Source organism: Micromonospora tulbaghiae (assembly GCF_900091605.1).
Taxonomy (GTDB): Bacteria; Actinomycetota; Actinomycetes; order Mycobacteriales; family Micromonosporaceae; genus Micromonospora; species Micromonospora tulbaghiae.
This window is the reverse complement of sequence record NZ_FMCQ01000009.1, coordinates 225140-281315: the sequence shown is the minus strand read 5'-3', so window position 1 is coordinate 281315 and position 56176 is coordinate 225140. Positions and strand designations below refer to the sequence as shown.

Annotated in this window: 51 protein-coding genes and 2 pseudogenes (2 of these 53 cut by a window edge); 36 read left to right on the top strand and 17 right to left on the bottom strand. The window is 74.0% G+C overall.

Translation table 11 applies throughout. From position 1 onward, the window contains the following. Together GA0070562_RS24880 and GA0070562_RS24875 are read left to right on the top strand one after the other, a co-directional pair. Window positions 1-343, top strand: the end of a protein-coding gene (locus GA0070562_RS24880; RefSeq protein WP_175438869.1) for a fused MFS/spermidine synthase. 1190 nt of this gene lie to the left of the window's left edge; 343 of the gene's 1533 nt are visible here — the last part of the coding sequence; its start codon lies off the left edge, out of view; it ends in the stop codon at window positions 341-343. A gap of 71 nt (window positions 344-414) precedes the next feature. Continuing rightward, a complete protein-coding gene (locus GA0070562_RS24875; protein WP_091426587.1) occupies window positions 415-2037 on the top strand; it encodes a serine/threonine-protein kinase in 1623 nt (540 codons plus the stop codon). Window positions 2038-2152: 115 nt separating this feature from the next. Here the strand turns inward: GA0070562_RS24875 and GA0070562_RS24870 are convergent, their stop codons facing one another. Then, window positions 2153-2821 carry a potassium channel family protein gene (locus GA0070562_RS24870; protein WP_091426585.1) on the bottom strand — a complete coding sequence of 223 codons (669 nt, stop codon included), beginning with the start codon at window positions 2819-2821 and terminating at the stop codon, window positions 2153-2155. Then, complete coding sequence (locus GA0070562_RS24865) at window positions 2811-4145, bottom strand: TrkH family potassium uptake protein (protein WP_091426583.1); 1335 nt, start codon at window positions 4143-4145, stop codon at window positions 2811-2813. The genes GA0070562_RS24870 and GA0070562_RS24865 overlap by 11 nt, the downstream gene beginning before the upstream one ends. A 106-nt stretch (window positions 4146-4251) precedes the next feature. On the opposite strand from GA0070562_RS24865, the gene GA0070562_RS24860 reads away from it, so the two are divergent. Further along, window positions 4252-5370, top strand: coding sequence for a glycerophosphodiester phosphodiesterase (locus tag GA0070562_RS24860; protein WP_091426579.1), 1119 nt, complete (start codon window positions 4252-4254; stop codon window positions 5368-5370). Window positions 5371-5636: 266 nt separating this feature from the next. Here the strand turns inward: GA0070562_RS24860 and GA0070562_RS24855 are convergent, their stop codons facing one another. Beyond that, on the bottom strand, window positions 5637-5864 hold the full coding sequence (locus tag GA0070562_RS24855; RefSeq protein ID WP_091426578.1) for a GntR family transcriptional regulator: 228 nt from the start codon (window positions 5862-5864) through the stop codon (window positions 5637-5639). A gap of 277 nt (window positions 5865-6141) precedes the next feature. Here GA0070562_RS24855 and GA0070562_RS24850 point away from each other — a divergent pair, with 277 nt between their 5' ends. From GA0070562_RS24850 to GA0070562_RS24825, 6 genes are all read left to right on the top strand, one after another. Next, window positions 6142-7344, top strand: coding sequence for a substrate-binding domain-containing protein (locus GA0070562_RS24850; protein ID WP_091426575.1), 1203 nt, complete (start codon window positions 6142-6144; stop codon window positions 7342-7344). Window positions 7345-7347: 3 nt separating this feature from the next. Further along, window positions 7348-8091, top strand: a complete 744-nt coding sequence (locus tag GA0070562_RS24845; protein ID WP_091426571.1) for an ABC transporter ATP-binding protein — start codon at window positions 7348-7350, stop codon at window positions 8089-8091. Continuing rightward, on the top strand, window positions 8091-8819 hold the full coding sequence (locus GA0070562_RS24840) for an ABC transporter ATP-binding protein (protein WP_091426569.1): 729 nt from the start codon (window positions 8091-8093) through the stop codon (window positions 8817-8819). Before GA0070562_RS24845 ends, GA0070562_RS24840 begins: the two co-directional genes overlap by 1 nt. Continuing rightward, the gene (locus GA0070562_RS24835; RefSeq protein WP_091426567.1) at window positions 8816-9706 is read left to right on the top strand and encodes a branched-chain amino acid ABC transporter permease; all 891 of its coding nucleotides are present in this window, start codon (window positions 8816-8818) and stop codon (window positions 9704-9706) included. Before GA0070562_RS24840 ends, GA0070562_RS24835 begins: the two co-directional genes overlap by 4 nt. Continuing rightward, a complete protein-coding gene (locus GA0070562_RS24830) occupies window positions 9703-10821 on the top strand; it encodes a branched-chain amino acid ABC transporter permease (RefSeq protein ID WP_091426565.1) in 1119 nt (372 codons plus the stop codon). The genes GA0070562_RS24835 and GA0070562_RS24830 overlap by 4 nt, the downstream gene beginning before the upstream one ends. 132 nt (window positions 10822-10953) lie before the next feature. After that, the gene (locus tag GA0070562_RS24825; protein WP_091426562.1) at window positions 10954-11703 is read left to right on the top strand and encodes an SDR family NAD(P)-dependent oxidoreductase; all 750 of its coding nucleotides are present in this window, start codon (window positions 10954-10956) and stop codon (window positions 11701-11703) included. A 54-nt stretch (window positions 11704-11757) separates the two neighbouring features. On the opposite strand, the gene GA0070562_RS24820 is transcribed toward GA0070562_RS24825, so the two are convergent. Beyond that, on the bottom strand, window positions 11758-12582 hold the full coding sequence (locus tag GA0070562_RS24820; protein ID WP_091426560.1) for a hypothetical protein: 825 nt from the start codon (window positions 12580-12582) through the stop codon (window positions 11758-11760). Between the two features lie 141 nt (window positions 12583-12723). Between GA0070562_RS24820 and GA0070562_RS24815 the strand changes: the two genes are divergently transcribed. The 4 genes from GA0070562_RS24815 (at window position 12724) to GA0070562_RS24800 (ending at window position 18176) form a co-directional block, all read left to right on the top strand. After that, window positions 12724-14619, top strand: a complete 1896-nt coding sequence (locus tag GA0070562_RS24815) for an AfsR/SARP family transcriptional regulator (RefSeq protein WP_091426558.1) — start codon at window positions 12724-12726, stop codon at window positions 14617-14619. Continuing rightward, on the top strand, window positions 14616-16736 hold the full coding sequence (locus tag GA0070562_RS24810) for a RecQ family ATP-dependent DNA helicase (RefSeq protein WP_175438864.1): 2121 nt from the start codon (window positions 14616-14618) through the stop codon (window positions 16734-16736). The genes GA0070562_RS24815 and GA0070562_RS24810 overlap by 4 nt, the downstream gene beginning before the upstream one ends. A 146-nt stretch (window positions 16737-16882) precedes the next feature. Continuing rightward, window positions 16883-17113, top strand: coding sequence for a heavy-metal-associated domain-containing protein (locus GA0070562_RS24805; RefSeq protein WP_091426553.1), 231 nt, complete (start codon window positions 16883-16885; stop codon window positions 17111-17113). Further along, complete coding sequence (locus GA0070562_RS24800; RefSeq protein WP_091426551.1) at window positions 17106-18176, top strand: hypothetical protein; 1071 nt, start codon at window positions 17106-17108, stop codon at window positions 18174-18176. Before GA0070562_RS24805 ends, GA0070562_RS24800 begins: the two co-directional genes overlap by 8 nt. Window positions 18177-18202: 26 nt before the next feature. Here GA0070562_RS24800 and GA0070562_RS24795 read toward each other — a convergent pair whose 3' ends face one another. After that, the gene (locus tag GA0070562_RS24795; protein ID WP_026268433.1) at window positions 18203-18622 is read right to left on the bottom strand and encodes a helix-turn-helix domain-containing protein; all 420 of its coding nucleotides are present in this window, start codon (window positions 18620-18622) and stop codon (window positions 18203-18205) included. A gap of 191 nt (window positions 18623-18813) precedes the next feature. Here GA0070562_RS24795 and GA0070562_RS24790 point away from each other — a divergent pair, with 191 nt between their 5' ends. Next, window positions 18814-19245: a hypothetical protein gene (locus GA0070562_RS24790; RefSeq protein WP_091426548.1), complete on the top strand. Its 432-nt coding sequence runs from the start codon at window positions 18814-18816 to the stop codon at window positions 19243-19245. Between the two features lie 20 nt (window positions 19246-19265). Here the strand turns inward: GA0070562_RS24790 and GA0070562_RS24785 are convergent, their stop codons facing one another. After that, the gene (locus GA0070562_RS24785; RefSeq protein WP_091426546.1) at window positions 19266-20417 is read right to left on the bottom strand and encodes a class I SAM-dependent methyltransferase; all 1152 of its coding nucleotides are present in this window, start codon (window positions 20415-20417) and stop codon (window positions 19266-19268) included. 187 nt (window positions 20418-20604) lie between these two features. Continuing rightward, complete coding sequence (locus GA0070562_RS24780; protein WP_091426543.1) at window positions 20605-22284, bottom strand: DEAD/DEAH box helicase; 1680 nt, start codon at window positions 22282-22284, stop codon at window positions 20605-20607. A 282-nt stretch (window positions 22285-22566) separates the two neighbouring features. Here GA0070562_RS24780 and GA0070562_RS24775 point away from each other — a divergent pair, with 282 nt between their 5' ends. Continuing rightward, on the top strand, window positions 22567-23253 hold the full coding sequence (locus GA0070562_RS24775; RefSeq protein WP_091426539.1) for a ferritin-like fold-containing protein: 687 nt from the start codon (window positions 22567-22569) through the stop codon (window positions 23251-23253). A gap of 45 nt (window positions 23254-23298) precedes the next feature. On the opposite strand, the gene GA0070562_RS24770 is transcribed toward GA0070562_RS24775, so the two are convergent. Together GA0070562_RS24770 and GA0070562_RS24765 are read right to left on the bottom strand one after the other, a co-directional pair. Continuing rightward, the gene (locus GA0070562_RS24770) at window positions 23299-23526 is read right to left on the bottom strand and encodes a DUF3107 domain-containing protein (RefSeq protein WP_013288692.1); all 228 of its coding nucleotides are present in this window, start codon (window positions 23524-23526) and stop codon (window positions 23299-23301) included. A 65-nt stretch (window positions 23527-23591) separates the two neighbouring features. Beyond that, window positions 23592-24230: a TetR/AcrR family transcriptional regulator gene (locus GA0070562_RS24765; RefSeq protein ID WP_013288691.1), complete on the bottom strand. Its 639-nt coding sequence runs from the start codon at window positions 24228-24230 to the stop codon at window positions 23592-23594. Between the two features lie 149 nt (window positions 24231-24379). Here GA0070562_RS24765 and GA0070562_RS24760 point away from each other — a divergent pair, with 149 nt between their 5' ends. The 6 genes and pseudogenes from GA0070562_RS24760 to GA0070562_RS24735 form a co-directional block, all read left to right on the top strand. Next, the gene (locus tag GA0070562_RS24760; RefSeq protein ID WP_091426536.1) at window positions 24380-27271 is read left to right on the top strand and encodes a hypothetical protein; all 2892 of its coding nucleotides are present in this window, start codon (window positions 24380-24382) and stop codon (window positions 27269-27271) included. A 40-nt stretch (window positions 27272-27311) separates the two neighbouring features. Beyond that, window positions 27312-28397, top strand: a complete 1086-nt coding sequence (locus GA0070562_RS24755; RefSeq protein ID WP_254663863.1) for an alpha/beta fold hydrolase — start codon at window positions 27312-27314, stop codon at window positions 28395-28397. Between the two features lie 5 nt (window positions 28398-28402). Further along, window positions 28403-29266 (top strand): DUF3152 domain-containing protein, encoded by an 864-nt coding sequence (locus tag GA0070562_RS24750; RefSeq protein WP_091426533.1) that lies wholly within the window; start codon window positions 28403-28405, stop codon window positions 29264-29266. A 78-nt stretch (window positions 29267-29344) separates the two neighbouring features. Next, window positions 29345-30169, top strand: a complete 825-nt coding sequence (locus GA0070562_RS24745; RefSeq protein WP_091426530.1) for a DUF3152 domain-containing protein — start codon at window positions 29345-29347, stop codon at window positions 30167-30169. Between the two features lie 41 nt (window positions 30170-30210). Further along, the gene (moeZ, locus tag GA0070562_RS24740) at window positions 30211-31458 is read left to right on the top strand and encodes an adenylyltransferase/sulfurtransferase MoeZ (protein WP_175438863.1); all 1248 of its coding nucleotides are present in this window, start codon (window positions 30211-30213) and stop codon (window positions 31456-31458) included. Between the two features lie 130 nt (window positions 31459-31588). Then, window positions 31589-32458: pseudogene (locus tag GA0070562_RS24735) on the top strand (hypothetical protein); the annotation flags it as partial. A gap of 432 nt (window positions 32459-32890) precedes the next feature. Here GA0070562_RS24735 and GA0070562_RS24730 read toward each other — a convergent pair. After that, entirely contained in the window at window positions 32891-34132 is a 1242-nt protein-coding gene (locus tag GA0070562_RS24730) for a glutamate-5-semialdehyde dehydrogenase (RefSeq protein WP_091426525.1), read from the bottom strand. A gap of 26 nt (window positions 34133-34158) precedes the next feature. Further along, on the bottom strand, window positions 34159-35316 hold the full coding sequence (gene proB / locus GA0070562_RS24725; RefSeq protein WP_091426522.1) for a glutamate 5-kinase: 1158 nt from the start codon (window positions 35314-35316) through the stop codon (window positions 34159-34161). Window positions 35317-35329: 13 nt separating this feature from the next. Between proB and GA0070562_RS24720 the strand changes: the two genes are divergently transcribed. From GA0070562_RS24720 to GA0070562_RS24710, 3 genes are read left to right on the top strand one after another with little or no spacing between them, the layout of a single operon-like run. Beyond that, on the top strand, window positions 35330-35644 hold the full coding sequence (locus tag GA0070562_RS24720; RefSeq protein WP_091426520.1) for an MGMT family protein: 315 nt from the start codon (window positions 35330-35332) through the stop codon (window positions 35642-35644). Between the two features lie 32 nt (window positions 35645-35676). Further along, window positions 35677-37086, top strand: a complete 1410-nt coding sequence (locus GA0070562_RS24715; protein WP_091426517.1) for an MFS transporter — start codon at window positions 35677-35679, stop codon at window positions 37084-37086. 43 nt (window positions 37087-37129) lie between these two features. After that, a complete protein-coding gene (locus GA0070562_RS24710; RefSeq protein ID WP_091426514.1) occupies window positions 37130-38608 on the top strand; it encodes a pyridoxal phosphate-dependent decarboxylase family protein in 1479 nt (492 codons plus the stop codon). A 48-nt stretch (window positions 38609-38656) separates the two neighbouring features. Here the strand turns inward: GA0070562_RS24710 and GA0070562_RS24705 are convergent, their stop codons facing one another. The 3 genes from GA0070562_RS24705 to GA0070562_RS24695 form a co-directional block, all read right to left on the bottom strand. Further along, complete coding sequence (locus tag GA0070562_RS24705) at window positions 38657-39601, bottom strand: hypothetical protein (protein ID WP_091426510.1); 945 nt, start codon at window positions 39599-39601, stop codon at window positions 38657-38659. A 105-nt stretch (window positions 39602-39706) separates the two neighbouring features. Beyond that, window positions 39707-40897 (bottom strand): hypothetical protein, encoded by a 1191-nt coding sequence (locus GA0070562_RS24700; protein ID WP_091426506.1) that lies wholly within the window; start codon window positions 40895-40897, stop codon window positions 39707-39709. Then, the gene (locus tag GA0070562_RS24695; RefSeq protein ID WP_091426503.1) at window positions 40890-41447 is read right to left on the bottom strand and encodes a SigE family RNA polymerase sigma factor; all 558 of its coding nucleotides are present in this window, start codon (window positions 41445-41447) and stop codon (window positions 40890-40892) included. The genes GA0070562_RS24700 and GA0070562_RS24695 overlap by 8 nt, the downstream gene beginning before the upstream one ends. Window positions 41448-41595: 148 nt before the next feature. Between GA0070562_RS24695 and GA0070562_RS24690 the strand changes: the two genes are divergently transcribed. Together GA0070562_RS24690 and GA0070562_RS24685 are read left to right on the top strand one after the other, a co-directional pair. Beyond that, complete coding sequence (locus GA0070562_RS24690; protein WP_091426500.1) at window positions 41596-42156, top strand: NADH-quinone oxidoreductase subunit B; 561 nt, start codon at window positions 41596-41598, stop codon at window positions 42154-42156. 41 nt (window positions 42157-42197) lie between these two features. Further along, window positions 42198-43514, top strand: coding sequence for a DUF2252 domain-containing protein (locus tag GA0070562_RS24685; protein WP_091426497.1), 1317 nt, complete (start codon window positions 42198-42200; stop codon window positions 43512-43514). 32 nt (window positions 43515-43546) lie between these two features. Here GA0070562_RS24685 and GA0070562_RS24680 read toward each other — a convergent pair whose 3' ends face one another. Beyond that, the gene (locus GA0070562_RS24680; protein WP_175438861.1) at window positions 43547-44593 is read right to left on the bottom strand and encodes a glucose 1-dehydrogenase; all 1047 of its coding nucleotides are present in this window, start codon (window positions 44591-44593) and stop codon (window positions 43547-43549) included. A 103-nt stretch (window positions 44594-44696) separates the two neighbouring features. Here GA0070562_RS24680 and GA0070562_RS31120 point away from each other — a divergent pair. Further along, a pseudogene (locus tag GA0070562_RS31120) lies at window positions 44697-45296 on the top strand (NADH-quinone oxidoreductase subunit C); the annotation flags it as partial. Between the two features lie 419 nt (window positions 45297-45715). Continuing rightward, the gene (gene nuoH / locus GA0070562_RS24670) at window positions 45716-46678 is read left to right on the top strand and encodes an NADH-quinone oxidoreductase subunit NuoH (RefSeq protein WP_013288672.1); all 963 of its coding nucleotides are present in this window, start codon (window positions 45716-45718) and stop codon (window positions 46676-46678) included. Between the two features lie 191 nt (window positions 46679-46869). On the opposite strand, the gene GA0070562_RS24665 is transcribed toward nuoH, so the two are convergent. Continuing rightward, window positions 46870-47913: a glutathione S-transferase family protein gene (locus GA0070562_RS24665; RefSeq protein WP_091426490.1), complete on the bottom strand. Its 1044-nt coding sequence runs from the start codon at window positions 47911-47913 to the stop codon at window positions 46870-46872. Window positions 47914-48078: 165 nt separating this feature from the next. Between GA0070562_RS24665 and GA0070562_RS24660 the strand changes: the two genes are divergently transcribed. The 8 genes from GA0070562_RS24660 to htpX all read left to right on the top strand — a co-directional run bounded on the left by GA0070562_RS24660 (window position 48079) and on the right by htpX (window position 56029). Then, window positions 48079-48501, top strand: a complete 423-nt coding sequence (locus GA0070562_RS24660) for an ester cyclase (protein ID WP_091426488.1) — start codon at window positions 48079-48081, stop codon at window positions 48499-48501. Between the two features lie 73 nt (window positions 48502-48574). Then, window positions 48575-49165: a NuoI/complex I 23 kDa subunit family protein gene (locus GA0070562_RS24655; protein ID WP_091426486.1), complete on the top strand. Its 591-nt coding sequence runs from the start codon at window positions 48575-48577 to the stop codon at window positions 49163-49165. Then, window positions 49162-49749, top strand: a complete 588-nt coding sequence (locus GA0070562_RS24650; protein ID WP_091426483.1) for an NADH-quinone oxidoreductase subunit J family protein — start codon at window positions 49162-49164, stop codon at window positions 49747-49749. The genes GA0070562_RS24655 and GA0070562_RS24650 overlap by 4 nt, the downstream gene beginning before the upstream one ends. After that, window positions 49746-50114 (top strand): NADH-quinone oxidoreductase subunit NuoK, encoded by a 369-nt coding sequence (nuoK, locus tag GA0070562_RS24645; RefSeq protein ID WP_091426481.1) that lies wholly within the window; start codon window positions 49746-49748, stop codon window positions 50112-50114. The genes GA0070562_RS24650 and nuoK overlap by 4 nt, the downstream gene beginning before the upstream one ends. Next, entirely contained in the window at window positions 50111-52036 is a 1926-nt protein-coding gene (locus GA0070562_RS24640) for an NADH-quinone oxidoreductase subunit 5 family protein (RefSeq protein ID WP_091426479.1), read from the top strand. The genes nuoK and GA0070562_RS24640 overlap by 4 nt, the downstream gene beginning before the upstream one ends. Next, entirely contained in the window at window positions 52033-53538 is a 1506-nt protein-coding gene (locus GA0070562_RS24635; protein ID WP_091426477.1) for a complex I subunit 4 family protein, read from the top strand. The genes GA0070562_RS24640 and GA0070562_RS24635 overlap by 4 nt, the downstream gene beginning before the upstream one ends. Continuing rightward, entirely contained in the window at window positions 53535-55001 is a 1467-nt protein-coding gene (locus tag GA0070562_RS24630; RefSeq protein ID WP_091426475.1) for an NADH-quinone oxidoreductase subunit N, read from the top strand. The genes GA0070562_RS24635 and GA0070562_RS24630 overlap by 4 nt, the downstream gene beginning before the upstream one ends. A 149-nt stretch (window positions 55002-55150) precedes the next feature. Continuing rightward, window positions 55151-56029 carry a zinc metalloprotease HtpX gene (htpX, locus tag GA0070562_RS24625; protein WP_091426472.1) on the top strand — a complete coding sequence of 293 codons (879 nt, stop codon included), beginning with the start codon at window positions 55151-55153 and terminating at the stop codon, window positions 56027-56029. Between the two features lie 64 nt (window positions 56030-56093). Here htpX and GA0070562_RS24620 read toward each other — a convergent pair whose 3' ends face one another. Then, window positions 56094-56176, bottom strand: partial view of an MFS transporter gene (locus GA0070562_RS24620; protein WP_091426470.1) — the end only. Its footprint extends 1117 nt past the window's final position; 83 of the gene's 1200 nt are visible here — the last part of the coding sequence; its start codon lies beyond the right edge, outside the window; it ends in the stop codon at window positions 56094-56096.

Here is a 56176-nt window from a genome sequence, read left to right as displayed (position 1 = left end):
CGACATCCGACGGGTGCTGCGCCCGGACGGGATCTACGTGCAGAACGTCATCGACTACCCGCCGGGCCGGTTCATCCGGGCCGAGCTGGCCACCGTGAAGGCCGAGTTCGCGCACGTCGCGCTGATCGCCCCGCCCGGCGCGATCGACGGGAAGCAGGGCGCCAACTTCGTGATCGTCGCCTCGGACGCGCCACTGCCGCTGGCCGCGATCCCGCCCGGGCTGAAGCTGCTGCCCGAACCGGCCGGGTTGATGGACGAGGCGGCGGTGACCGAGTGGGTGGGCGACGCGATGGTGCTCACCGACGACTACGCACCGGTGGATCAACTGCTGGCGACCGCCTGAACGGGTGACTTTCCTGACCGATTCCGACCGCTGAGGTGTACGAGGGTCGACTTCGGGCAACAGGACCGACCATGGGTGGACCGGTCAGGAACGGCGTGCAACTGCTCGGCGAGCGATACCGGTTGGTCGAGCAGCTGGGTGCGGGCGGCATGTCGGTCGTCTGGCGCGGCTACGACGAGGTGCTGGGCCGGCAGGTCGCGGTCAAGGTGCTGGCGTCGCGGCTGGCCAGTGACAAGGCGTTCCGGCACCGGATCCGGGTGGAGGCGCAGGCCGCCGCGCGGCTGTGCCACCCCAACATCACCAACGTGTACGACTACGGCGAGTCCGTGCAGGTCGGCCTGACCGTGCCGTACGTGGTCATGGAGCTGGTCGACGGCGGTCCGCTCAGCGGACGGCTCGGCCGCGACGGGCAGCTTCCCTGGCGGGAGGCCATGACCATCGGCGCGGAGGTCGCCTCGGCGCTCGCCGCCGCGCACGCCCGGGGCGTGGTGCACCGGGACGTGACCCCGGGCAACGTCATGCTGACCCCGACCGGGGTGAAGGTCGTCGACTTCGGCATCTCGGCGCTGGTGGGGGAGAGCGACAAGGGGCCGGACGGCGCGCTGCTCGGCACGCCCGCGTACCTGGCGCCGGAGCGGCTGGACAACGGCCACGTCTCGCCGGCCACCGACGTGTACGCGGTGGGGCTGCTGCTCTACCGGATGCTGACCGGTCGCCTGCCGTGGCAGGCCAGCACCACCACCCAGATGCTGCGCGCGCACATGTACCGCGACCCGGACCCGATGCCGCCGGTGCCGGGCCTGCCCGAGCCGGTGGCCGCGCTGGTGCAGCGGTGCCTGGCCAAGCGCCCCGAGGACCGCCCGGCGACCGCCGAGGTGGCCCGTACGCTCGCCGAGGCGGCCGGTATCGCGGCGATCGTGCCGGTGTCACCGGCGTTCGGCCGAATGGACCCGGCGCTCGCCGAGAACGCCGGCACCACGATCCTGCCGTGGTCGGCGGAGACCGACGCGCTGCCGTTCTCGGTGGTGCGTACGCGCACGAGGCGGGCGGTGGCGCGGCGGCGCAAGGTGGAGGCCGGGGTGGCCGCCGTCGGACTGGTCGCGGTGACCGCCACGCTGTGGGGGCTGACGTCGCGCAGCCCGGCCAGCGGCGGGGTGGAGCCGACCGAGGCGCGGATGAGCCTGCCCGAGCCGATCCCCTGTGCTGTCGACTACTCGCTGCGCCGCGACACCGGCAAGGAGTTCTCCGCCGAGCTGACGCTCACCAACACCGGCGACCGGGAACTGCGCGACTGGACCATGAACTTCACGTTCCCCGGCAAGCAGACGGTCACCACGTCCCAGCCCACGGCACGTCAGGCGGGGCGTACCGTCTCGATCGCCGCACCGGCGACGGACGCGGCGCTGGCCCCCGGCGCGTCGACGAAGCTGACGCTGGCCGGGCGCTACACCGGCAGCAACACGCTGCCCGTGGAGTTCACGCTCGGCGACAGCACCTGCGGCGTGCAGGTCTCCGGCATCGCCGGCTCGGCGCCGACCACCGCGCCGCCGGTCAAGACGCCGGTCAAGCCGGCCACCAAGACCACCGCGAAGACCACCACCAAGAGCGGGCCGGCGAAGGCGAAGCCGGCGAAGCCCAAGGCCGCGCCGAAGCCCCCCAAGGGCAAGGAGGGCCCGAAGGGAAAAGCAAAGTAGACCGGCCGAAGGGGGGTGAGCACGGCAAGGGCAAGGGTCCTGGTCCCAAGAAGGGCTGACGGTCAGGTCGGCGCGGCGGTCAGGTCAGCGGCTCCGGTCAGGTCAGCGGCTGCGGTCAGGTCAGTGCGGAGAAGCGCTGCACCTGGGAGATGCCGCCCTCCACGATGAGCACGCTGTCCGCCTCCAGCACCGTGTCCGGCCCGGCGTAGCGGAACGGTTCCCCGGGCTGCTTCTCACCCACCACCATCACGCCGTACCGGTCCTGTGGGGCGATGTCGCGCAGCGACCGCCCGACCAGCGGTGCCGGCACCTTGATCTTGGCGATGGCGAAGTCGTCGTCGAACTCGATGAAGTCGAGCATCCGGCTGACGATCAGGTGCGCCACCCTCTCGCCGGTCTCCGCCTCGGGGAAGACCACGTGGTGCGCGCCCACCGAGTGCAGGATCTTCGCGTGCTTCTCCGAGGTGGCCCGCGCCCAGATCTGCTCGATCCCCAGCTCGGCCAGCGCCAGTACGGTGAGTACGCTCGCCTCCAGCGACGCGCCGATCGCGACCACGACCCGGCGGAAGTCCGCCAGCCCGAGCTGTCGCAGCGCCACCTCCTCGGTGCTGTCGGCCTGCACCACCCGGTCGAGGTCGGCCGACCAGTGCTGGACCCGGACCGGGTCGTGGTCGATCGCCAGCACCTCGTAGCCGAGCCGGGACAGGGACTCCGCCAGGCGCCCGCCGAACCGGCCCAGGCCGATCACCGCGATGCCGGTCTCCTCCGGATGTCTAGCCGACAATGGGTTGCTCCTCCGGGTAGCGGTACAGCCGTCGACGGGTGTTCAACGCGATGGCCGAGCCGAGCGTGAGCGGCCCGATCCGGCCGATGTACATGAGCGCGGTCAGCACGTACTGGCCCGGCGGGGAGAGCTGGCCGGACACCCCGACGGTCAGGCCGGTGGTGCTGAACGCGGAGGTGACCTCGAACAACGCGGCCGAGAACGAAATGTGTGAGGTCAGCGCGATCAGGCCGACGGTCCCGCCGGCCACGAGCGCCACGCTCAGCAGCGCCACGGTCAGCGCCTGGCGCTGGCTGGCCGCCGCCACCCGGCGTCGCCCGACAGTGGTGTCCGGCTCGCCCCGCAGCTCGGCCCAGATGGCGAAGCCGAGCAGGAAGAACGTGGAGACCTTGATGCCGCCGGCGGTGCTCGCGCTGCCGCCGCCGATGAACATCAGGCCGATCAGCATGGGGTAGCTCTCGTCGGTGAGGTGCCCGACGTTCACCACGTCGAAGCCGCCGGTACGGCTCAACGCGATCTGGGTGAACGACGCCAGCAGCTTGCCCGGCACGTCGAAGGTGCCGATCGTGAACGGGTTGCCCCACTCGGCCATCAGCAGGTAGGCGACGCCGAAGACGGTCAGCACCACGCTGCCCCAGACGGTCAGCTTCGTGGCGACCGCCCAGCGTTCCGGCTGCCGCCACTCGCGTACCGCCTCGAACAGCGCCGGGAAACCGAGCCCGCCGATGATCGCGCCGATGCTGAGCGGCAGCGCCACCCAGCCGTCGCGGGCGAACGCGATCAGGCCGTCGGAGTAGAGCGCGAACCCGCCGTTGTTGAACGCCTGGACCGAGTGGAACACGGCCGACCAGAGCGCCCGGCCCGGCCGGTAGTCGTACGCCAGGAACAGGCGCGTCGCGATCACCGCCGTCATCAGGGCCTCGGTGACGAAGACGGTCGCCGCGATGCGCAACAGCAGCCGGCGTACGTCGCCGAGGCCGAACTCGGCGGTCTCCGCCTGCACGAGCAGCCGGTTACGCAGGCCGAGCTGGCGGGAGACCGCCAGGATCACCAGCGACGCCCCGGTCAGGATGCCCAGACCGCCGAGCTGCGTCAGCACGGTGATCATCACGAGCCCGAAGCCGTTCCAGTAGTTCGGGGTGTCGGTCACCGCCATCCCCGTCACCGACACCGCCGAGGTGGACGTGAACAGCGCGGTGACGAACGGGGTGTACCGCTGCTCGCTCGTGGCCCAGGGCAGCATGAGCAGGCCGGTGCCGACCAGGATCACCGCCAGGAACCCCAACGGCACCAACCGCACGGGCTTCCGGAGCAGGCGGCGCATCCCGTCATCTTCCGTCCGGAGATTCACCGGCAGGTCAGGAACCGACCAACTGGCGGTCAACCACGCCCGGTCTGCTGTGCGTACCCATCGACGACAGGAGACGGCGTTGCGACGTACCCTTTCCGCCCTCGGCGTGGCCGGCGCGCTGCTTGCGGCGGCCGCAGTGGTGGTGCCGGCAGTGGCCGCCCAGGCCGGCCCGGACCACCGCGCCGAGCGTGCCCCCGTGGCCCAGCGACCGATCGTGATCGGACACCGGGGCGCGAGCGGCTACCGCCCGGAGCACAGCCTTGAGGCCTACCGGCTCGCCATCCGCCAGGGCGCCGACTTCATCGAGCCGGACCTGGTCTCGACCAGGGACGGCGTCCTGGTCGCGCGGCACGAGAACGAGATCTCCGGTACGACCGACGTGGCCGCCCACCCCGAGTTCGCCGCCCGCAAGGCGACGAAGACCATCGACGGGGCCACCGTCACCGGCTGGTTCACCGAGGACTTCACGCTGGCCGAGCTGAGGACGCTGCGGGCCAAGGAGCGGCTGCCGCAGGTGCGGGTCGCCAACACCGCTTTCGACGGCAGGTTCGAGATCCCGACGTTTCAGGAGGTCATCGACCTGGCGCGGGCCGAGTCGAAGGCCCGGGGCCGGACCATCGGCGTCTACCCGGAGACCAAGCACCCGACGTACTTCGCGTCGATCGGCCGTGCCTTGGAGGAGCCGCTGGTCGCGGTGCTGCGCCGCAACCGGCTCACCCACCGGAACGATCCGGTGTTCGTCCAGAGCTTCGAGACCGCCAACCTGCGCAAGCTCGACAAGATGATCGACGTACGGCTGGTGCAGCTCATGGACGCCGGCGGCGCGCCCTACGACTTCGTCGCCGGCGGCGACAAGCGGACCTACGCGGACCTGGCCACGCCCGCGGGCCTGGCCTGGATCTCCCGGTACGCCGACGGCGTCGGCCTGAACAAGAACCTGATCGTGCCCCGGGACACCACCGGACGGCTGCTCGCGCCGACCTCGGTGATCCGCGACGCGCACCGGCAGAAGCTGGTGGTGCACGCGTGGACGTTCCGGGCCGAGAACCAGTTCCTGCCGGTGGACTTCCGGATCGGCACCGACCCGAACGCGCGTGGTGACATCACGTCCGAGTACGAGCTGTTCCTCGACCTGGGCCTGGACGGCGTGTTCAGCGACCATCCCGACACGGCGGTGGCCGCCCGAGCCGGCCGCTGACGCTGGTCCTCTTACGGGGTGCCCGCCGCTCCGGCGGGCGCCCCGTTCGCTTGCCCGGGTCCGTCGCGCTCGGCCGCTCCCCGAGATCTTGGTACGAAACGGCCCCCTGAGGGGCCCTTTCCTACCAAGATCTCCGCTGGGCGGCGGGCTCTTCGTCGATCTTGGAGTTGTGGCACCTGACGAATCGCCCCTAGTTGGACATCCTGGGCGCCACAACTCCAAGATCGATGAGCCGGGGCCGGTTGGGCCCGGGTGGGGCTGGTGGGTCAGGCCGGGGGTTCGGCTACGTAGGTGCCTCGGCCGGGCTGGCCGGTGATCAACTCGCGATCGTGCAGCAACGACATCGCCCGGTAGGCAGTGTTCATGTGGACGCCGTAGGTCTCGGCCAACTCACGGGTTGAGGGCAGCCTGTCGCCCGGCTTCAGCTCGCCACTTCTGATCTTCGCGGCGATGTCGTTGGCGATGCGGCGGAACGGTGCTTCTGCTGTGGGCATGGTGGGGACTCCGGTTGGTTCGGCGACTCCGCTCTCGCTCTGCCTACAGGGGCACTGCGACAGGTCGCGCGATGGCGTGGGGCGACATTCCCGGCGGGGTGCGCGTGGCGAGTGCGGCCATCCCGGGTCGGTGCGGTTACGTGTCGATGTCCGGCGTTGTAACGTGCGGCCACCCCGTCACAGGCACTTGTGTGCGCCGACCACATAGCCCGTGGGTGACGTCACTTCTAGCGTGAGCCGACAACTGACATTCCCCCTGTCCTCACCTGGAGTCGCAATGACGATCCGGCACACGCGACGGGTGTTCCTTACCGCCGCCACCTCGGTGGCGGTCGCTCTGGCCGCCACGGCCTGTGGCAGCCCGCAGGACACCGCATCCGGCGGCGGCGACGCCGCCCCGGTCAAGGTCGGTCTGGTCTACTCCCAGTCCGGGCCGCTCGCCAGCTACGGCAAGCAGTACATCGAGGGTTTCAAGGCCGGCCTCGACTTCGCCACCAAGGGCACCGGCAAGGTCGGTGACCGCACGATCGAGGTGTCCGAGGCCGACGACGCGGGCGACCCGGCCAAGGCCGTGTCCGCCGCGAAGGACCTGATCGGCAAGGGTACGAAGATCATCGCCGGGTCCACCTCCTCCGGGGTGGCGCTCCAGGTGGCGCCGATCGCCGCGCAGAACAAGGTGCTGTTCATCTCCGGTCCGGCCGCCACCGACGCGGTGACCGGCGCGAACAAGTACACGTTCCGTTCCGGCCGGCAGTCCTGGCAGGACGTGGTGACCGCCCGGTCGTTCATCGGCGACGCGGCCGGCAAGAAGGTCGTGGTGTTCGCGCAGGACGGCGCGTTCGGCGACGCCAACGAGGCCGCCGTGAAGGCCGTGATCGGCGGCGCCGGCGCGAACGTGAGCAGCGTCCGGGCCCCGGCCAGCGCCACCGAGTTCACGCCGTTCGCCAGCCAGATCAAGGCCGCCAAGCCGGACCTGCTCTTCGTCGCCTGGGCCGGCACCACCGCCGGCGCCATGTGGCAGACGCTCGACCAGCAGGGCGTCCTCGCCTCCACCACTGTCGTCACCGGCCTGGACATCCGCGCCTCGTGGCCGACGTTCGGCGCGGCCGGCAGCAAGATCTCGTTCCTGTCGCACTACTTCGACGGCGCCAGCGACACCGAGGCCGCCAAGGCCGCGAAGGCGAAGGTGCCGGGCGGCACGCTCGACCTGTTCCACCCGGACGGGTTCGCCGCCGCGCAGATGGTCGTCCGCGCCGTGCAGGAGGGCGGCGACGACGTGGAGAAGATGGTCAAGGCGCTCGAGGGCTGGGAGTTCGAGGGCGTCAAGGGCACCATGAAGATCCGCGCCGAGGACCACGCCCTGCTCCAGCCGATGTACCAGGCCAAGCTCTCCGGCAGCGGCACCACCTTCACGGCGACCGCGCAGAAGTCGCTCACCGGTGACGAGAGCGCGCCGCCGGTCGCGCAGATGAAGGGCTGACCGATGCTCGCCACCCGCGGTCTGACCTGGCGGATCGGTGAGGTCGCCATCGTCGACTCCGTCTACCTCGATCTGGCGCCGGGGGAGTTCCTCGGCGTGATCGGGCCCAACGGCGCCGGCAAGACCTCCCTGTTCAACCTGATCACCGGCCTGCGCCGGCCCACCGAGGGCACGGTCCTGCTCGACGGCGCGGACATCACCGCGCTTCCGCCGCACCGGCGTGCCCGGCTCGGACTGGGGCGTACCTTCCAGGCGTCCTCGGTCTTCGGCTCGCTGAGCGTGCGGGAGAACGTCCGGCTCGCCGTACAGGCACACCGGGGTGGCTCGATGAAGCTGTGGCGGCGGGCGGCGGCCGACCGGGAGGTGGCCGCCGCCGCCGACGCGGCGCTCGACCGGGTCGGCCTGCACCACAGGGGTACGGCGCCCGCCGGCACCCTGGCCCACGGCGAGAAGCGCAAGCTGGAGATCGCGCTGCTGCTCGCCGGTGAGCCCCGGGTGATGCTGCTGGACGAGCCGATGGCCGGGGTGAGCGCCGAGGACGTGCCCGAGCTGGTCAGCGTGATCAAGTCGTTGACCGGGGACAGCGGCCGGGCGGTGCTCATGGTGGAACACCACATGGACGTGATCCTGGAGCTGGCCGACCGGATCGCCGTGATGCACCACGGCGCGCTGCTGGCGTGCGACACCCCGGACACCGTGATGGCGAACGCCACCGTGCAGGAGGCGTACCTGGGGGAGGCCCTCTAATGGTGGAACCTGTCCTGTCCGTGGCGGACCTGTCCGTGCGGATCGCCGGGCTGCACATCCTCCAGGGCGTGTCGTTCGAGGTCGCGCCGACCGGCGTCACGGTGCTGCTCGGGCGCAACGGCGTCGGCAAGACCACCACGCTGCGCGCGATCGTCGGGCTGACGCCGCGCGGCGGCGAGGTGCGCGGCTCCGTGCGGATGGGTGCCCGGAGCCTCCTGGCCCGCCCCACCCACCGGCTGGTCCGCGACGGCCTCGGCTACGTGCCGGAGGACCGCTGCGTCTTCGCCGCACTCACCGTCGCGGAGAACCTGCGGCTGGCCGAACGGCGGGGCGTCACGCCCGCGTACGACAAGGTCTTCGCGCTTTTCCCGGAGCTCGAGCGGCGCGGACGGCAACGGGCCGGTTCGCTGTCCGGCGGGCAGCAGCAGATGCTCGCGATCGGCCGGGTGCTGCTGAACGACAACCGGCTGCTGCTGGTCGACGAGCCGACGAAGGGGTTGGCGCCGAAAGTGGTGACCGAGGTGGCCGAGGTGCTGGAACGGGTGGCGGAATCCGTGCCGGTGCTGCTGGTCGAGCAGAACCTGGCGGTGGTACGGCGGCTGGCGACCGACGCGGTGGTGCTCTCCGCCGGGAAGGTCGCCTGGACCGGCGACGCCCAGGAGTTGCTGCTGGAGACGGCGCTGACGAAGTCGCTGCTCGGGGTGGGTTCGGCGGAGGTGCACTCGTGAACACAGTGGTTCTGCTGACGCTGACCGGGCTGGGCCTGGCGGCGCTGTACTTCCTCGTAGCCTCCGGTCTCTCACTGGTCTTCGGCCTCGCCGACGTGCTCAACTTCGCGCACGGGCTGTTCCTCGGCGTCGGCGCGTACGCGACCTGGTGGGCCTCGGGCAACCTGCCCGGCGCCGGACCCGACGGGTTCGGCTTCGTGCTCGCTGTCGTCTTCGGGGTGCTGGCCGGTTCGCTCGTCGCGGTACTGGTCGAGCTGGTGCTGATCCGGCCGCTCTACTCCCGCACCATCGAGCAGGTGCTCGTCACCGTCGGCCTGTCGCTCGCCGGGGTGGCGCTGCTCCAGGCCACCTGGGGCGCCGACCCGCGGCCGTTCCCGCGGCCCGACTGGAGCCGAGGTGTCACGTCGGTGCTCGGCGCCCAGGTGCCGAACGCCGGGCTGCTGCTGATCGTCGCCGCCGCGGTGGTGCTCGGCGCGCTGCTGGCGTTCCTGCGCTGGACCCGGTACGGCCTGATCATCCGGGCCGGGGTGGAGAACCGGGAGATGGTGACGGCGCTCGGCATCGACGTGCGGAAGGCGTTCACGCTCGTCTTCGCGATCGGCGGGGCCGCCGCCGCGCTGGCCGGTGCGCTCGGGGGCGTCTACTTCGGCACCGTCTCGCCGGGGCAGGGCGGCTCGCTGCTGATCTTCGCGTTCATCGTGGTGGTGATCGGCGGGATGGGCTCGGTGGTCGGGTCCGCGTACGCGGCGGTCGCGGTGGGGCTGCTGCAACAGTTCGTCAACTACTACGGCACGTCCGGGCTGGGCGACCTGTGCGTGGTCGGCCTGCTCGCCGTGGTGCTGCTGCTGCGTCCGCAGGGCCTGGCCGGAAAGGTGGCTCACGCATGACCGAGGTCAAGAGCGCCGAGGCGCCGGCACCCCCGGCGGCGGTGCCGGACGAGCTGACCCCGGGCCGGGCCCGCTGGCACGGACTGCGCCCGTACCTGCCGCTCGTCGCGCTGGTGGTCGCGGCGATCCTGCCCTACTCCACACTGCACCTGCCGGGGATCTTTGAGGGGCCGCTGAACTCGCCCGGCACGCTGCAACTGCTCGCCATCTGCCTGGTGTTCGGCGGGCTCGCGGCCGGCTACGACCTGCTGTTCGGGCGTACCGGAATGCTCTCCTTCGGCCACGCCCTCTACTTCGCCGCCGGGGTGTACGGGACCGACATCCTGGTCACCAAGGCCGGGCTGCCGCTGTGGCAGGCCGGTGTGCTGACGGTGATCGGCGGGACCACACTCGCCGCGCTGCTCGGCGCGGTGGCCCTGCGGACCGTCGGCATCGCGTTCGCCATGGTGACGCTGGCGTTCGCGCAGGTCGGGGCGATCCTGGTGGCCCGCGACTTCGGCGGTCTCACCGGCGGCGAGGAGGGCCTGCCGCTGGACGTCTCAGGGCTGCCGTCGGCGCTCGTCGGTGTCACCAACACGGTGAACCTGTACTGGCTGGCGCTGGCGTACCTGGCGATCGTGGTCCTCGTGGTGCACCGGGTCAGCGGCTCGCCGACCGGGCGGGTGCTGGCCGGGCTGCGCGACGACGAGCGGCGCATCGGGGTGCTGGGGCTCGACCCGTACCGGTTCAAGCTCGTCGCGTTCACGCTCGCCGGTGGCCTCGCGTCGGCCGGCGGGGTGGTCTACGTGCTGATCGTCGGCGGCGCGAGCCCGCACATCACCTCGTCGGAGCTGACGCTGTCGCTGCTGGTGATGGTGGTGCTCGGCGGTCCCGGTACGCGGTGGGGGCCGGTGCTGGGCGGCGTCCTCTACATGTACCTGGACCACCGGCTGACCGCGTTCGGCAGCAGCGAGGCGGTGAACAGCCTGCCCGCGTTCCTCAGCCACCCGCTGAGCCAGCCCCTGTTCGTCCTGGGCACCGTCTTCATCCTGGCCGTCTACTTCTTCCCGGGCGGCCTGGCCAGCCTGAGATCTCGCCTGGCCCCCCTCCTGACCGCCATCCGCCGCTCCCGCTGACCCCTCTCGCCTCTGCCCCACCCCTGCCCCGGCGATCATGAAGTTAACGCCGCGACACGCCGTGCCCGATGGCGCTAACTTCATGATCGCCCGGGGCAGGGCCGGGGACGGGACGCGGGAAGGGGAGACCTCATGGGGGATCGGCGGCTTGCGGTTGTCAGTGGGGGTGGGACCGGGATCGGGGCTGCGGTGGCGCGTGGGCTCGTCGCGGACGGGTTCGACGTTCTTGTCGTCGGACGGCGCATCGACGTGCTCGACTCGGCGGCGCGGCGGATCTGTGACGAGAGCGGGCGGGACGGCGCGGTCACTGCCGTCGCTGCCGACCTGACCGATCCGGGGCAGGTCGGGGCGGTGGTGGACGCCGTCGGGGAGCGGGCCGTGGACGCGGTGGTCAACAACGCCGGCGGTTACCTCAGCGGGCCGACCGACTCGCTCGGCGGGGTGGCGGACTGGTGGCGGGCCAACCTGGACGCCAACGTGCTGACCGCCGTCCTGCTCACCGAGGCGCTCCGGCCCGCCCTGCGCCGTCCCGGCGGCCGGGTGGTCCTGCTCAGCTCGATCGCCGCGCAGCGCGGCGGCGCCGGGCCGTACTCGGCCGCGAAGGCCGCGCTGCACGGCTGGGCGTACGACCTCGCCGCCCAGCTCGGTCCGGAGCAGATCACTGTGAACGTGGTCAGCCCCGGCTACGTCGCCGAGACCGAGTTCTTCGGCGACCGGATGACGCCGGAGGGGCACGCCAAGCGGGTCGCCGCCACGCTCGTCGGCCGGGCCGGTGTGCCGGACGACATCGCGGCGGCCGTGCGCTACCTGGTCGGCCCGTCCGCCGGGTACGTCACCGGGCAGGTGCTCGGCGTCAACGGCGGCTCGGTGCTCGGCCGCTGACGCGACGAAGGGGCGGCGGCCCCCCGTGTGGCCACCGCCCCTCGTACGTCGTGGTCAGCCGTTGAGCATCTCGTACGCCGTCGCCGGCGCCTTCTGCACCTGCGCGCCCGTCGGCGCGCTGATCTTCGGCGCCTTGCCGAAGTCGTAGTACTTGGCGACCACCTTCATCGCCTTCTTCTTGCCCGCGGCCGGCATCTGCAGGGTCAGCGAGGTGAGGTTCCCGTCCGGCCCGACCACCGCGGTGAACGGCACCTTCTTCGCCGCGTCACCGAGCGCGTCCACGTCCACCGTGGTGAAGCTCTCGCGGATGTCGGCGTTCGCGGTGAGGTCGGCGAACCCGGCGTACGTGCCGTCGCCCCGATCCTCGACCGTCTCCGCGGTCCGGATGACCGCGGCCATGTTGGCCGGGTCGGCGTTCTGGTAGACCGGCACGTCGGAGGCGTCGTCGAGCTTGGTGCGGTCCAGGAGCATCCAGCGCTTCGGCAGCTTCATCATGTCCTGCAGGCCGGCCATGCCGGTGATCTTGACCCGCATCCAGATGTCCTCGTCGATCACGCGGAAGGTCATCCCCATGGTGAACTCCGGGTCCTTGCTCTTCTCCGACATGGACAGCTCGAGGCCGCGCGCCGCCGGGTCGACCACCCCGTCGAACTTGTCCGCGCCCTCGATGGTGGTGAACCGGAAGGCCGGGTCCTTCTCGTCCGGCACGGCGGCCAGCAGCGCGGCCTTCGGGTCGGCCGACGGGCTGGGCGCCGCTCCGGTGCCCTCGGTGGCGTCCCCGGTCCCGCACCCCGCGGACAGGACGGTGGTGGCCAGCACAGCCGTCGCGAGAGCCGCGATCCGCCGGAGGCTCGCGGCGGAACCGATTCGCTGCGTCATGGTGTTCGACTCACTTTCCCAGGTGATTGTTGCCGGGTAAGTATCGGCAGCCGTCACGGCGGCCTCGCTGCCGTTATGCTGCCGTCCGACTGCCGTCGGCCATGGTGGGCGGGGGCAGTCGGTACGGGGGCGGAAACTCGCATGTCAGAGGCGCTGCGCTTCGAACTCCTCGGCCCGCAGCGGGCCTGGTACGCCGGCCGTCCGCTCGATCTGGGCCCGGCCAAGCAGCGGGCCGTGCTGGCCGTGCTGCTGCTCGCCGCGGGCCGTCCCGTGCCGACCGGGCAGATCGTCGAGGCGGTCTGGCCGGACGAGGCGCCGGTCAACGGCCTCAACGTGGTGCAGAAGCACGTGGCCGGTCTGCGCCGGGTGCTGGAGCCGGACCGGTCGCCGCGTACACCGGCCCGGGTGCTCACCCTCACCGACGCGGGCTACCTGCTGCGTGTACCGCCCGAGGCGGTGGACGCGGCGCGCTTCGAGCGGGGCGTGCGGCGTGCGCGGGCGGCACAGGCGGCCGGACGTACGGCGGAGGCGCTCGCCGAGGTGAGCGCCGCGCTGGAGCTGTGGCAGGGGGAGCCGTTCACCGGGTTCGCCGGCGCGTACTTCGAGACGGCCCGGCACCGGCTGGTGGAGCTGCGCGCCGTCGCGCTGGAGACGCGTACCGAACTGGAGCTGGCCGACGGCCGGCACGGCGAGCTGGTCGGCCGGCTGGTCGAGCTGGTCGCCGAGTTCCCGGTCCGGGAACGGCTGCGTCACCAGCTCATGCTGGCGCTGCACCGCAGCGGACGGCAGGCCGAGGCGCTGGCCGCCTACCGCGAGTACGCCGGGCTGCTCCGCGACGAGTACGGCATTGAGCCGGGCGGGGCGCTCCAGGATCTGCACCGGCGGATCCTCCGCGCCGACCCGGACCTCCTGGCCGGGGCGCGTCCGGAACGGGCCGGGGCGGGCGAGAGATGGGCGGGCGACCCGGAGCCGATTCCGGCCGCCCCCGAGGCGCCGGCCCAGCCGCCGCCCACGAACCCGGCCGAGCCGCCGCCCACGAACCCGGCCGAGGCATCGGCCCGGCCGCTGCCCGTGAACCCGGCGGGTGCCCCGCCTCCGCCCACCGCCCCGCCTCCGCCCACCGCTCCGGCGGCGGCCTCGGCCCAGCTCACCGTTCCGGTGCAGTTCACCGTCTCGGCGCAGCCGGGCAGTCCGTACCCGCCGCCACCACCCGGTGAGTCGCCGACCAGCGTGCCGGCCTGGGTTTCGCCGCCTGTCGCACCGCTGTTCGGCGCCGTACCGCCGTCCAGGCGTCCGGCCGGTGTGCCCGGATGGTTGAGCGTCGTCGCGACGGTGGGCGGTGCGTTCACCGCCCTGCTCTCGTTCGGCATGCTCACCTGGCTGGTGGTGCTGCTCTACGGGATCTGGCGGCGGGGCTGGGGCAGCGTCCTCGCCGCGGTCTACTACCTGACCGTTGCCGTGACGTTCGTGGTGGTCGTCGGCGGCAGCGAGACGGAGGAGGTCAGCGGACCCGAGGGTGCCGTGATCCTGATCTGGCTGACGACCTGGGTGGCGGGCGTCCCGCACGTGGTGCTGCTCAACGGCCGGCTGCTCGCCTGGCTGCGCGGCCTCTGGCGTGGCCGGCCGTACGCCGACCGCAACCGGCTGCGCCGGGAGTACGCCCGCTACCTGCTCTACCAGTACCCGTCGGCCCGCGACGATCTGCGCATCGGGCGCCCCGACCTGCCCCGGGCGTACGACGACGGCGGACTGGTGGACGTCAACTCGGTGCCGGACCAGGTGATCGTCGGGCTGCCGGGACTGACCCGGTCGCAGTCGCAGCATGTGGTGGTCGACCGCCGGATGCGCGGCCCGTACACGTCGATGGAGGAGCTGGCCTCGCGGTGCCTGCTGCCGGCGGCGGCGACGGACTCGTTGCGCGAGCTGCTGATCTTCCTGCCGCCCGCACCGGCGCCCGGTCCGCCGCCCGCACCGGCGCCCGGTCCGCCGCCCGGTCCGCCGGTGACGTCGGCCGTGCCTGGTAGAAATGCCGGATGAGCCAGGATCGGATGGCCGTCCGGGAGCGCGCCGAGGCGGTGCTGCGGCGGCTGGCGGGTGACCACGCCCGGCTGCGCGAGGACCAGTGGCGGGCCATCGAGGCGCTCGTGGTCGACCGGCGGCGGGTGCTCTGCGTCCAGCGCACCGGCTGGGGCAAGTCGGCCGTCTACTTCGTGGCGACCGCGCTGCTGCGGGAGGGAAAACAGCACGGGCCGACGGTGATCGTCTCGCCGCTGCTGGCGCTGATGCGCAACCAGGTCGAGTCCGCCGCCCGCGCCGGCATCCGGGCGCGCACCATCAACTCGGCGAACCTGGACGAGTGGGACGAGATCACCGCCGAGATCCACGCTGGCACTGTCGACGTGCTGCTGATCAGCCCGGAGCGCCTGAACAACCCGGACTTCCGCGACGGGGTACTGCCGAAGCTCGCGGCCACCACCGGGCTGCTGGTGGTGGACGAGGCGCACTGCGTCTCCGACTGGGGGCACGACTTCCGCCCCGACTACCGGCGGCTGCGCACGTTCCTGGCCAACCTGCCCGAGCGCACGCCGGTGCTGGCCACCACCGCCACCGCCAACGCCCGGGTCACCCAGGACGTGGCCGAGCAGCTGGGCGACGCACTGGTGCTGCGCGGCACGCTGGACCGCGAGTCGCTGCGCCTCGGCGTACTCGATCTGCCGAGCCCGGCCCACCGCCTGGCCTGGCTGGCCGACCACCTGGACCGGCTCCCCGGCTCGGGGATCGTCTACACCCTCACCGTGGCGGCGGCCACCGAGACGGCCGAGTTCCTTCGCGGCCGGGGCTGGTCGGTCGCGTCCTACACCGGGCAGGCCGAGGACGCCGACCGGCGGGCCGCCGAGCAGGACCTGCTGGACAACAAGATCAAGGCGCTGGTCGCCACGAGCGCGCTCGGCATGGGCTTCGACAAGCCCGACCTGGGCTTCGTCGTGCACCTGGGCGCGCCGCCCTCGCCGATCGCCTACTACCAGCAGGTCGGCCGCGCGGGCCGGGCCGTCGAGCACGCCGAGGTGCTGCTGTTGCCCGGCGTGGAGGACGCGGCGATCTGGCGGTACTTCGCCTCGCTCGCCTTCCCGCCCGAGGAGCAGGTCCGCGCCGTGCTCGCCGCGCTGGACACCGAACGGCCGATCTCCACCCAGGCGCTGGAGCCGGTGGTCGACCTGCGCCGCGCCCGGCTGGAGCTGATGCTCAAGGTGCTCGACGTGGACGGCGCGGTCCGCCGGGTGCGCGGCGGCTGGCTCGCCACCGGCGAGCCGTGGGTCTACGACGAGGCCCGGTTGCGGCGCGTCGCCGACGCGCGCGCCGCCGAGCAGCGGGCCATGCGGGAGTACGCCTCGACGTCCGCCTGCCGGATGCGCTACCTGCGGGAAGGGCTGGACGACACCGGGGCGCAGGACTGCGGGCGCTGCGACAACTGCGCCGGCCCGCTGTTCGACGCCGCTGTCTCCGAGGCGGCGCTGACCGCCGCGCAGACGTTCCTCGGGCGCCCCGGCGTGCCGATCCCGCCGAAGAAGCTCTGGCCGACCGGGTTGGAGGCGGTCGGCGTACCCCTGAAGGGCCGCATCCCCCCGGCGGAGCAGGCGCTGCCCGGCCGGGCCGTGGGGCGCCTGTCCGACCTGGGGTGGGGCGGGCGGCTGCGCGGGCTGGCCGGGCCGGAGGCGCCGGACGGCCCGGTGCCCGACGACGTGGTGGCGGCGGTGGTCGAGGTGCTGAAGGCGTGGGCGCACGGCGACGACCCGTGGCCCCGGCGGCCGGCCGGCGTGGTCGCGGTCGGCTCCCGGACGCGACCGCTGCTGGTCGGCTCGCTGGCCGAGCGGATCGCCGCCGTGGGCCGGCTGCCGCTGCTCGGCCAGGTCGAACCCACCGGCCCGGCCGGGGCCGGCGGGCCGCGGGGCAACAGCGCCCAGCGGGTACGCGCGCTGCACGACGCCTTCCGCCTGCCGGACGAGCTGGCCGGCGCGCTGCCGGGGCTGGACGGGCCGGTGCTGCTGGTGGACGACCTGGTCGACTCGGGCTGGACGATGGGCATGGTGGCGCGGCTGCTGCGCCGGGCCGGTGCTCCGGACGTGCTGCCGCTGGCGCTCGCGGTGGCCGGCTGACCCGTTCCCGGCGTGCGCGGGTTCCCGGCGGTGTGTGCCGAGTTTCCGGCCTGCGCGGAAAGTTCCCGGGCCGGGCGGAATGCGAGCGTCACCACCGTCGGCGGACCGTCGTCGGGCCCGCACCCGGACGGCGGTACCGTGGGGTCATGACCGAGCAGCGACCCGTCGTCCAGACGTACACCGTGACCGGGATGACCTGCGAACACTGCGTCAAGGCGGTGACCGAGGAGCTGTCCGCGCTGCCCGGTGTCGACGAGGTCCGCATCGATCTGACCAGCGGTACCGCCACGATCACCAGCGCGGCGCCGCTGTCCGTCGAGTCCGTGCGTGCCGCCGTGGACGAGGCGGGTTACGAGCTGGTCGGCGGCGGTGCCTGAGTCGTCGTCCGTCACGTCCGGCACCGGCGTCGTCCCCGACGACTCCGAGGCCGGCTCCGACGCCCCCGCGACGCGGTCCGGGGACGGCGCGGTTGGCTCGACCGGGGCGGCTGCGGCCGGTCCCGTCGCTGTGGACCGGGAGACGCTGCGGCTGGCCCTGGTGGTGGGCGGCCTGGTGCTCGCCGTCCTGCTCGGCTTCGGCCTCGGGCGGATGAACGCGTCGGCCGGCCCGGCCCGGCCCGGCGGTGCCACGGCCGGCGGGGTCGCCACGGGCGGCGCCGACGGCGGTGCGCACGCCCACTCACCGGGGACCGGCGCGCACACGCACGACGGCGCCACGGTCACCCAGGGCGGCGGCGACGGCGCGACCGGACTGTCGATCACCTCGGCCGGCTACACGCTCGTGCCGTCGACCGAGCTGGTCGCGGGCCGCGCCGGTGAGCTGCGCTTCCAGATCCGCGACGACCAGCGCCGGGCGGTCACCCGGTTCGCCGTCGTGCACGACAAGCCGATGCACGTGATCATGGTCCGGCGTGACCTCGGCGGTTTCCGGCACCTGCACCCGACGATGGCCGCCGACGGCACCTGGTCGGTGCCGATCACGGCACCGGAGGCGGGCCCCTGGCGGATGTACGCGGACTTCACCGCCGTGGCCGACGACGGTCGCCAGGTCGCCGTGGTGCTCGGCGCCGACCTGGCCGCGTCCGGCGCGTACCGGCCCCGGCCGTTGCCCGCCGCCGCCACGTCGGCCGCCGTCGACGGGTTCACCGTCGCGTACGCCGGCACTCCGGAGGTGGGGAAGTCGGTGCCGCTGCGGTTCCGGCTCACCGGCGCGGGCGGCGCGGCGGCGGCGCTGGAGCCGTACCTCGGGGCGTACGGGCACCTGGTGGCGTTGCGCGAGGGCGATCTCGGCTACCTGCACGTCCACCCGGAGCCGGTGCGCGACGGCGACGACGTGACGTTCTGGCTGACCGCGCCCGGGCCGGGCAGCTACCGGATGTTCCTGGACTTCCAGGTCGGCGGCGTGGTGCGGACCGCCGAGTTCACGCTGACCGTGGCCTGAGTCTCGGGCCGCTGCCGGCCGGCCGTTCAGCCGGCCCGGCGGACCGGGCGGCGGGCCAGGTAGCGGAGCAGATCGCGGATGTGGTGCTTCTCCTCGGCGGGCACGTTCGGGTCGGCGAGCCGATCCAGGATCACCCGCACGTCGGCCTCCACCGGGCCGTCCTCGGCACCTCGGCGGCGGGGCACCGGCCCGGCGTCGGGCAGGCCCAGCGCGCGGAACGCGGCCGCCACGGGCAGGTCGAGGGCGGCGCAGAAACCGCGGACCTTCGCGAGTTCGGGGTAGTCCTGCCAGTCTCCGGCCAGCCAGCGGAACACTGTGGAGCGGCCGACACCGGTGTGGGTGGCGAGGTCGGTCACCGTCCAGCCGCGCTCTTCACGCGCGGCGTCGATGGCCCGGCGTACGAAGCGCGCGAAGGCCATCTGTGGCGAAACGTCTGCGGAACCCATCCCTGGTGGATCTGTCCCCTTCCTCCGGTGGCCCGGCTCGCGCACCGAGCCTAGTACGCCGGACCGGAGAAGTAACTGACTGATCGGTCCGGAGGTCCCGTCGGCGAGACCCGCAACTACGGAAGTTTGCTTCGGGCAATGCGCTTCGGGTAATAACCTGAAGGAACCCTGGGAGTCGATGGAGGAACAGCATGGCCGAGCCGGACCGTCCCGTACCGCATCGCCCCGGCGCGGTGAGCCTCTTCTTCGTAGCCAAGGCCGCGGTGTTCGCGCTCGGCTTCTGGATCTGGCTGCTGGTGCTGGCGGTCCGTGGTGGCGATGCGACCGGCGTGCACCTGATCGCCGCGACCGGCGCGATCTGCACGACGCTGGCCTCGGTGGTGCTGGGCGCACGGATGGCGTTGCAGCGCAGCGCCGCGGTCCGGCACGCCGAGCTGAAGCGGATGCTCGTGGACATCTCGTGGAACGCCTTCGCCGCCGCCGGGAACGCCGAGCAGCCCGGGAAGGTGGTGCCGTTCCCGAGCACGTCGCACGACGGCGAGCGGGCACCGCACCGGGGCACCGGTGAGCGGGTGTCGGTGCTGGACCGGGGCGACCGCAGCCGGGGCGACCGGGGGCGGTAGGCCCGGCCCGCTGCCGTCGCTCAGCGCGCCTCGGCGAGCAGCGTCTCCAGCCGGGGCGTGACACCCCACTGGCCGACCAGCTCGCGGTACTCCGCGCGCTGCGCGTCGCTCGGCGCACCCGCCGTCCGACGTGCCCGGATGAGCAGGTTGCGCGGCGTGTGCTGGGAGTCGACGAACTCCACCACCTCGGCGCGGTAGCCGTGCAGGCGCAGCAGCGCGGCCCGCAGCGAGTCGGTGAGCACGTCGGCGAACCGCTCCCGCAGGATGCCCTGCCGGGTCAGCAGCTCGTACGGCGCGGGTGCCTGACCGGCGCGGAGCTGGGCGGCCAGGTCGTGGTGGCAGCAGGGCGCGGCGAGCACCCAGCGGGCGCCCCAGCGCACCGCCCGGGCCAGCGCCTCGTCGGTGGCGGTGTCGCAGGCGTGCAGCGCCAGCACCAGGTCGGGCGCCGGTTCGACGGGCGCCTCGGCGATGGTGCCGGCCACGAACCCGACCTGGTCGGCCCAGCCCAGCCGCTCGGCCAGCTCGGTGTTGCGGCGGCGCTGGTCCTCGCGTACGTCCACGCCGACGAGCGTCACGTCCAGGCCGCGCTGGACCAGGTAGCGGTAGGCGGCGAAGGTCAGGTACGCGTTGCCGCAGCCCAGGTCCACCACCCGCAGCGGGCCGGTGAGGTCGTCGGGCAGCGTCGCCGCGAGCGCGCGCAGGAACGCGTCGACCTGGCGGCGCTTTGCCGCCGAGCCGCCGATCTCCCGGAACAGGGGATCACCGGGGTCGAGCAGCCACTCCTTGGCCCGGTCGTGCCCGCCCGGCTCGGCGGCCGGACGGCTGGCCGCCGCGCGGTGCACCTGCGCCTCGCCGGACTTGGTCACCCGGAGCTGGAGCGTGGCGTCGCCGGTCTCGACGTGCCAGTTGCCGAACGGCTCGGCGAGCAGTTCGTCGACTGCCGCGCCGGCCTCCTCCGTACCCGGTGCCACGTTGCGGGTGTGCGGCCGTGATCCGTCGGAGACGGCGATCTGCAACCGGGGACCGGCCTTCAGCGTGACCGGGCGCAGCTCCGCGCGTACCACCGAGGGGCGCTGCCCACGACGGCGCCCGGCGGCGACCGCGCGGGTCAGCCCCGGCGCGAGCAGCAACGCCCGCACCTCGGCCAACGCCGAGTCCAACGCTTCAGGCATCCGTACCTACCTTTCCTGTTCTCCCCGCCCGCCCGCCCGCCCGACCCCAAGGGCCCGGTTGATCATGAAGTTAGCGGCACCCGGACACGGCGTGTCGCGCCGTCAACTTCATGATCGTCGCAGCGAGGGGGCGGGGATGGGGACGGCCTCCGGGACCGGGGTCCGGGAGGCCGTTTCCGTGGTGTGGTCAGTCGGCGTTGGTGGCCTCGGCGGGTGCGCCGGTGCTGCCGCTGCGGCGGCGACGACGGCGACGCGGCTTGGTGGACGCCTCGCCCTCTGCGGTCGCCGGTGCGGCGGTCTCGGCCGCGCCCTCGGTGCTGATCACCGCGGTCGGCTCACCGGCCACGGGCTCACCGGCCCGGCGACGACGCCGCCGACGCGGCGTACGCGCGGTCTCGTCGTCCCCGGCGTCGGCCTGCTGCCCGGCGGGCGAATCGGCGGACGAACCGCCCTCGCCGCCCCGGCCACGACCGCGGTCGCCACGCTCGCCGCGGTCGCTACGCTCGCCGCGTTCGCGGCCCCGGCTGTCGCCGCGCCGTGCGCCCCGGCGCGACCGGCCGACGCCGCCCAGGTCCTCCTCGACCTCGGCGGACAGGCCGGCGCGGGTGCGCTCGGCGGTCGGCAGCGTGCCGCTGATGTCCGTCGGGATGTCCAGGTCCGTGTAGAGGTGCGCGGAGGTGTGGTACGTCTCCGGCGGCTCGGGCATGTCCAGCCCGAGCGTCTTGTCGATGATCCGCCAGCGGGGCATGTCGTCCCAGTCGACGAACGTCACCGCGACACCCGTGGCCCCGGCCCGGCCGGTACGGCCGATGCGGTGGGTGTAGGTGTCCTGGTCCTCCGGGCAGTCATAGTTGATCACGTGCGTGACGCCCGTGACGTCGATGCCCCGGGCCGCCACGTCGGTCGCGACCAACGTGTCGATCTTGCCGGCCCGGAACGCCCGGAGCGCCCGCTCGCGCGCGCCCTGGCCGAGGTCACCGTGCACGGCGGCGACGGCGAAGCCACGGAAGTCGAGATCCTCGGCGACCCGGTCGGCGGCCCGCTTGGTACGGGTGAAGATCATGGTCAGCCCGCGGCCCTCGGCCTGCAGGATGCGCGCCACGATCTCGACCTTGTTCAGCGAGTGCGTGCGGTACGCGAGCTGCTGGGTCTGCGGCGACGGGCCGGTCTCGGCGGTGTGCCCGGCGTGGATCGTGACCGGGCGGCGCAGGAAGCGCCGGGACAGCGCGACGATCGGGTCCGGCATGGTGGCCGAGAACAGCATCGTCTGCCGGTCCTCCGGCAGCATCGCCAGGATCTTCTCGACGTCGTCCAGGAAGCCCAGGTCGAGCATGCGGTCCGCCTCGTCGAGGACGAGCGCGCGGACCCGGTCGAGCCGCAGGTGCTTCTGCTTCTGCAGGTCCAGCAGGCGGCCCGGGGTGCCGACCAGGATCTCGACGCCCTTGCGCAGCGTCTCGATCTGCGGCTCGTAGGCCACGCCGCCGTAGATCGGCAGCACCCGGACACCCCGGGTACGGCCGGCGGCGTCGAGGTCCTTGGCGACCTGGATGCCCAGCTCACGGGTGGGTACGACGACGAGCGCCTGCGGCACGCCGTCGCTGCCCTCGGACGGGGCGAACACGCGCTCCAGCAGCGGGATGCCGAAGCCGAGCGTCTTGCCGGTGCCGGTCGGCGCCTGCCCGATCAGGTCGACGCCGCGCAGCGCGATCGGCAGCGCGTACTCCTGGATGGCGAAGGCGCGGGTGATGCCGGCGGCGGCCAGCGCCTCGACGGTCTCCTGCCGCGCGCCGAGCGCGGCGAACGTGGGTGCCTCCGGGGGGACCGGAGCGGTGGGGGCCAGTGGCTGGCCGGAAATCTGCTCGCTCATATGGGTTTGGGGGTGCCCTCTCGTGGTGCGCCCCTCAGGTCCTCAGGGCGCGATCGGTGTGGCGCGGGCCACGCGGTCAGCGGCGATTTCGCCGAGCCGGACCGGGCCGCACGCGCGTCGGGGACCGGCGTTGATCAGCAAGTGACCGAATCGGTGCCCACGGCAACTGTCTCATCCTACCTGAACGGCCCCTGAGGCGTCCCGATTCCCAGGTGGTGGCCCTGCACGCGGGGCGGTTCGCTGTGACTTGAGTCACAGCGATGACGCCGGTAGCCTGCGCTCGTGTCCGCCCCCGACCCCGCCGCGACCGGCCCTGCCGCCGCCGGTCCCACCTCCCCCGACCCCGCCGCGACCGACCTGTTCGGGCTCGTCGCCTACGGCGAACTGCTCGCGTTCGACCGCCTCGCGGCCGACGCGCGCCTCGCGCCCGACCTGCGCCGCCGCGCCGCGCTCAGCGAGATGGCCGCCGCCGAGATCGCGCACTACCGGTGGCTCACCGACCGGCTCGCCGCCTGGGGCGTCACACCGGAGGAGGCGATGGCCCCCTACGTCGAGGCGCTGCGGGCGTACCACGACTCGACCGAGCCGCGGGACTGGGCGGAGGCGGTGACGAAGGCGTACGTGGGGGACGCGATCACCGACGACTTCCTGCGCGGGATCGCCGACGGCCTGGCCGGGCCGGACCGGGCGCTGCTTCTCGACGTGCTGCACGACTCCCGGTACGCCGAGTTCGCCGGCACTGAGATCCGGGCCGCGATCGAGGCCGATCCCCGGGCGGCCGGACGGCTCTCGATGTGGGCGCGGCGGCTGCTCGGTGAGGCGCTGTCCCAGGCGGGCCGGGTGGCCGCCGCCGACCGGGGCGCGCTCGTCGCGTTGATCGGGCGGACCGGCGGGGACGTGCCGGGGCTGCTGCGCCGGCTGACCGAGGCGCACGCCGCGCGCATGACAGCTGCCGGGTTGAACAACTGAGCCGCCGTGGCGGGAGGCCCGCCACGGCGGCCGGTGCCGCGGGAATCAGCGAACGGTGAACCCGACCGCGCGAGGCGACGCCTCGGCGATCTCGACGTAGGCGACCTTGCCGACCGGCACGATCACGCGCCGGCCCTTCTCGTCGGTCAGGGAGAGGGTGCCCTCGCTCTTGGCGAAGGCGTCGGTCACGATCTGCTCGATCTCGGCCGGCGACTGCGCGCTCTCCAGGACCAGCTCCCGCGGCGCGTACTGCACGCCGATCTTGACCTCCACTGTGCCTCCTCAACTGGGGCGAAAAAGCCACCGTGGGAAGGCTATCCGATCCGGCGGCCCGATGTTCAGGCTGACTCACCTTGCAGGGGGAAGCTGGCGATGCCGCGCCAGGACAGGGCCGCGACCAGCGCCTCGGCCTCCGCCTTGGGCACCTGGCGGCCGCCGGCGAGCCAGAACTGGGCGGCCGTCTCGGCGGCGCCGACCAGGCCCGAGGCGAGCAGTTCGGCGTGCGAGCGGCTGACCCCGGTGTCCGAGATGATCGTGTCGGTGATGGCCGCGATGCAGCCCTGCTCGACCCGCTCCACCCGCTGCCGCACCGCCGGGTCGTTGCGCAGGTCCGACTCGAAGACCAGCCGGAACGCCTCGCTCTCGTGGTCGACGAAGTCGAAGTACGCGCGCACCGCGGCGCCGACGCGCTCCTTGTTGTCGTTGGTGCCGCTCATCGCGTCCTGCACGTTGGCCACTATCGCGTCACAGTGCGTGTCCAGCAGCGCCAGGTAGAGCTCCATCTTCCCGGGGAAGTGTTGGTAGAGCACGGGCTTGGAGACACCGGCCCGCTCGGCGATGTCGTCCATCGCGGCGGCGTGGTAGCCCTGCGCGACGAACACCTCCTGGGCGGCGGCGAGCAGCTGCTTACGGCGCGCCGAGCGGGGCAGGCGGGTGGGCCGACCGGCGGTCTGTGCACCGTTCCCCACTGCGGTCATCGGATCCTCCGAGTATCTGCGTACGAGCCGGCACGTATCACCCGAACCGGTCCGGGTTCGTGAACCCGTCGCGGAATTGGCCCGCCGCTGTAACTTATCGCCACTGTCACCACACGGTAGCCTCAGCGGGGGCGACCAAGGAGCGCGCGGTGAGTGAAACAGGGCAACCCGGAGCCGCCACCCCGGGAGAGCACGGCGACGGGACGGGCCAGCAGGACGAACCGGCCCGTACCGGCGGCGGTTGGGCGCCCCCGCCGAACGGCTGGTCCCGCGGCGCTCCGGCGCCCGGCGGCTGGCCCTACGGCGACCTCGGCGGCTGGGCCGCCTCCTCGCCCCGCCACGGCGACCTGCCGGCCCCGCTGCCCGGCCACTCCGCGCCGGAACCGGGCCGGGTCAACGGCCGCCACGTCAACGGCGTGCACCACGCCGGGGAGGAGTCGCCAGTGACCCGCCAGGCGCCGGTCAGTGCCCCGCCCGCGGACGAGCCGCCCCGGCCCTCCGACGGCGAGCGGCTGGCCGTACCGGCCCCGCGCCCGGCGCCGACGATCGAGCAGCCGACCGACCCGGGGGACGCCGGTTCCCGGCACGCCGCCGACGACCCGGCCGCCCGGGCCCCACGGTGGGCCGAGAGCGGGCCGACCTCCGCGCCCCCGGCGCTCCAGGTCCCGCCGGTCGGCGCCGCCGCCTCCGGCTTCGAGGTGCCGCCGGGGTTCCACGCGCCGAACACCGAATCCGCCCCGTCGCTGTCCCGGGGCTGGGCCGACCGGCCCGCCACCCAGCCGCCGGCCGCGAGCCGGCCGGAGCAGGCACCGGGGGAGGTCCACCCGCCCGAGGGCCGGGCGGCCACCGCCGAGCCGCGGGCCGCGGCCGAGATCCCGGCGGGGGACGACCCGAGGGCCGCCGAACCGGACTGGTCGGGGCCGTCCTGGAACCGCCCGAGCTGGGGTGACGGCTGGGCCCCGCCGTGGGCCCGTACCGATGAGCCGCCGGCCCGCCGGGCCGAGGAGCCGCCGGTCCGAGGCACGGAGGAGCCACCGGCCCGCCGGGCCGAGGAGCCCGCCGCCGAGCGGCGGGAATGGGATGACGACAGCGCCGCCCACCGCACCGCCCGCGACGACCGCGCGGCCGAGTGGGCGCCCGAGCCGGTGCGGCCGTACGAGCCGGCCCGCGTCGAGCCGCCCGCCGCCTACGAGCCACCCCGGCCCGAGCCGGTACGGCCGTACGAGCCGCTGCGCGCCGAACCGGCCGCGGGACCGGAGGCGGCGCGGCAGTACCCGCCGTCCGCCGAGTCCGAGGCGTCCCGGCAGTACGAGCCGGGTGCCGGGTCCGAGCCGGCGCGCCGGTACGAGCCGCCGGCCGCGCCGGAGCCGGCGCCCGAGCCGACCCGCCCGTTCCGCCTGCCCCGGGGCGACGCCGAACCCCCGCACGGCTACGAGCGGCCCTCCTGGGCCGGGCCGCCGGTGCCGGTCGCCCCGCTGATCACGCCCCCGGGTCCCCCGCCGACGAGTGCCCCGCCCGCGCCCGGCGCACCGCCGGTGTCCAGCGCCCCGCCCGCCCCGGCCGGTGGGTACGCCCCGGCCCCGCCCGCCGACGCGGCTGCCGTCGCCCCGCCGACCTCGGGCGTGCCCGCCACGGGCGGCGCGCAACGTCTCGACCGCATACCCGCGCCCCACCCGACGAGCGCCCCTCCCTACGCGGCCCGCCGGTCCGCACCGGAACCGGTGCCGGCCGCCGACGCGGTCGCCGAGTCCCGACCGGAGGAACCGTCCCCCGTGCTGCCGCAGCGCGTCCCCTCGGAACCGGACGTGCCAGTCGTGCCGGAGCCACCGGCAGTGGAACCGTCCGCCGAGACCCCCGAACTCGCCCGTATCGCCACCCACCTGCGCCGCGACGACGAACCCGCGCCGCTGCGGGAGCGGCCGGAGGGCTTCGACGTCAACGCGATCCTGGACGCGGTCCGGGAGGTGGCGGGCGTACGCGACGCCGCGCTGCGCCGTACCCCGGCCGGCGCGCACAGCCTCCGGCTCGACCTGGCCGACGGTGCCGACCCGGCCGAGGTGAGCCGCCTGGTGGCCCGGCTGCTCCAGGAGCGGATGGGCCTGGCCGCCGCCCCGCAGAACCTGCCCGGCGCACCCGCCGTGCCGCCACCGGCCCCGCTGCGCCGCCGGTCGAACCGGCTGGACCGCTCCGGTGAGACGCGCGCCGGCGAGCCCCGGGTGCCCGGCGCGCAGTCCGCGCCGGGCCAGGCCCGCACGGATGAGACCCGTGCCGCGCAGTCCGAGCCGGCCGAGGCCCGCACCCAGGCGCTCCGCACCGGTGACGAGACGGGCGGGGACGAGACGCCGGCGCGCACCGGTGCGGCACGTCCGGCCGCGAACCGCTCCGGCGACGCAAGGTTCGGCGCCGATCGCGCCCCGCGTCCGGCCGAGGCGCCCGGTGACGGCGACGAGCCGCCGCGCCGCCGCCGACAGGCGACCCACCGGGGCCGGGCCGCGGTGGACGAGACGTCGCTGGCCTCCGCGCCGACCGGCATGTCCACCGGCAGCCCGGTCACGCTCGGAACGTCGTACTCCGGTGGGCAGATGACCACGACGGAGACCGCGCCGTCGCGACCACTGGACACCGGCGGCTTGCCGGGGCCCCGGGTGGTGATCGAGCACGTCCTGGTGAGCACGTTCGGCCTGGACGCCACCACCGAGGTCCGCCTGGTCGCGGGCGACCGGGCGGCCGAGGGGCACGCGACCGGTCCGGCGGTCGACGGGTACGTGCTGCGGCTCTGCGCGGTGGCCGCGGCCGCCGCGGTGGACGAGTTGCTCGGCCGGGGCGTCCCGTCCGGCGAGCGGGGCCGGTGCTTCGTGGAGCACGCAGCAGTGGTGCCGTTCGGCAACTGCGAGGTCGCGACAGTGGTGGTGCTGCTGGTCTGCGACGGCTGGGTGGAGCAGCTGGCCGGTTCGGCACTGGTGGCCGGTGATCCCCGGCAGGCGGTCGTGCGGGCCACGCTCGCGGCGGTGAACCGGCGGCTGGAGGCGCTGCTCTCCTGAGCCGGTGTGCGGTACGGCCCGTGCGGGGGAGACTGGAGACATGAAACGTGCCGCACTCTGGCCGGAGCACAGACTTCCCGCACACCACGTCCCGCCGCCCTGGCCGGGTCGGCACGTACGCCTCGACGGCACGCTCGTGCACGTCCGCGAGACACCGGCCACCGGACCCGGCGCGGAGCCCGCGCTGTACGTGCACGGCCTCGGCGGGTCGGCGCAGAACTGGACCGATCTGGCCGGTCTGCTCGCGGACCGGCTCGACGGTCAGGCGATCGACCTGCCCGGGTTCGGGCGCAGCGAGCCGGGGCCGCGCTACACGATCCCGGCCTTCGCCGAGCGGGTGATCCGCTGGATCGAGCACAGCGACCGGGGGCCGGTGCACCTGTTCGGCAACTCGCTCGGCGGTGCGATCTCGGTCCGGGTGGCGGCGCTGCGCCCCGACCTGGTCCGCACGCTCACCCTGGTCTCGCCCGCCCTGCCGTTCCTGGACTTCCGGCGCTCGTTGCAGGGGCGGATGCTTCCGCTGCTGGCGATCCCCCGGGGCGAACGGCTGGCCGCCTGGCGGCTGGCCCAGTTCAGCCCGGAGGTGACGGCGCAGCAGGTGATGGAGGCGTGCGTGGCGGACCTGACCCGGATCAGCGAGCAGCGCCGGCAGGAGGCGATCGACGAGATCCGGGTCCGGTACGAGGCGGCCCACTACGCCGCCGCGTACGTGCGGACGTTCCGGGGCCTGGTCGGCAGCTTCCTGCGTTCGTACCTGCCGGGGGAGGGCGCGCTCTGGCGGCAGGCGGCGGTGGTACGGGCGCCCACGCTGGTGGTGGGCGGGCGGCAGGACCGGTTGGTCGACGTGCGGGTGGCGCCGCAGGCGGCCCGGGTCATCCCGGACAGCCGGCTGCTGATGCTCGACGGCGTCGGGCACGTGGCCCAGCTGGAGGTGCCGCGGACCGTGGCGCGGGCGGTGCTGGGGCTGCTCGCCGAGGCGGAGCCGGGGCAGGCGGCGGACGCGACGCCGGGCGTGTCGCCGGGCGACGCGCCGGGTGCTGGTCTGCCGGAACGGGAGAATGCGCAGGCCACAGCGCTGGCCGCCGGTACGGGGGAGAGCGGATCGGAGCGTGACATGGCAGGCTGAGCCGGATGCCCAGCTCCCGCCGTCCTCGTGCAGCCCGCTCCCGTTCCTCGTTCCGTCACTGGCGCACCGCGCTCGTGGTCTGCGCCTTCGTCGCCGCCGCCGCGGTCGGTGTCGGCGTGGCGGTGCAACTGCCGTCGGCGGGCGCGGGTACCCGGGTCACCGACGGGTTCGTCGCCCAGCCTCCGCCCCCCACGCAGGCGCCGTCCACGCCGAGCGTCTCGCCGCCGCCTTCGGTGACGCCCAGCTCGCCGGCCGCGCCGGTGCTGACGCTGTCCGGCCCGGGGCCGGCGAAGGGCCGGGGCAGCTTCGCCTACGACGAGCGGAGCAGCGGCGTGCTCGGCCGCGCGGGGACGCCGCGCCGATACCGGGTGGCGGTGGAGAACGGCTCCGGCGAGGAGGTCCGCGACTTCGGTGAGGCGGTGCAGCGGGCCCTGGCCGGCCCGGGCAGCTGGGTCGACGGCGGCAAGCTGCGGTTGCAGCGGGTCGGCCCGGGCGACCGGTACGACTTCACGATCTACCTGGCCACCCGGGACACGGCCGGGCGGCTGTGCGGGGCGGGCGGGATCGACATCCGGGTGGGCGGTGTGCCGTACACGTCGTGCCGGGTGCCGGGCAAGGTGGTGATCAACCTGGCCCGGTGGCGGACCTCGGCGCCGCACCTGGTTTCCGCCGGGATGCCGCTGGACGACTACCGGCTCTACGTGGTCAACCACGAGGTGGGCCACCAGCTCGGGCACCGGCACGAGGGGTGCCCGGGCGCGGGCCGGCCGGCGCCGGTGATGCAGCAGCAGACGCTGTTCCTCAAGGGCTGCCGGCCGAACCCGTGGCCCTACGTGGGCGGGAAGCGGTACACCGGGCCGGCCCTCTGAGCGCCGGCTCGTGAAGAACATTCGCGTCATAGGCGGCAAAAGCAGCTAAATGCCCGAATTGCATGGCACGCTGAGGTCATGACGTCGTCGTCCCCTTACGACTGTGCCGCACCGCCACCCGAGCGTCCCACCCTGCGCCGGATGCGGCGGCGCCGTCGCCGCTCGGTGCTGCTGCTGGCGATGCTGCTCGCGGCCGTCAGCGGCGCGGTCGGCATCACCCGGCTGAACGCACCGTCCTCCGGGCACGGCGCGACGTCGCTCGCGGCCGAACCGTCGCTGGCGCGCGGCGCCGCCGAGGCCGACGTCCCGGCCCCGGCGCCGACCGGCTACCCCACCGCCGGCCCCGGCACCTTCGCGGTGGCCCAGGGCCGGTCTCCGGTACGCGGACAGGAAGGCCCGCTGCGCCGCTACCGGGTCGAGGTCGAGCAGGACACGGGGCAGGACGCCGACGAGTTCGCCGCCACCGTGGACGCGGTGCTGGGCGACCCGCGCAGCTGGATCGCGTCCGGCGACCTGCGGGTGCAGCGGGTGCCCGAGGCGGCGGCGGCCGACTTCACCGTGTACCTCGCCACCCCGGTCACCTCCGAGCGGATGTGCGCCGAAGGCGGCCTGCGCACCGACCGGTACACCTCCTGCCGGCTGCCCGGCCGGGTCGTGCTCAACCTGGCCCGGTGGATGACGGCGGTGCCCGACTACGGCGCCCCGCTGGAGGTCTACCGCACGTACGTGATCAACCACGAGGTCGGGCACGAGTTCGGCGAACTGCACGAGGCGTGCCCCGAGCCCGGCGCGCCCGCCCCGGTGATGCAGCAGCAGACGTACGGGCTGGACGGCTGCCTGCCCAACGCCTGGCCGTACGTCGGCGGGATGCGGTACTCCGGCGAGCCCACCGACGGCGTCTGAGTTATTCCCGGTCCCGCAGTTCGGGCCGAGTGTCCCTCATCATGGCCGATCCCCGCCCCGGCGAGCGACAATGGCGCGGTCACACCGCCGATCCCGGGGAGTCCACCGTGTCGTTGCCCCCGCTCGTCGAACCCGCCGCCGAGCTGACCGTAGACGAGATCCGCCGCTACTCGCGCCACCTGATCATCCCGGACGTCGGGGTGGAGGGGCAGAAGCGGCTGAAGAACGCCCGGGTGCTCTGTGTCGGCGCCGGTGGCCTCGGCTCGCCGGCCCTGCTCTACCTCGCCGCGGCCGGTGTCGGCACGCTCGGCATCATCGACTTCGACACCGTCGACGAGTCGAACCTCCAGCGCCAGGTCATCCACGGCGTCTCCGACGTGGGCCGGTCCAAGGCCGAGTCCGCCGCGGCGTCGATCCGCGAGATCAACCCGCTGGTCAATGTGGAGATCCACAACACCGCGCTGGACCGGGAGAACGTCCGGGACATCTTCTCCCGGTACGACCTGATCGTCGACGGCACCGACAACTTCGCCACCCGGTACATGGTCAACGACGCGGCGGTGCTGCTCGGCAAGCCGTACGTCTGGGGTTCGATCTACCGCTTCGACGGCCAGGCGTCGGTGTTCTGGGCCGAGCACGGCCCCTGCTACCGCTGCCTCTACCCGGAGCCCCCGCCGCCCGGCATGGTCCCGTCCTGCGCCGAGGGCGGCGTGCTCGGCGTGCTCTGCGCGTCGATCGGGTCGATCCAGGTCAACGAGGCGATCAAGTTGCTCGCCGGCATCGGTGAGCCGCTCGTCGGCCGGCTGATGGTCTACGACGCCCTGGAGATGAGCTACCGCAAGATCAAGGTCCGCAAGGACCCGAACTGCGTGCTCTGCGGCGAGAACCCGACCCTCACCGACCTGATGGAGGACTACGAGGACTTCTGCGGCGCGGTCTCCGACGAGGCGCAGGAGGCGGTGGTCGACTCGACCATCACCGCGCTGGAGCTGAAGGACTGGCAGGACTCCGGCAAGGACGTCTTCCTGGTCGACGTGCGCGAGCCCGCCGAGTACGAGATCGTCCGGATCCCCGGCTCGACGCTCATCCCCAAGGGCGAGATCCTGTCCGGCGAGGCGCTGGCGAAGTTCCCGCAGGACCGGCAGATCGTGCTGCACTGCAAGTCCGGCGTCCGCTCCGCCGAGGCGCTCGCCGCGCTGAAGGCGGCCGGTTTCACCGACGCGGTGCACGTCCAGGGCGGCGTGCTCTCCTGGGTCAAGCAGATCGACCCGTCGCTGCCCTCGTACTGAGTCGTGTCGATGGGCCCGCCCGGCGTTCCGGGCGGGCCCGTCGCGCTTTCCGTGCCCCCTGGCATGGGCAAACGTCCGATCGCGCACCCCAACGGCGGATGATCTCAAGGGCCGGTGGGCGGTACCGGCCCTGACCGAGCTACCGAGGCGTAACCTCGGCCGCACCAGTACCGTCAGTGCCGTGGTCGACTTGGACGCGGCGATCGGATTCGTCATCGCTCACGGTGACGCGGTGGACCGTGCCCGCCTCTCCCGGCTGCGTTCCGGCGCTCCGGTGCCGCGGGACGTGCTCGACGCCGCCGAGGCCGGGCAGGCGCCGGGCGGTGGCTGGCCCGCGGTCCTCGACGGCGAGGTCGCCTCCGTCGACGCGACCTGCTTCCGCCTCGCCGAGCTGGACGACCTCGGCGCGCTGGGCCGCCCGGCCGCCCGGCACGCACTGGACTGGCTGGCCGCCCGGCAACTGCCCGACGGCGGCTGGGACGAGGACCCGTCCCTGGCCGGGCTCGCCCCCGAGTGGGCCACCCCGGGCGACCCCGAGGCCCGGCTCTACCAGACCGCCAACGCCGGGTTCTGGCTCACGGTGGCCGGACTGGACGCCCGGGCCGCCGGGCCGCTCGACCACCGGGTCGGCGGCGCGTACGCCGGTGTGGTGCAGGCGGCGGCGCAGGCGCTCGCCGCGCAGCTGGCGCCGGACGGAAGCTGGCCGTCCTTCCTGCCCGCCGGCTGGCTCGCCGCCGCGGTGCTGCACCGCCAGCAGATGTACTACGAGTCGGCGCGCATCCAGGCGGTGCTGGCCGACCGGATCCCCCGGATGTCCCCGGCCGACGTGGCCTGGCTGGCCGCCACGCTGCGCCGGGTCGACGTGGGCGAGGAGCAGTGGCTGCTGGTCTCCGCGCGCAGGCGGCTCGCCGAGACCCAGCGCAGCGACGGTGGCTGGGACAGCGACGACGGCCACCAGTTCGACGTGCACACCACGCTGCGGGCGATCCGCGCGTGCCGGCCCAGCGCGCCCGAGGCCCCGGTGTCCGGAGCGCCGTTCGTGGTGCCGCAGACCGCCGAGTTGCCCGCGCCGCCCGCGGTGCCGGCCCCGCGCCGGCCACCAGCCGCCCCGCCGCCCCCCGACGTGTCTTCCGGTTCCGGCCCCGAGCTGTCGCCGGGCGGCGGCCCTGAATCGTCGGCCGGCCCGGGTGTCGGACCCGACCTACCGGCCGGTTCGACCGTGTCATCGGCCGTTCCGGACGCCGGGCCGGCCCCGTGGTCCGCCTGGACGGTGCTGCCCGACCCGGGCGCGGACGACGGCTCGTCCGTGCCCGTGTCCCCGGGACTGCCTCCGTTCTCGGCGCCCACGACCGCGGGGACCACCGCGTCGCAGCCGGACGGTCCGTCGGCGGACGGGGATCCGCTCCAGCTCGCGTAGCCGGTCCTGGTCGGATCAGCGCAGGTGGCCGTCCCCGGTCACCACGTACTTGGTGCTGGTCAGCTCCGGCAGGCCCATCGGGCCGCGCGCGTGCAGCTTCTGCGTCGAGATGCCGATCTCCGCGCCGAAGCCGAACTCGCCGCCGTCGGTGAACCGGGTGGACGCGTTGACCATGACCGCGGCGGCGTCCACCCGGGCCACGAACTCCCGGGCCGTGCGCTGCGAGTCGGTGACGATCGCCTCGGTGTGACCGGTGCCGTACCGGCGGATGTGCGCGACCGCCGCGTCCAGCGAGTCGACCACGGCGACCGAGATGTCGGCGGAGAGGTACTCGGTGCCGAAGTCCTCCTCGGTGGCCGGCACCACGGCGTCGGAGTGCGCGGCCACAGCGGGCGTGCCGTGCACCGTCACCCCGGCGTCGGCGAACGCGGCCAGCACCGCCGGCAGGAACTCGTCCGCCACGTCGCGGTGCACCAGCAGCGACTCTGCGGTGTTGCAGGTGGACAGGCGCTGGGTCTTGGCGTTCAGCGTGATCGCCAGGGCCTTGCCGAGGTCGGCGGCGGCGTCCACGTACACGTGGCAGTTGCCCACTCCGGTCTCGATCACCGGCACCGTCGACTCCTCCACGACGGCGCGGATCAGCGACGCGCCGCCGCGCGGGATCAGCACGTCGACCAGGCCGCGGGCGCGCATCAGCTCCTTGACCGAGTCGCGCGTGCTGGAGTCGAGCAGCTGCACCGCGTCCGCCGGCAGCCCGGCGCCGGAGACCGCGTCGCGCAGCACCGCGACCAGCGCGGCGTTGGAGTGCGCGGCCGACGAGGAGCCGCGCAGCAGCGCCGCGTTGCCGGACTTCAGGCAGATCCCGGCGGCGTCGACTGTCACGTTCGGCCGGCCCTCGTAGACGATGCCGACCACCCCGAACGGCACCCGCACCTGACGCAGCTCCAGGCCGTTCGGCAGCGTCGAGCCGCGTACCACCTCACCCACCGGGTCGGGCAGCGCGGCCATCTGACGCAACGCGTCGGCGATGGCGGCCACCCGGCCCTCGTCGAGAGCGAGCCGGTCCAGCACGGCCGCGGACAGCCCGGCCTCGCGCCCGGCCGCCAGGTCCGCCGCGTTCGCCGCCAGCACCTCCGGGGTACGCGCCACGAGCGCGTCGGCCATCGCGTGCAGCGCGGCGTCCTTCACGGTACGGGTGGCCGTGGCCAGGGCTTCCGCCGCGTCCCGGGCTCGCCGGGCCTGCTCGACGACGCTCATCGTGCGTACTCCTTCACCGGTGGGGCTCACAGCAGGACGAGGTCGTCGCGGTGGACGACCTCACGTTCGTACGCCGGGCCGAGCGCCGCGGCGAGTTCGGACGTGGAACGGCCGAGCAGGCCGGGCAGTTCCACCGCGTCGTAGTTGACCAGCCCGCGGGCCACCGGCGCGCCGGCGGTGTCGACCAGGTCGACCGGGTCCCCGGCGGTGAACGCGCCGTCGACGGCGGTGATGCCGGCGGGCAGCAGCGACTTGCGGCGGCCGACCACCGCCTGCACCGCGCCCGGGTCGAGGTGCAGGCGGCCCCGGGGCGCGGTGGCGTGCGCCAGCCAGAAGAGGCGCGCGGCGGGACGGCGGCTGCTCGGGTGAAAGTACGTGCCGACCGGCTCCCCGGCCAGCGCCGGCGCGGCCAGCGGGGCGGCGGTGAGCACCACCGGGATGCCGAAGCCGGTGGCGATCCGGGCCGCCTCGACCTTCGTCACCATGCCGCCGGTGCCCACCCCGGCCCGGCCGGCCCCGCCGATGTCCACGCCCGCGAGGTCGCCCTCGCCGTGCACCTCGGTGATCCGGGTGCTGCCGGGACGGGCCGGGTTGCCGGTCCAGAGCGCGTCGACGTCGGAGAGCAGCACCAGCAGGTCGGCGTCGACGAGCGCGGCGACGAGCGCGGCGAGGCGGTCGTTGTCGCCGAACCGGATCTCCTCGGTGGCCACCGTGTCGTTCTCGTTGACGATCGGCACGGCATGCAGGTCGAGCAGCTTGCGCAGCGTCCGGTACGCGTTGCGGTAGTGCGCGCGCCGGGTCACGTCGTCGACGGTGAGCAGCACCTGTCCGACGGTGCGGCCGTGCCGGGCGAACGCGGCCGCGTACCGCCCGATGAGCAGGCCCTGGCCGACGCTGGCGGCGGCCTGCTGGGTGGCCAGGTCGCGCGGGCGCCGGGGCAGCCGCAGCGGGGCGAGCCCGGCGGCGATCGCGCCGGAGGAGACCAGCACCACCTCGCGTCCAGAGGTCGCGAGCCCGCCGAGCGTGTCGACGAGCGCGTCGACCCGGGCGTCGTCCAGGCCGCCCGTCGCGGTGGTCAGCGAGGACGAACCGATCTTGACGACGATCCGCCGGGCCGAGGTGACTGCTTCGCGCACCCGACCATTCTGCGCGCTGCGGTCTGTGACGCCGCGGCGCGTTCCCATATCGTGGCAGCTCGTGACACCTGACGAGTACGTCGAGGCGGTGCTGGCGCTGGTCGAGCGGATCCCGCCGGGGCGGGTGATGTCGTACGGGGCGGTGGCCGACGCGCTCGCCGACCGCTCAGGGCGGGCGTCGCCGCGGCTGGTCGGCTCGATCATGGCGCGGCACGGAGGCGGCGTGCCCTGGCACCGGGTGGTGAACTCGGCCGGCCGGATGCCGCCGGGGCACGAGCGCAAGGCCCGGGAGCGGCTGCTCGCCGAGGGGTGCCCGCTGCGCGGCGACCGGGTGGACCTGGCGGCGGCGTCCTGGTCGCCGGAGGAGGGGATGTGACCCGGGCCATAACGTGAGTAGCATTCGGCTCCATGACAGCTTCGGGCCTGCCCCGCCGGGTGCACCTCGGGTACGCGCTGGGTTCCCTGGTCACCGGCGCGTTCGGCACCGTGCCCGGGCTGCTTCTGCTGCCGTACCTCACCGACACGCTCGGCGTCGCCGCCGGGCTGGCCGCGCTGCTGGTGCTGCTGCCGAAGGCGTGGGACGTGCTGGTCAACCCGGTCGCCGGGCGGATCTCCGACCGGACCCGCTCCCGCTGGGGCGCGCGCCGGCCGTACCTGCTCGTCGGCGGGCTGGCGCTCGCGGTGCTGTTCGCCTCGATCTTCGCCGCGCCGTTCGCGAACGGCCCGGCCGCCGCCGCGTACGTGGCGCTGGCGTTCCTGGCGACCGCCACCGCGTTCGCCTTCTTCCAGGTGCCCTACGTGGCCATGCCGGCCGAGCTGACCGCCGACCCGGCGGAGCGTACCCGGATGATGACCTGGCGGATCGCGGTGCTGGCGCTGGCCATCCTGGTCTCCGGAGCGGTGGCCCCGGCGGTGGTGGCCGCCGGCGGCGACGGCGTTCCCGGCCACCGGTGGATGGGTCTGTTCGTCGCCGCGCTCATCGTCGCCGGCACCGTCGGCGTCTTCCTCGGCACCCGGTCCGCGCCGACCGGGACGGTGGGGGAGAGCGAGCCGAGCCTGCGCGCCCAGCTCGCGGTCGCCACCGGCAACCGGCCGTTCCGGGTGCTGCTGATCTGCTTCGTGATCCAGTCCGCCGGGGTGGCCACCGTGCTGGCCGGGGTGAAGTACTTCGCCGGCCAGGTGCTGCGCGAGCCGGACAGCGGCCCGACGCTGCTGTTCGCCTGCTTCGTCGCGCCCGCGCTGCTGGTCATGCCGCTCTGGTCCCGGGCCGGCGCCCGGCTGGGCAAGCGGACGTCGCTGGTCGCCGCGTCGCTGATCTTCGCGGCGGGAGCGCTGGCCCTGGTCACCGCGCCCGCGCTGCCCGCCGCCGCGGCCTACGCGGTGGTCGCGGTGATCGGCGTCGGGTACGCGGGCCAGCAGGTGTTCGCGCTGGCCATGCTGCCGGACTGCATCGCGTACGACACCGCGCGCACCGGGCGGCGGCAGGCCGGGGTGTTCACCGGCCTGTGGACGGCCGGGGAGACGTTCGGGCTGGCGCTGGGGCCGGGCATCTACGGGCTGGTGCTCCAGCTCTCCGGCTACGTCTCCTCGTCCACCGGGACCGCCGCCGTCCAGTCGGACACGGCACGGCTCGGCGTGCTGCTCGGCTTCACCGTGCTGCCCGCCCTGCTGGTGGCGATCCCGCTGGTGCTGCTGCGCGGCTACACCCTGACCCCGGCGCAGCTGGCCACCGCGCCCGACGCCACCGCGCCCGGGGCCACCACGTCGGCCGCCGCCGCACCCGAGGCCGACGGCGCCGCACCGGTCGCGCGGGCATGAGCACGCACCGTCCGCCCGGCCCGTCCACGAGAGGAACCACCCGATGACCGACACGGCAGACGTGGGCGCGCTGCCCGCGCGGGGGATGCCCGCGGCACACGTGCTCGACGAGATCCGCGCGCTGCGGGCCGCCGACCGTCCGACGCACGGCGGGAGGCTGTTCGCGTACGTCTACGACCCCGGCGTGGCCGGGCTGGACGCGCTGGCGCAGGCCGCGTACGCGGAGAGCGCGCACGTCAACGGGCTCGACCCGACCGCGTTCCCGTCGCTGCTGGCGATGGAGAACGCGCTCGTCGGCGCCGCCGCCCGGCTGCTCGGCGGCGGCCCCGGCACCGGCGCGCCGGACGTGGTCGGCAGCGTCACCAGCGGCGGCACCGAGTCGCTGCTGCTCGCCGTCAAGGCGGCCCGGGACGCCCGACCCGATCTGACCGAGCCGCGGATCGTGGCGCCGGCGAGCGCGCACGCCGCGTTCGCCAAGGCGGCGCACTACCTGCGGGTCGCGCTCGACAGCGTGCCCGTCGACCCGGTGACGTTGCGGCCGGACGCGGAAGCGGTGGCCGCCGCGATCCGCCCGGAGACCGTGCTGGTGGTCGCGTCCGCCCCGTCGTACGCCCACGGCGTGGTCGACCCGGTTGCGGAGATCGCGGCCGTCGCGGAGGCCGCCGGGGTGCGGTGCCACGTGGACGCCTGCTTCGGCGGCTGGGCGCTGCCCTGGCTGCGGCGGCTCGGCGCGCCGGTGCCACCGTTCGACTTCGCCGTACCGGGGGTCACGTCGATCTCGGTCGACCTGCACAAGTACGCGTACGCGCCGAAGGGCGTCTCGGTGCTGCTGCACCGCGATCCGGCGCTGCGCGCCCCGCAGTTCTTCGCGTACGCGGACTGGCCCGGCTACACCATGGTCAACCCGGTGATCGCCTCCACCCGGTCCGGCGGGCCGATCGCCGCCGCGTACGCCACACTCCGCCACCTCGGCGAGGACGGCTACCTGCGGCTGGCCGCCGCCACCCGGGACGCGGTCGCCGGGCTGGCCGACGCGGTACGGGCCACCGGCGGATTGCGGCTGATGGCCGAACCGGAGACGACAGTGGTCTGCTTCACCAGCGACGATCCCGGGCTCGACCTGTTCGTGCTCGTCGACGAGCTGACCGCGCGTGGCTGGCACACCCAGCCCCAGCTCACGTACGCCGATCTGCCGGCCAGCGTCCACCTCACGGTGACCGCGGCGGTGGCGCCCCGGGTGGCCGAGTTCGGCCCGGCGCTGGCCGAGGCGGTCGCGGCGGCCCGCGCCGCCGGGCCGGTCGTGCTGCCGCCGGAACTGCTGGCGCTCGCCGGCAGCCTCACGCCGGAGGCGCTAACCCCCGAGCTGGTGGCCGGGCTGGCCGGCGGGCTCGGCCTGGCCGGCGGCGCCGGGGTGCCGGACCGGATGGCGGTGGTCAACACGCTGCTCGACGCCGCCCCGGCGCGGCTGCGGGAACGGCTGCTCGCCGAGTTCGTCGGGTTGCTCCAGCGCCCGGCCTGGTGACACGGCGACGCCCGGCCGGCGCGTGGGCGCCGGCCGGGCGGGCGACGGTCAGCTCGCGGCGGCCGCGGTCACCGTGAACGACGTGGTGTTGTCCGACGGGTCCACGTCCTGCGGGTCGTCGGCCCCGTAGAAGTAGCTCCCGGTCACGGTGAGGCTGCCGGTACCCAGCTCACCCGCGGCCGTGCCGGCGGGCGCCCGGAGGAAGACGTCGAAGGTGCGCTCCTCGCCCGGCACGAACCGGCCGCCCGGCACGGAGAACCCGTGCGGGAAGCTCGGCATGTCCTGCGGCTCGATGTGGTCGACCTGCACGCCCGCGGGCAGGGTGGCCCCGACGTTGAGAGCGAAGGTCGGCGCGTCGTTGCCGTAGCGAACGGTGACCGGCATCCGGCCGAGCAGGGTGCCGTCCGGCTGCGGGGCCAGCGTCACCGCGCTGCCCCGGATGCCGAGGTCGGTGTCGACGGCCTGCACGTACGGGCGCGGCTTGCGCAGGCTGCCGCTGGTCGAGCGGAAGAGGGTGGTGAAGCCGGTGGCGTCGGAGGCCGCGGCGGCGCCGCTCGGGACGACCTCGATCCGCCCGCCGTTCGCCACCATCGGGTAGCTGCGCGCGGTGGTCCAGACGTGGAACCCGAGCCGGAAGGTGAGGCTCTTGCCGGCCTCGATCTGTTCGCCGCCGCAGCCGATCACCAGCCGGTTCTCCACCAGGCGGTTGTAGAAGCAACCACCGCCGGGCTCGATGGAGGTGAACGAGGCCCCCGCCGGCTCGGTGACGACCAGGCTCACCGACGTCGCTGTCGACCGCCGGTTGGTCACCGTCGCGGTGAGCGTCCCGACGTACCCCCGATCGGTCGGGTCGAGGACGAGCCGCTGCGCCGTGACGTCGACGCGGCCGGCGGTGGCGGCGCTCGGCGCGGCGGCGGCCGGCGCGGCCAGGGTGATCAGTGCGGCGGCCCCACCCAGTAGTGCGGTGGCGATCCGTGCCGTACGTGTGGTCATGCTGTTCCTCCCGTGATTCCCCGTTGCCGGACGGCGGTATCTCCGTCCGTCCGATGCCGGTGACACGTCCAGAAAGGACGGTCGGTTGCGGAGCAAAACTGTCGGTCAGCCGACTGAGGTCAGCTCGACCTCGTTGTCCTTCCAGGTCAGGTCGTTCCAGTACCGCTCCTGCGAGTCGATGTGGATCACCCGCAGCGTCGGCGGCTCCTCGGCGGTCGCCGGATGGTCGAACGTGAACGTGTACGTCCTGCTCGCGCCCACCGACAGGGTGTCCAGCACGCAGGCGATGCTCCCGTCGAGACGCACGTTCCGGCACCGGTCCAGGGCGGACCCGTTCGGTCTCGTGTAGTCGTACCAACCGGTGAACCCGAGCTGACGCACGCTCACCGGCCCGCGATTCACCACCGTCACGGTGACCGTGACCTTCCGGATCCCCTCCCTGTCCGGCGGCCCGGCCACGACGTCGCGGGCGGTCATCGCGAGGTCGGTCAGACGGGGGTCGGTGCCGAACTTCGTGGGTCCGTCGACCTGCCGGAACCGTTCACCGTTCCAGGCGTACGTCCGCCACTGGCGTTGCGGCGCCCACTCCGGGGTGCTGCAACAGGGCTGGATGTCGGCGACGTGCGCCCGGATCTCCCCGCCGTCCCGCACCGAGAACTCGGTGATGTCATCCATGCCCTCACGGGTGCCGACCACCCGGCCCATGGTGATGATCCGGCCGTCCCCGTCCCGATCGAAGGCGAGCACCTGCTTGCCCGATGCCTCGCCGTAGCGGCAGGCGACGAGGACGACGGTCTCGGTCGCGCCGTCACCGTCGAGGTCGGCGTACTCCGGCCCGGCGAGCAGCGTCGGGACCGATTCGTTCTGCGGGCCGGACCGGAGCCGGACGTCGTCACTGACGCAGGTCTTCGGTGCGTCCGCCCAGGACACGAGGTCGAGCCGGGCCGCGAGCAGCTGGGACCGGGTGATCCGCCCGTCCGGAGCGGCCGGGGTCGAGCCGGCCGTGCTCGGCGGCGGCGTCGACGGTGGCGGCGACGTGCTCTCGGACGGAGTCGGGGTGACGGTCTGCGCGGGCGCGGGGGGCGGCCCGGACCGCCGGTCCAGGGCGGCGTTCGCGCCCACCGGGATCACCACGGCGAGCACCACGGCCGCCGCGGTGACCACCGAGGTCCGCCGGCGGCGGTGCCGGACCGTGCGCCGGACCGCGGCCGTCCCGGCCGGGTGCACCACCGGGGCGTACGCCGCGCGGAACTCGGCGAACTCGCCGCCGACCAGGATGTCGTCGGGCTCAGTCATGGTGGTTCACCTCGCTCGTGGTGGTCAGCTTCGCCGCCAGCGCGGCCCGCCCCCGGTACAGCCAGGACTTGACGGTGCCCTCCGGCACGTCCTCCTGCGCCGCGATCTGCGCGACGCTGAGATCGGCCAGGTAGTGCAGGACCACGGCGCGGCGCTGATGGGCCGGCAGCTCGGACAGCGCGGCGGTCAGCGCGACCCGGTCCGGCCCCGGCCCCGGCACGTACTCCTCCCGCTGCCGGTGCAGCCACGCCTGGGCCGTCCGCAGCCGCCGCCAGCGGCTGGTGGCCAGGTTCCAGGCCACCCGGCGGACCCAGGCCACCGGGTCGTCGTAGCGGGACACCCGGGACCAGCGGGCGAACGCCCGGCAGAACGCCTCCTGCACCATGTCCTGCGCCTGGGACAGGTCACCGCAGTAGGCGGTGAGCTGAATGGTCAGGGACCGGAAGTGCGCGTGGTAGAGCCCGTCGAAGTCGACCGCCTCGCGCCGCTCGGCGCGCCTCGCTGTCCCCTCGGGTGGCTCGTCGAGCATCGGCTCCCTCGTCACCGTCACCTGGTCCTCCCCGTGTGCGTACCGTCGACGCGGTCACGCCGGTCACACGCCTTGACGCCCGTACCGGTTGCGAGGGTTGCCGATCCGGACGCTGTGGTTGACTGTCGGTTCAGGGACAGCGGAATTTCGCAGACAGGGGAGGCCCGAGGTGCAGGTGCCGGCCGTGCTCGGCGAGCCGATCCGGTTCGTGCTGAACTGGGGCCGCCGCTACTCGCTCTGGGTCTTCAACTTCGGCCTGGCCTGCTGCGCCATCGAGTTCATCGCGACCAGCATGGGCCGGCACGACTTCATGCGGCTCGGTGTGATCCCGTTCGCCCACGGCCCCCGGCAGGCCGACCTGATGGTGGTCAGCGGCACCGTCACCGACAAGATGGCCCCGGCGGTCAAGCGGCTCTACGACCAGATGCCCGAGCCGAAGTACGTGATCTCGTTCGGCGCCTGCTCCAACTGCGGCGGGCCGTACTGGGACTCCTACTCGGTGACCAAGGGCGTCGACCAGCTCATCCCCGTCGACGTGTACGTGCCCGGCTGCCCGCCGCGTCCGGAGGCGCTGCTGCACGGCATCCTCCGCCTCCAGGAGAAGATCGCCGCCGAACAGTCGGGCGTAGGCGGCGTGCCCCGCCCCGACGCGCTCGCCTCCCCGGCGGACGCTGTGGCGCGGCCGGTGGAGGCGCTCACCGCACCCCCGGTACGTCCGCCGGTCGGCTGAACCGAACCGCCAGGTGGCGACGCGGGGCTAGCCTGCGGCTCATGACCGACCTCGCGGAGAAGCGCTCCGCATTCATCATCGACGTGCTGACCGAGGAGTTCGGCGCGTCCATGGCGATCGACCCGGCGGCGTTCCGCCGCAAGTTCCGCAAGATGGCGGCGTCACCGTTCGCCTTCTACCGGGGCAGCGCCGCGCTGTTCTACGCCGACCAGCGCGGCGACTTCGGCAGCGACCGGTTCCTCGACGACCGGACCAGCCGGGTGTGGATCCACGGCGACCTGCACGCCGAGAACTTCGGCACCTACATGAACGCCTCCGGGCAGCTCGTGTTCAACGTCAACGACTTCGACGAGGCGTACGTCGGGCCGTTCACCTGGGACCTGAAGCGCTTCGCCGCGAGCGTGGCGCTGCTCGGCTACGCCAAGGCGCTCTCCGACCGGGTGATCGGCGAGCTGGTGACCGGCTTCGCCCGGTCGTACCTGGCCGAGCTGCGGGCCATCGCCGCGGGCGGGGACGACGCGATCGGCTCGATCACGCTCGACAACGCCGACGGCGTGCTGCGCCGGGTGCTCCAGCAGGCGCGGCTCAACACCCGGGTGGACCTGCTCGCCGCGCAGACCACGATCGACAACTACGAGCGCCGGTTCTCCCTCGGCGACGGCGTGCACGAGATCGACGACGCCACCCGGGAGAAGGTCTGCGCGGCGTTCGCCGACTACCTGCACACGCTGCCGGACTCGACCACCCGGATGCGCCCGGTCGCCGCGGGCATCAAGGACGTGGTGCTGCGCAAGGGCGTCGGCATCGGGTCGGCCGGGCTGCCGTCGTACAACCTGCTGCTGGAGGGGCACACCCAGGCGCTGGAGAACGACGTCGTCATCTACATGAAGCAGGCGCAGGTGCCGGCCGTGGCGCGGTACGTCGACGACGAGCGGGTCCGGTCGTACTTCCGGCACCAGGGGCACCGCACCGCCGAGTCGCAGCGCGCGTTGCAGGCGCACGCCGACCCGTGGCTGGGCTTCACCGAGCTGGACGGCGTCGGGCAGCTCGTCGCCGAGGTGTCCCCGTACGCGGCGGACCTGGACTGGGCCGACGTGAACGAGCCGGAGGAACTCGCAGGCGTGCTCGCCGACCTGGGCCGGGCGGTGGCCCGGATGCACTCGGTCGCCGACGACGAGTCCAGCCACGACCTGGTCGACTACTCCACCGAGGAGGCCATCGTCGCGGTCGTCGACGCCGAACCGGAGGCGTTCGTCGACTACCTGGTCGACTTCGGGCACCGGTACGGGATCCGGGCGCGCGAGGACCACCAGCTCTTCGTGGACCTGTTCCGCAACGGCCGGCTGCCCGGCATCTGAGAGGGCCGGGGCGCCGGATCCGGCGCCCCGCCTCACTGCGTGAAGTCGAGCACCGCCTTGATGTCCTCGCCGGCCGGCGCGTACGCCTCGCGGTAGTTCGGCAGCGGCACCCGGCGGGTGATCAGCGACGTCAGCCACGACCGGTCGGCCTGGGCGAGCGCCTCGGCGGCCATCTCCCAGTGCCGCCGGCCGGCGTTCACCGAGCCGAACACGACGTTGTTCTCCAGCACCAGCTCCCGGTTGAGCGCCCCGGCGTCGAAGTTGATGGTCCGGCCGCCGCTGGACACGCCGGTCAGGCAGACGATGCCGGTCGGCGCGGCCTTGCACATGGCGTCCAGCACCACGGTGGGCGCGCCGGTGCACTCGATCACCACGTCCGGCTTCACGTCCAGCTCGGGCACGGTCGCCGTGTGGTACGTCGCCCCGAGCGCGCGGACCAGCTCCGGCTTCGGCCCGGTGGTGTTGCGGTCCAGCACGTGCACCGACAGCCCGCGCTGGCTGCCCAGCAGCGCGGCCAGCAGCCCGATCGGCCCGGCGCCGGTCACCAGCACCGTCATCGGTTTCCACTCGGCCCGGCGGCCGATCCGCTCGATGTGGTCCCACGCCTTCGCCACCACGCTCGTCGGCTCCAGCAGCACGCCCACCGATGCGAGCGCCGGGTCCAGGCCGACGGCGAACTTGGGCTGCAACCGCCAGCGCTCCCGCGCGAAACCGGGCAGCCCTTTGATGCCGTGCTCGGTGTACCGCCCGTTGCGGCACATGTCCCACTCGTCCACCGCGCAGTTCGCGCAGGGCACCGGATCGGGATGGCGGACCACGCCGGCGACCAGGTCGCCGGTCTGCAACGTGCCGGTCGGGTCCTCCAGCACGCGGCCCAGCGACTCGTGCCCGAGCACCAGCCGCTCCTGACCCGGCGGCGCCTCGCCGTACTCGCCGGCGACGATCTCGTAGTCGGTGCCGCAGACGCCCACCGCCAGTGCCTCGACCAGGATCGCGCCCTCCTCGGGCGGCGGCTCGGGCCAGTCCTCGACGAGCCGCAGCGAATCCGGGACACCGGGGGTCACAGTCACAGCGCGCACGGACCTCATCTTTCCGCGCGCTGCCGCCGCCCGTCCGGCAAAGCGGCGATCCCGGCACGGGCGGCCCGACCCGGTCCGCAGCCGTCGGCCATAGGATCAGCGCATGACTCCGGAAGAGGTCGGCCGTCGAGTGGTCGCGCTGCTCGCGCCCGTCGAGGCCGCCGCGTCCGTCTCCGGCGGTCAGGGGTACGCCCGCGCCACCGTCGACGTACCCCCGGCGAGCTGGGCGGACGCGGTGCGCGCGGCGCGCGACGACGCCGAGCTGGGTCTCGATTTCCTGGACTGGCTGTCGGCGGTCGACGAGCTGGCCGACGGCTTCGACGTGGTGCTGCACCTCTGGTCGGTCCGCCACCGGCACGGGCTGCTGCTGCGTACCCGGGTGCCGCGGGACACGCCGGTGGTCGCGTCGGTGGTCGATCTGTTCCCCGGCGCCGCGTGGCACGAGCGCGAGACGCACGAGATGTTCGGCATCGACTTCGCCGGCCACGGCGAGCTGCGACCGCTGCTGCTGCCGCCGGAGTTCGAGGGGCACCCGCTGCGCAAGGAGTTCGTCCTCGCCTCCCGGGTCGCCAAGCCGTGGCCCGGCGCGAAGGAGCCGGGCGAGTCGGAGGCGGGCGGCGGCCGCCGGCCGGTCCGGCCGCCGGGCGTGCCCGCGCCGGGGGAGTGGGGCACGACGCCCACGCCGGCCGGTGCGGCCGGCGCCGGTGAGGGCCCCCGAGGGGGTACGCCGGCGCGCCCGGCCCGCGAGCGTCCGGCGCGGCCCGCTCCGGGGGAGCGTCCGGCGCGCCCTGCTTCCGCTGAGCGCCCGGCGCGGCCGCCTGCCGGGGAGGCTTCGGATCGGCCTGCTGCCGGGGATGGCCCGGCGCGGTCTGTTCCTGGTGAGCGTCCGGCGCGGCCTGCCGCTCCCGGCGAGGGGGCAGCGCGGGCGACCGCCGGCGAGGGTGCGGCGCGGCCTGCCGCCGGGGAGGCTCCGGAGTCGCCCGCTTCCGGGGAGGCCGGGCCGGGGTCCGGTGTTGCTCCGGCGACCGATCAGCCGAGTCCGCTGGGGCGACCGCTGCCGGGGGAACGGCCGACCGGGCCGCCCCGCCAGGAGCCGGAGCCCGACGCGGCGGGGGAGAGCTGATGCCGGACTGGTTGGAGCTGGTCCTGCGCGTGGCAGGTGTGCTCGTCGCGTTCCTCACGCTGCCGCTGATCGTGGGCCAGGCCGAGCACAAGGTGATGGCGCACATGCAGGGCCGGCTGGGCCCGATGTACGCGGGCGGCTTCCACGGCTGGGCCCAGCTGGTCGCCGACGGGATCAAGTTCGTGCAGAAGGAGGACGTCACCCCGCGCGACGCGGACCGCCCGGTGTTCCGGCTGGCGCCCGCGGTGGCGCTGGTGCCGTACCTGCTCGTGCTGCTCGTCATCCCGCTCGGGCCGGGTGACCTGGTCGCCCAGCCGCTGGACATCGGCCTGTTCTTCGTGCTCGCCGTGGTGGGCGTCGGGGTGCTGGCGGTGCTCATGTCCGCGTGGGCGTCGGCGAACAAGTACAGCCTGCTCGGCGGGCTGCGCGGCGCGGCCCAGCTGCTCGGGTACGAGCTGCCGCTGGTGCTGGCTGCCGCCTCGGTGGCGATGGCGGCGGGCACGCTGAGCCTGCCGGGCATCGTGGAGGCGTGGCAGCCGTGGTGGCTGCTGTGGCAGGCGCCGGCCATGGTGATCTTCTTCGTGGCCGGGCTGGCGGAGATCCGCCGCCCGCCTTTCGACATGCCGGTGGCCGACTCCGAGCTGGTCTTCGGCTACATGACCGAGTACACCGGCCTGCGGTTCGCGTTCTTCCTGCTCGCCGAGTACGTGGGCATCGTGGTGATCGCGGCGCTGACCACTGTGCTGTTCCTCGGCGGCTGGCAGGGCCCGTTCGCCGACGCGCAGCTCGGCTGGCTGTGGACGCTGCTCAAGGTCTTCGCCGTCGCCTTCGTGATCATCTGGCTGCGGGTGAGCTACCCGAGGCTGCGCGAGGACCAGCTCCAGCGTCTCTGCTGGCTGGTCCTGGTCCCCCTGGCCCTGGCCCAGCTCGTCCTGACCGCCGCAGTCCGCCTGGCCCTGTAACCCGCCCTCCCCGGCCCGTCTCCCGCCCGCCCGCCCTCCCCTCCCTCCCCGGCGATCTTGCACTTGCTGCCCTGGCAAAAGGGGCAAGGCGCCCAGGTTCGGGGCCCAAAGTGCAAGATCGCCGGCGCGGCGCGGCGCGGGGCGGGGCGGGGCGGGGCGGGGCGGGGCGGCGCGGGGCGACGAGAGCGGGGTCAGCGCAAGGGTGTGTGGGCCGGGTCTACGCGCTCGGACTCGGGTGGGGGCGGGGGCGGGGTGCCGTCGCCGAAGGGGCGGCCGCCCAGCTCCTCCCGGCCGTGCGGAGTCAGCCAGTTGCTGAGGTCGGGGCCGAGCGGCACGATGCCCGTCGGGTTGATGTCCCGGTGGACCTCGTAGTAGTGCCGCTTGATGTGGTCGAAGTCGATGGTGTCGCCGAACCCGGGCGTGGTGAACAGGTCCCGGGCGTACGCCCACAGCACCGGCATCTCGCTGAGCTTCTGCCGGTTGCACTTGAAGTGCCCGTGGTACACCGGGTCGAAGCGGACGAGCGTGGTGAACAGCCGTACGTCCGCCTCGGTAATCGTGTCGCCGACGAGGTACCGCTGCCCGGCCAGCCGCTCGCTCAGCCAGTCCAGCCGGTCGAACAGCCGGTGGTACGCCTTGTCGTACGCCTCCTGGCTGCCGGCGAAGCCGCACCGGTAGACGCCGTTGTTGACATCAGCGAAGACGACCGCGTTCACCTCGTCGATCTCGCCGCGCAGCGGTTCCGGGTAGAGGTCCGGCGCGCCCGGCCGGTGGTGCGCCGTCCACTCGGTCGACAGGTCGAGGCTCATCTGGGCGTAGTCGTTCGTCACCACCTGGCCGGTGGGCACGTCGACGAGCGCCGGCACGGTGATGCCGCGCTCGTAGCCGGGGAAGCGGGCGAAGTACGCGTCGGCCAGCCGCTCGATGCCCAGCACCGGGTCCTTGCCGTCCGGGTCCAGGTCGAACGTCCAGCTCCGCTTGTCGTGGGTCGGCCCGGCCACGGCCATCGAGATGGTGTCCTCCAGCCCGAGCAGCCGCCGGATGATGATCAGCCGGTTGGCCCACGGGCAGGCCCGGCTGACTGCCAGCCGGTAGCGGCCCGGCTCCACCGGCCAGCCGTTGCTCCCGTCCGCGGTGATCCGGGTGGCGATGTAGCGCTGGTCCCGGGTGAACTCGCCACCCGGCTCCACGTACTTGCCGCCGGTCCGGTTCAGGACCTCGTCGTCGCTGCCCACACCCACCTCCGAGTTCGCTTTTTCGCTCCCATCATGGTCGCTCCGGCCGCTCTCGGCAGGGCGACTGCGCCGGAGACCGGCAGGGCGAGTGCGCCGGAGACGCGGGGCGACTGCGCCGGAGACCGGCGGGGCGACTGCCCCGGAGAGGGGCATAGGCTGCCCGCCGTGACCGATGTGGAGGCGGCAGCCCGGCGTTTCGTCGCCGACGTGTGGAACGCGGGGCGCGAGGAGAGCGCGTACGAGCTGGTGGCAGCGGGCTGCCCGGGGCTCGGCGGCACCGGCCCGGCGGCGGTGCTGGCCTGGCACCGGGACCGGCGGGCGTCGTTCCCCGACCTGCGCTACAAGATCGTCGAGGTGGTGGCGACCGGCGCCCGGGTGGCGGTGCGCTGGCGGGCCGCAGGCACCCAGGCCGGGCAGTTCGGCCCGGTGCCGCCGACCGGCCGCGTCGTCAGCTACTCGGGCGCGACGTTCCTGCGCTTCGACGACGAGGGCCGGATCGTGGACGTGTGGAGCGTCAACGAGCTGTTCCAGGTGCTCCAGCAGCTCGGCGTGGAGATGCTGCCCCCACTCACACCCGGCGAGGCGTGATCCGGCCGCACGCCCGGGCCAAAGCGCCGGGTGGTGGTCGCGCGCGCCCGGGCCACAGGGCAGGATGGGCGGCATGAGCGAGCACGGTGGAGTGCCCGGCGGGGGCCTGGTGAAGGGCCTGGCGGTCACGTTGAAGACGATGACCCGCCGCTCGACCACGCAGCAGTACCCGGACGTCGAGCCGGAGCTGCCACCCCGCTCCCGCGGCGTGATCGCGCTGCTGGAGGAGAACTGCACGGTCTGCATGCTCTGCGCGCGCGAGTGCCCGGACTGGTGCATCTACATCGACTCGCACAAGGAGGAGGTGGCGGTGCCTGGCGCCGCCCGCCCCCGCCAGCGCAACGTGCTCGACAAGTTCGACATCGACTTCTCGCTCTGCATGTACTGCGGTATCTGCGTCGAGGTCTGCCCGTTCGACGCGCTCTACTGGTCGCCCGAGTTCGAGTACGCCGAGTACGACATCAAGAACCTGCTGCACGACAAGGACCACCTGGGCGAGTGGATGGCCACCGTGCCGCCGCCGCCGGCCCACGACCCGCTCGGCGACCCCTCCAAGGAGGAGACCACCGCCGCGCGGAAGGCGGCGGGTCCGTCGGCCCGTCCGGCTCCTTCCGGGGTACGCCCCGACGCCGCCACCGATCCGGGCGGAGGCGCTGCCTCATGACCGGTGCGGACGTGCTGCTGCTCGCGCTCGGCGCGGTGGCGGTGGGCGCGGGCGCGCTGGTGGTCGCCACCCGTCACCTGGTCCGGGCCGGGTTGTGGCTGGTGGTGTGCCTGGGCGCGCTCGCGGGTGACTACCTGGTGCTGACCGCCGAGCTGGTGGCCTGGGTGCAGGTGCTCATCTACGTCGGCGCGGTGGTGGTGCTGCTGCTGTTCGCGGTGATGCTGACCCGCGCGCCGATCGGCCCGTCGGACGACCTGGACCGGCCGGGCTGGGCCGCCGCGCTCGTCGGCGCCGGCAGCGGCCTCGGCCTGGCGGTGCTGCTGATCGACGCGTTCCGCTGGTCCCGGGTGGACCTGCCCGACGCGGGCACCGCCGAGCGCCTCGGCGAGCAGATCTTCCGTTCCTGGGTGCTGCCGTTCGAGGTGCTGTCGGTGCTGCTGCTGGCCGCGCTGGTCGGCGCGATCGTGCTGTCCCGCCCCGACATCGGCCGCTCGAAGGCGTCCAGCCCGGCCGACGGCGACCGGACCGGCGGGGGCGCCCCGGTCGGCGCGGCGCAGCCCGCCGACGAGGGCGGCCGCCCGTGAGGCCGGTCATCCCGTACGTCACCGCCGCGCTGCTGTTCGGCCTCGGCGTGTACGGCGTGCTTCGCCGCCGCAACGCCGTCCTGGTGCTGATGGCGGTGGAGCTGATGCTGAACGCGGTGAACCTGGTGCTGGTCACCGCCGACACCACCGTCAAGGCCGTGCTGCCGCACTCCGGTCAGGTGTTCGCGCTGTTCGTGATCGTGCTCGCCGCCGCCGAGATCGGCGTCGGGCTGGCCATCGTGCTCCAGCTCTACCGGCTGCGCGCGAGCGTCACGGTCGACGACGTACCACTGGGCGAGCCCGTGCCGGCGGTCGCGGTGGGCCCGGCGTCGGGGCGGCCGGATGTGGAAGGAGCGGTCCGGTGAGTACGCCGACGCTGTGGCTCGCGGGGGTGCTGCCGGCCGCGCCGCTCGTCGCCGGGCTGCTCGGCCTGCTGCTGCCGCCCGCCCCGCGCCAGGACCGGGCGGCGGCCCGGCGGTCGGCTGTCGCGCTGGGCGTGGCCGGGGCGGCCGTGTCGCTGCTGGCCGCGCTGGCGCTGCTGTTCCGCGTCGACGCCCCGGTCGAGGCGTCCACCACCTGGGTCGACCTGGGCGGGCTTCGGGTCACGCTGGGCCTGCGCCTGGACGGCGTGGCGGTGCTCGTCGCCACCGCTGTCACGGCGGTCGCGCTGGCCGTGCAGGTCTACTCGATCGGTTACCTGCGCCGGGGCCCGCACGACGACGTGGACGTCGACCACCGGTACCCGCCCTACGCGGCCCAGCTCAGCCTCTTCACCGCCGCCATGCTCACGGTGGTGGTGTCCGGCGACCTGATCATGCTGCTGGTCGGCTGGGAGGTGATGGGCATCTGCTCGTACCTGCTCATCGCCCACGACCGGCGGCTGCCCGAGGCGCCCGGCGCGGCGGTGAAGGCGTTCCTGGTCACCCGCGTGGGTGACGTCGGCTTCCTGCTCGGCATCGCCCTGCTGGGCGTGGGCGCGGGCAGCTTCCGGATCGCCGACGTGCTGGCCCACGACTACGGCACGGGCACGCTCACCGCCGCCTGCCTGCTGCTGCTCGCCGGGGTGGCGGGCAAGAGCGCCCAGTTCCCGCTGCACACCTGGCTGCCGGACGCGATGGCCGGCCCCACGCCGGTGTCCGCGCTGATCCACGCCGCCACCATGGTCGCCGCCGGGGTGTACGCGGTGGCCCGGCTGTTCCCGCTGTTCGAACGCGCCCCGGCCGCGCTCGCCGTACTCGGCGTGATGGCCGCGATCACCATGCTGCTCGGCGCGTTCGCCGCCACCGCGCAGGACGACATCAAGCGGGTGCTCGCCTGGTCGACCGTGTCCCAGATCGGCTACATGACCGGCGCGCTGGCGGTCGGCGCACCGGCCGCCGCGCTGTTCCACCTGCTCACCCACGCCGCGTTCAAGGCGCTGCTGTTCCTCGCCGCCGGTGCGGTGATCCACGCCGTCGGCACCACGCTGATGTCCCGCATGGGCGGCCTGCGTACCGCCATGCCGGTGACCTTCTGGTGCATGGTGGTCGGCCTCGGCGCGCTGGCCGGCGTACCCCCGCTCTCCGGTTTCTGGAGCAAGGACGGCGTGCTCGCCGCCGCCGAGGCGGCCGCGCTCGACGGCGCCGGGCCGACAGCCGCCTGGGTGGGCTGGCTGGTCTGGCTGGCCGGGCTGGTCGGGGTGGCGGTGACCGCCTGGTATGCGACCCGCCTGCTGCTGCGCACCTTCCTCGGCGCGACCCGCACGCCGCTGCTGCGCCCGCACGACCCGCCCGCCCTGCTGCGCTGGCCGGTCCTGCTGCTCGCGGTTCCGGCCGCGCTGCTCGGCCTGGCCGCGTTCGCGCCCTGGTTCGCCGACCGGCTGCGGGTGCCGGGCGACGACACCGGCGAGGCGGTCGAGCTGGTGCACCTCGCGCCGAACCTGATCCTGCCGCTCCTGCTGCTGCTCGCGGGCGCGGGCGTCGCCTGGGCTGGCTGGCGCCGCGACCCGGCCGCCGACCCGGCCCGCTTCCTGGGTCCGCTGCGGCCGGTGTTCGCACGGGCGTTCCGGCTCGACGACGTCCAGCACACCCTGGTCGTACGCCCGACGGGCGCGCTGGCGCGGGTCGTGCGTACCGGCGACGAACTCGGCGTGGACGGCCTGGTCGAGGGCAGCGGCCGGGCGGCGGTCGAGGTGGGCGGCGGCCTGGCCGCGCTGCACCGGGCGGCGCTGCCGCGCGCGGCGGCCGGTGTGCTCGCCGGTGCGCTGCTGATCGGCCTCGCGGTCGCGCTGATCGGAGTGACCTCATGACGTTCGGGCAGGTCCTGCTGGTCGCCGTGGTCGCGGTCCCGGCGCTCGGCGCGCTGGCCGCCGCCCTCCTGCCGGGCGACCGGGCGGGCCGGGTGGTCGGCACCGTCGCCGCCGGGCTGACGCTGCTGGCGACGCTGCCGCTGGTCGGCGGCGAGCACGGCTGGTTCGGGTACGGGCCCCGCCCGGCGGTGCAGCCGTGGCACCAGATCGACCTGCGGTGGGTGCCCGGGCTCGACCTGCGCTTCCACCTCGGCGTGGACGGCATCTCCTGGCCGCTGGTGGTGCTGACCGCGCTGCTCACGCTGCTGTGCTGCGCGTACACGCTGTGGCGGGTGCCGCCCGGCGGCGGCAGCGGGCGGGCGCTCGTGGCGCTGCTGCTCGTGGTCGAGGTGGGCATCCTCGGCACGTTCCTCGCGCTCGACCTGGTGTTGTTCTTCCTGTTCTTCGAGGTCGTCCTGCTGCCGATGTACGCGGTGATCGCCGGCTGGGGCGGCGCGGACCGGCGGCGCGCGGCCCGTAAGTTCGCGCTCTACACACTGTTCGGTTCGGTGCTGCTGCTCGTCGGCGTCTACGTGGTGGTGTCCGCCGCGGGCACCGCCGACCTGGTCACGCTCACCGGCGGCGCCGGGCTGTCCCGGGGCACCCAGCTCGCCGCGTTCACGCTGCTCGCGCTGGCGTTCGCGGTGAAGAGCCCGCTCTGGCCGCTGCACTCGTGGCTGCCCGACGCGCACACCCAGGCGCCGACCGTCGGCAGCGTGATCCTCGCCGGGGTGCTGCTCAAGATGGGCACGTACGGGCTGATCCGGGTCGCCGTGGGGGTGGCCCCGGAGGGCGCCCGCTGGGCCGCGCCGGTGCTCGGCGTGCTCGCCGTCGCCGCGATCCTGATCGGCGGCCTGGTCTGCCTGGCGCAGGACGACCTGAAACGGCTCATCGCGTACTCCAGCGTCGGGCACATGGGTTTCGTGCTGCTCGGCGTCGCCACGCTCACCGCCACCGGGCTCCAGGCCGCGCTGATCGGCAACATCGCCCACGGCGTCATCACCGGCCTGCTGTTCTTCCTGGCCGGTGCGGTCAAGGACCGCGCGCACACCGGCTCTCTGGCCGAGCTGTCCGGGCTGCGGGAGACCGCGCCCCGGCTGGCCGGGCTGCTCGGCTTCGCGGCTGTGGCCTCGCTGGGGCTGCCCGGCCTGGCCGGGTTCTGGGGTGAGGCGTTCGCCGTGGTCGCAGCCGTGCGGCGGGGCGGCCCGCTCTGGCTGACGCTGGCAGTGCTGGCCGCGCTGGGCGGGGCGCTCACAGCCGCGTACTTCCTGCGGCTGCTGCGCCGGGTCACCCACGGGCGGCCCAGCCCGGCGGTGGCCGGGCTCGCACCCGGGCTGGCCGGGGCGGAACTGACCGCCTGGGTGCCGCTGGTGCTGCTCGCGCTCGCGGTCGGCCTGGCCCCGGCGCTCGTGCTGTCCTACGCCTCCGGTCCGGTGGAGGCGCTGCTGGGGGTCGTCCCATGAGCCTGGTGCAGCCTGTCGACAACCTGGCGATGCTGCCTGCGTACCTGGCCGCCGGCACGGCCGTGCTGGTGCTGCTGGTCGACCTGCTGGTGGCGCGGCCCGCCGCCACGGTCGCCGTGGCGGCGCTCGGCGCGACCGGCACGGCCGTGGGCGCGGCGCTGGTCGGTGCGGACGGCACCCGGCGCACGTTCTGCGTCGGTGACGACTGCTCCTGGGTGTGGGGTGGCCGGGCCGCCCTGGTCGGGGCCGTGATCGCGCTGCTCACGCTCGGCGTGCTGGCGCTGTCCGGCCCGCTGCTGCGCGCCGGGCGTACCCCGGTCGGCGAGTACTGCTTCCTGCTCGCCTGCGCGATGACCGGCGGCGTGGTGCTCGGCGCCGCGGGTGACCTGATCACGCTGATCGTGGCGCTGGAGACGCTGACGCTGCCGCTGTACGTGCTGGTCGGGCTGCGCCGGGGCAGCCTCGCCGGCGCCGAGGCGGCGGTGACGTTCTTCGTGGTGAGCGTGGTCGCGACCACTGTGACGCTGCTCGGCGCGGCGCTGCTCTACGCGGTCACCGGCACGCTGCACCTGGACCGGCTCGGCGCCACCCTGGCCGCCCGCGACGACCTGACCGGCCTGCCGTTGACCACAGTCGCGGTGGCGCTCGTGGTGGCCGGGCTGGCGTTCAAGGTCGCCGCGGTGCCGTTCCACGCCTGGGCCCCGGCGACGTACGACGGCGCGCCGCTGCCGGTGGCCGCGTACCTGTCGACCGCCTCGAAGCTCGGTGGCGTGGTGGCGCTGCTGGCGGTGGTGCAGCGGGCGCTGCCCGGTGACCTGACCGGCCCGGTGCTGGCGGCGCTGGCGGTGCTGACCATGACCGTCGGCAACCTGGTGGCGCTGCGTCAGCGGCGTACCGTGCGGTTGCTGGCCTGGTCGTCGGTGGCCCAGGCGGGGTACATCCTGGCGCCGCTGGGCGCGCTGGCGCTGACCGCGGGCCGCACCGGCGACGCCCGGGCGGCCGCGTACGCGGCAGCCGTCGCGTACGCGCTCTTCTTCGTGCTGCTGGAGCTGGCCGCGTTCGCCGCGGTGGTGGCGTTGCGCCCGGCGGACGGCGACGGCGGCACGCTCGCCGACCTGCGCGGCGCGGCGCGGCGGCACCCGTGGGTGGGCGGCGCGTTCGCGCTGGCGCTGATCGGGCTGGCCGGGCTGCCGCCGGGCCTGGCCGGGCTGTTCGCCAAGGTGACAGTGGTACGCGCGCTGCTGGCCGGGCACGCGGGCTGGCTGGCGCTGGTGGTGGCGCTGAACGCGGTGATCGGCCTCGCGTACTACCTGCGGGTCACCGCTTCGCTCTACGCGACGCCTGCGGGCGCGGCGGTGGTCCGCCCCGCGCGGACCGTGGCGCTGGCGCTCGGCGTGGCCACCGTGGCGGCGGTGGTGATCGGTTTCGCACCGCAGTTGGTGCTGGACGTGGCGGCGCGCTGACCGGTTCGTGCCCTGCTGGGCGACCGCTTCAGCGTGTGCACAGCAACATCCAGCCAACTTTCAGCCATGAGCCGGATGGTTGACGGGTACCGGTGTGTTGAACCGGTCAGCGGGCCTCCCGCAAGGGTCCGTGCACCGAAGGAGAGATCGTGCATCACAACCGTCTCAAGACCGCAGCGCTGCTCGGCCTGTTGACCTCGCTGATCCTCGCGATCGGCTACTGGTTCGGCGGTAGCGGCGGTCTCGTCATCGCCGTCGTCATCTCGTTGCTGATGAACGGCGTCACCTACTTCTTCTCCGACAAGCTCGCACTGCGCTCGATGAAGGCGCAACCGGTCACCGAGGCACAGTTCCCCGAGCTGTACCAGATGGTGCGGGAGCTCTCCACGCTGGCGGGCAAGCCGATGCCCCGGCTCTACGTGAGCCCGACCTCGCAGCCCAACGCGTTCGCCACGGGTCGTAACCCGGAGAATGCGGCGGTCTGCGTCACCCAGGGCATCGTGGAGGTCCTGGACTACCGGGAGCTGCGTGGCGTGATCGGCCACGAGCTGTCCCACGTCTACAACCGGGACATCCTGATCTCCAGCGTGGCGGCCGGCCTGGCCGGCATCATCACCATGCTGGCCAACCTGGCCTGGTTCATCCCGTTGGGCTCGTCCGACGACGAGGACGGCCCGAACCCGGCCGTGCTGCTGCTCACGCTGATCCTCGGCCCGATCGCCGCCACGGTGATCCAGCTTGCGATCAGCCGGAGCCGGGAGTACCAGGCCGACCAGTCCGGCGCCGAGCTGAGCCGCGACCCGCTGGCCCTGGCCAGCGCCCTCCGCAAGATCCACATGGGTACGCAGGCGCGCCCGCTGGCGCCGCAGGGCCAGCTCGCCAGCACCGCCCACCTGATGATCGACAACCCGTTCAAGCGGGGCGGCGGCATCGCCGCGATGTTCGCCACCCACCCGCCGATGGAGCAGCGGGTGGCCCGCCTGGAGCAGATGGCCCGCAACTCCGGGCCGGTGCAGTTCCGGCGCTGACCCGCGTGACACAAACGCCGCCCGCGTCCACCCGGACGCGGGCGGCGTTCGTGTCTGCAGCCCTTCAGGGCTCGGCCGGCTCGGCCGGCTCGGGCAGCCGGTCCGGACGGGCGGCCAGCACCACGGCGAGCAGCACCACCCCCGCCA

Coding starts and splice junctions, on each gene's coding strand:
- GA0070562_RS24875 (WP_091426587.1), top strand. CDS start 415: ATGGGTGGACCGGTCAGGAACGGCGTGCAACTGCTCGGCGAGCGATAC.
- GA0070562_RS24865 (WP_091426583.1), bottom strand. CDS start 4,145: ATGCGCCGCCTGCTCCGGAAGCCCGTGCGGTTGGTGCCGTTGGGGTTC.
- GA0070562_RS24855 (WP_091426578.1), bottom strand. CDS start 5,864: ATGCCCACAGCAGAAGCACCGTTCCGCCGCATCGCCAACGACATCGCC.
- GA0070562_RS24850 (WP_091426575.1), top strand. CDS start 6,142: ATGACGATCCGGCACACGCGACGGGTGTTCCTTACCGCCGCCACCTCG.
- GA0070562_RS24845 (WP_091426571.1), top strand. CDS start 7,348: ATGCTCGCCACCCGCGGTCTGACCTGGCGGATCGGTGAGGTCGCCATC.
- GA0070562_RS24840 (WP_091426569.1), top strand. CDS start 8,091: ATGGTGGAACCTGTCCTGTCCGTGGCGGACCTGTCCGTGCGGATCGCC.
- GA0070562_RS24830 (WP_091426565.1), top strand. CDS start 9,703: ATGACCGAGGTCAAGAGCGCCGAGGCGCCGGCACCCCCGGCGGCGGTG.
- GA0070562_RS24825 (WP_091426562.1), top strand. CDS start 10,954: ATGGGGGATCGGCGGCTTGCGGTTGTCAGTGGGGGTGGGACCGGGATC.
- GA0070562_RS24820 (WP_091426560.1), bottom strand. CDS start 12,582: ATGACGCAGCGAATCGGTTCCGCCGCGAGCCTCCGGCGGATCGCGGCT.
- GA0070562_RS24815 (WP_091426558.1), top strand. CDS start 12,724: ATGTCAGAGGCGCTGCGCTTCGAACTCCTCGGCCCGCAGCGGGCCTGG.
- GA0070562_RS24810 (WP_175438864.1), top strand. CDS start 14,616: ATGAGCCAGGATCGGATGGCCGTCCGGGAGCGCGCCGAGGCGGTGCTG.
- GA0070562_RS24805 (WP_091426553.1), top strand. CDS start 16,883: ATGACCGAGCAGCGACCCGTCGTCCAGACGTACACCGTGACCGGGATG.
- GA0070562_RS24795 (WP_026268433.1), bottom strand. CDS start 18,622: ATGGGTTCCGCAGACGTTTCGCCACAGATGGCCTTCGCGCGCTTCGTA.
- GA0070562_RS24790 (WP_091426548.1), top strand. CDS start 18,814: ATGGCCGAGCCGGACCGTCCCGTACCGCATCGCCCCGGCGCGGTGAGC.
- GA0070562_RS24785 (WP_091426546.1), bottom strand. CDS start 20,417: ATGCCTGAAGCGTTGGACTCGGCGTTGGCCGAGGTGCGGGCGTTGCTG.
- GA0070562_RS24780 (WP_091426543.1), bottom strand. CDS start 22,284: ATGAGCGAGCAGATTTCCGGCCAGCCACTGGCCCCCACCGCTCCGGTC.
- GA0070562_RS24765 (WP_013288691.1), bottom strand. CDS start 24,230: ATGACCGCAGTGGGGAACGGTGCACAGACCGCCGGTCGGCCCACCCGC.
- GA0070562_RS24755 (WP_254663863.1), top strand. CDS start 27,312: ATGAAACGTGCCGCACTCTGGCCGGAGCACAGACTTCCCGCACACCAC.
- GA0070562_RS24750 (WP_091426533.1), top strand. CDS start 28,403: ATGCCCAGCTCCCGCCGTCCTCGTGCAGCCCGCTCCCGTTCCTCGTTC.
- GA0070562_RS24745 (WP_091426530.1), top strand. CDS start 29,345: ATGACGTCGTCGTCCCCTTACGACTGTGCCGCACCGCCACCCGAGCGT.
- moeZ (WP_175438863.1), top strand. CDS start 30,211: ATGGCCGATCCCCGCCCCGGCGAGCGACAATGGCGCGGTCACACCGCC.
- GA0070562_RS24730 (WP_091426525.1), bottom strand. CDS start 34,132: ATGAGCGTCGTCGAGCAGGCCCGGCGAGCCCGGGACGCGGCGGAAGCC.
- proB (WP_091426522.1), bottom strand. CDS start 35,316: ATGGGAACGCGCCGCGGCGTCACAGACCGCAGCGCGCAGAATGGTCGG.
- GA0070562_RS24715 (WP_091426517.1), top strand. CDS start 35,677: ATGACAGCTTCGGGCCTGCCCCGCCGGGTGCACCTCGGGTACGCGCTG.
- GA0070562_RS24710 (WP_091426514.1), top strand. CDS start 37,130: ATGACCGACACGGCAGACGTGGGCGCGCTGCCCGCGCGGGGGATGCCC.
- GA0070562_RS24705 (WP_091426510.1), bottom strand. CDS start 39,601: ATGACCACACGTACGGCACGGATCGCCACCGCACTACTGGGTGGGGCC.
- GA0070562_RS24700 (WP_091426506.1), bottom strand. CDS start 40,897: ATGACTGAGCCCGACGACATCCTGGTCGGCGGCGAGTTCGCCGAGTTC.
- GA0070562_RS24685 (WP_091426497.1), top strand. CDS start 42,198: ATGACCGACCTCGCGGAGAAGCGCTCCGCATTCATCATCGACGTGCTG.
- nuoH (WP_013288672.1), top strand. CDS start 45,716: ATGCCGGACTGGTTGGAGCTGGTCCTGCGCGTGGCAGGTGTGCTCGTC.
- GA0070562_RS24655 (WP_091426486.1), top strand. CDS start 48,575: ATGAGCGAGCACGGTGGAGTGCCCGGCGGGGGCCTGGTGAAGGGCCTG.
- GA0070562_RS24650 (WP_091426483.1), top strand. CDS start 49,162: ATGACCGGTGCGGACGTGCTGCTGCTCGCGCTCGGCGCGGTGGCGGTG.
- GA0070562_RS24635 (WP_091426477.1), top strand. CDS start 52,033: ATGACGTTCGGGCAGGTCCTGCTGGTCGCCGTGGTCGCGGTCCCGGCG.
- GA0070562_RS24630 (WP_091426475.1), top strand. CDS start 53,535: ATGAGCCTGGTGCAGCCTGTCGACAACCTGGCGATGCTGCCTGCGTAC.